This window comes from Acinetobacter sp. YH12200, from assembly GCF_013418175.1.
GTDB classification, from domain to species: domain Bacteria; phylum Pseudomonadota; class Gammaproteobacteria; order Pseudomonadales; family Moraxellaceae; genus Acinetobacter; species Acinetobacter pseudolwoffii.
On record NZ_VPCO01000018.1, the window covers coordinates 1 to 57,671 of the forward strand.

Genomic DNA, 57,671 nt, shown 5'->3' on the forward strand with positions numbered 1-57,671 from the left:
GGTATATCAAGTCATGGAGAATAAAGTTGTTGTTCTGGTCCTAGATGTTGATAGACGAGGTAGGGTCTATAAAGGCATGCAATCAAATTGGCTCACGGCTTTTGGTTGTTGAGCTTTTTGAGTAGGTGATTGCTTATATTTTATCGTTTGTTTTTGCTGTTTTAATAGCTGTATCAATAGCCGTATTGGAAGGGACATATTAAAAAAGGCCGCGGTGTACTTCGCAAGCCAGTCCAAATGAGGTACGCCTTTATTCAGGACAATCAGCAAATATAGCCGATCCGTTGTTTATGTTCAACTCTGGATGTTCATCACAGTGATTATTACGCATGGTTAAAGGTTAAAGCAACCAACCAGTAAAACTGCCAAGAAACGGCAACAACTCTTTGGGTAATTCTGGCTAGAATCTGGCTATCGCAAGATTCACTGTGATTTGAAAGATGTTGGTGAGAGTTACGGGATCAATCAGGTCTATCGGTTGATGAAAGCTAATTGTCTTAAATCATAGCGGGGTTATCGTAAACCTAGATCTCATGCTGGTAATACCGCTGTCGTTGCTGCAAACACTTTAGACCGACAATTTATCCAATTCATCCCAACCAACTGTGGGTGACTGAAATCACTTATATCCGTACGCATGAAGGCTGGTTATATCTTGCGGTGGTGATTGATTTATTTTCGCGTCTTGTGGTTGGCTGGTCGATGAAATCCAGAATCACCACAGACCTGCTTTTAAATGCATTATTGATGGCTTTGTGGCGAAGAAACCCAAAGAACAAAGTCCTGATTCATTCTGACCAAGGCAGTCAATACACCAGCCATGGGTGGCAGACATTTCTCAAGCATCATAATCTTGAAAGCAGTATGAGTCGGCGTGGAAACTGCCATTATAATGCTGTTACCGAGAGTTTCTTTCAGTTGTTAAAGCGAGAGAGGATCAAGATGGATATATGTGTCTAGAATTTTGGTGGCTATTCAGTCCAATAGAATAAAGACATGTTTTTAAACTGTTACCTCTATTTCTACAAAATTAATAAATGATTTTTTATGTTCCTTAGAACATGAATATAAATGAGAAAGGGTAGAGTTTTATAGATGGTTAATGAGTTCTAAGGCTCGTCAGAGCTTTAGAAGGAATGTTAATTAATTTTTATAATTCTTCTTTTAAGATAAAAATTTTTAACTAATTGATTACTATTATATTTATATCTAACTCAAGACAAGCTTTTGTCTTAGGACTATGTTTTACTATTTTAAAAGAACTCTTTGAATTTATAACTGTTGATAACTGCCTAAGCTCTTACACAATTTATTGTATAATATAAAGGGCTGTGGGAAAAAAAGTGTAAAGTATTTCTTGTAAACAATTGTTTTTATAGTAAATGTATATTTAATTTTCATTTCTAAAAAAAGTGTAAAATAATTATCTAATCAATCAAATCTTATTAGCTCGAAACTTTGCGAGCGTATAGCTAAATGCGCTAGCATTTTGATATACCGAGTAATAGTTTGAGCAAACAAACGACTGAACCAGTTTACTATAGAATGAGAGTAACAGAGTGCGTTAGTTGATCTCAAGACAAAATGCTATGTCCAAGAGAAACCCTTACACTTTTCTATCTTAGATAAGGGGGGTATGCTTAAAAAAGTGTATAGTTTGATTTTACACTTTTTTATATTGAAATATTATCAATCAAATACTTAAAAAGAGTAAACAATGGACTTGTGTGAAATAAAGTGTTGACATTGATTTATAATTTTGATACTGTTAATCACATAGGATAGAGGATTATCCCTCACTACTTCATATCCTGACAACATATAAATGACACTAAAAATTAAGACCTATTTAGGTAATCCGATAAATGAATTTACAAGATTTAGTAATAAATAATGCAGTAAAAATAGAGCAAGATGCTCAAGCAAATACAATAACAATTATAGCTAGTGATAGCTCCGAAAAACTTTCAAATCTAATTAAGGATTTTCCAGACAACTGTTATGTAAATAAACAAATTACAGGTTGTGGTGGTACAACATTAGTTATCCGTAATGCAAAAAATTATGTAGTTCTCGTTCCTTACATTAACCTACTTAAATCCAAATTAGCAGACAACCAAGGAATTGTTGATTTAATTGGCGTGTATGGTGATACCGAGAGAGAAGAAATAACAGAATATTTAAAAGACACTTCAAGTTCTAGAAAAATTGTTTGTACTTTTGACTCATTACCAAAACTCCTAACAACACCAGGCTTCAATCCAAAAGCATTTAAATTACTGATTGATGAAGCACATACACTTGTGAATTTAGGTAGTTTCAAAGCAGCTACTTGTGAATATGTACTTCAAAACTATAACAAGTTTGGTTCGTACGTTTTCTTAACAGCGACACCAACAAAACGTGAATATTTTCCTTCAGCACTCGAACATTTACCACTATGTACAATCGAGTGGGGTGATGTTAGACCGGTTAAATTTAACCTTCAAAAAATTGAACATGGCGTAGGTGTAAACAATGCTTTGTTTGGATTGTGCTATGATTATTTGATGGGAACAATTGAAGGCAATGCTCATATCTTCTATAACTCAGTGACAGAAATTGCATCTATCCTAAGTAAGTTGAAAGCCTTAGTTGATAAGGAAACAGGTAAGAATCTGTTTAATCCTGACGATATTAGAGTTGTATGTTCAAAATCAAATTCAAACCAAAAAACATTTAATAGTAAGCTTGGCTTGAAATGGGCAAAGATCAGTGACATCACTTCAGCCCCTGCAAAGATCAATCTGTATACTTCAACTGCTTTTGAAGGTGCAGACATCTTCGATGAAGAAGGACAAACCTACATCATCATTAATGGACTCCGTGATGCTACAAAAGTAGATTTCCATGTACTTGTACCTCAAATTTGTGGTCGTATTCGAAACACAAAATATAATGAACACATTAATCTATTAGTTGGAAATCTACCTGAAGCTGCAAGTTGTACAAAAGAAGAATGGATGCAGGAAGTTCAGAAACGTATCCAAGACAGCGAAGACGTTTTGAATGATATCAAAGAAGGTAAAATGTCAGATGCAGGACGTGAACAATTAAGAAAAGCTGCTGAAGATGACAAGTACACATTCAAAGATGAAAAAGGTGAACTGTATGTTTCAGACGTTGCATTGAAAGCTGAATTACAGGCATACGAAGCACTAGAAGCAACTTATGTGGTACGTGTTGTTGCAGGTGCTGAAGTTAATGAAGATGGATATTCTGCCTCATTTAGAGCTTTACTGACTGATGAAACAAAACATAAAGCATTCGCTCATAAACCTGAAGGTGTAGCTAAATTTTTATCAGGTCATAGCCAGTGCTTTTATGAAACGATGAAAGAATATTGTGAAGCAAGAGATGCAGATAATTCTAAAATTTATAAATTGGTTGATGCAAAGGATGACTATTTCAAAACTGCTTATGATGTTTTGACGCACGACACGATTAGAAAATTTGAATATAGAAAGTTACCAATTGAAAGAGCATTAAAGATTCAAGATGCACAGAAGGATAATGCAACTGAAATTCCGACTTTACTTAATTTGAAAAAGGATGAAGTTATTCTTCGTTCAGATATAAAAGTTCGTATTCAAGATGTTTATAATGAACTTAATATACCTGACAAAGCAAAAGCTACTGATATTGAAAAATGGTATAAAGTTAAAGATACTAGATTAAATACAAAGCCTGCTTTTAAAATAGTTAAAATGTTGTAATTAGAATAACTAAATACAAGTTTTTACATCATTTAATACCTCTAACAATACAGCTATTAAATGAACATCCAAGAGATTGTAGATTTAGTTCAATTAAGTCATGACATTGTTAAGATTTCCTCTATAGAAAGCATATTCATCACCTGCTGCAGTCCAATACGCTGTCAGGGTTTACCCTGGATCAGCCCTGTAATTTTCTAGGCTGAGTGCTACAGTTTCACTCTGGTGGATAAAGCTCAATGGAACTTGTCCTATTCCAATCGTCTGGCACAAAGCCAGACCACCAGGACTTTCATGCGATGGCCATGCTTATTACAGAATAGATAAGCGCAATGTGGTTTGATGTAGCCAAAGGCTCTCATCACCTATGCCATTGCAGTATCCATATCCGCATGCATGTCCATGGGCTGGAGAACGCTTGATTTCATCAATACAGATCATTTAATTATACTAGAGTAATATTTGATATTCAAAAGACTAAGCTATCTAGAGCATCTGCTGCAGTAGAATCCTAATGTGAGCAACAGTCTCTTGATTGCTGGCGGCGGTTCAGTTCTTCTTTTACTGGGGGCAAATGCAGCACTTTTAATAATGGAAACTATGGACGGTATTGAATAGCTAGAAAAAGCGGTGGTTCACCGGATGCTTACAGTTTGAAACGTACCATAAATTAATATTAAAACCAGATATATAAAAAGATATCAACCCGTATAGTTTAGTGCTTTAGAATCTGTATCACCCCCAGTTTAATGCGGCACATCACATCTATAACCTGTTACAAAATAAACAAATATTATTCTTGTAGACTTATATTAATCCTTTATACAATAGAGCTATTGTTACATCTATTTAGGTAGAAGAAGAAATGATAATTACCATTGCCAATCGTAAAGGTGGAGTAGGTAAGACAACACTGGCTACAAACCTTGCTGTAGCCTTGAGTAAGAAGGGGTCTATAGTCCTAGTTGATGCTGATGATCAACAGTCAGCTCTTAAATGGTCTAAGCGTAGAACTCAAAATCCTGTTTATACTGAATACCATACTGGTGATTTAAAGAAGATCCTTTTAGATCTTCAAAAGAAATATGACTATGTTTTATTAGACGTAGCTGGGCGTGACAGTGAAGAATTTAGATCTGCTCTTCAAGTCAGTGATAAGTTAATTGTTCCAACACAACCAAGCCAAGCCGATGTTGAAGTCCTTCCATTTGTATTGAAATTATTTAATACCTATCACAAGGTCAATGAAAAGCTTCAACCATATCTGGTTGTTAATAAAGCTCCATCAAATACAAGATCTACTGAAGTTGCAGATTCAATCGAACTGCTAGGAACACTTCCTAAATTCAAGTTATTAAACACCATTATCCGTGATCGTAAACAATTCCGTGATGCAACGATTCAAGGCTTGTCTGTAATGGAAATGGGTAGCTCTAAGGCTAGAGATGAATTTAATGATTTCTTGGTGGAGATCCTATAATGGTTAAAAATAAGAGTAAACCATCTTTAGGTTTTGGTGATGATCTTGAGGAAATTTTAGAGAATCCTGAAGCGACTGTAGATGATGCTAATGGTCAAGAAGTCGAATACACACGTAATTTAATGTACAAGATTATTCTCACTCCACACACCCAAGATGTGAAGAAACGCTTTCGTAAAGAGCACGGACGTTTAGCATCTGTACCTTTGTATTATGAGGAAGAGAAAGTTCTAAAAGAAGCAGCCGGATTCGTTGGTGAGTCTTTGAATGATTTTATTCGTGATGTAATTCTGAAAGAAGCAAAACGTGTTTTAGGTGCTGAAAAATATAACTTAACACTGGGTAAACCATTTAACCAAACTAAGGTTAAATTGAGTGAAGAGGAGCATCAAAAATTGAGTGAACAGCGCAAGGCTGAACGTAAGAAAAATAAATAATAAAAGTCCATCTCCTAACTTTATCTAACAATATATTAATTCATATAATATTTTCTAATTTCTTTGGTGTGTTCTGCCACTGAAAATTATTTGATTAGTGTACAAAATAGCTAACACAAACTAGCTGTAGTTTCGTAATAACACTAAATATAAAAAAAATGGAAGAATAATTTACTAAGTTATTGTTTTTAAGTTGATCCTTGTTTTATATGGGGGTGATAATAACTTCTGATTACTAGTTTTTACCTTAAATATACCGATTGAAAGATTCATTTAAAGGCTATGAATACATGAGTTTTACAGTTTGGCTAGGTCAGCATGAGTACTTTTCACAAGATTTAAGATCGACCATGAACGTGATTAAGTTATAGGGGATTGATGAAATAGTTTTTATGAATTTCTGGCTTTCTGGGCTGATTTTATCAAATTCATGTCTATGCAAAATTGCGACATATTTCTCGTGCTGGTAGTTATCCAGAGTTTGGTCTGCATCTATCCATAGTGCAGACCTTTTTTTGGTGACAGTTTTTTCTTAGTGATTTTCGATCTGGATGTAGTGATTTCACGTTTGCAGAATATATCTTAGCGGTGATCCATCTAATATTCGTGATTATAAAGAGAGCTAATTCACAGGTTCTACAGATTATGTAGCGACTAACTATATCAAAGTCTATTTGCAGTTGATGGTTGGCGCTTAGTTTATATTTACGCTTAGGTTTCAGTTAAAAAATCAATATTCTGTTGAATCCGTGATTGAATCATCTGTAGGGTAGATTCTCGAATTTGATGGGGATACAGGCGCTGCGCAATTTGACTAAATTGAAGTGCAATTTCACGCATGGTCAAGATGATCTCATCGACTTCTAGAGTAGTCAGATTAGCTTCTGAAGTACCGAGTTTATGTATGTCATTTCGGGAAATATTGAGCGCTTCTCCCATAATGTCCATTTGATGATAACCACCTGGACCCTCGCAGAAGGTCACATCATAGGCTGGAGCCAATTTCCATTGACCATTTTTCTCCATGAGAAATGAAAAGTTCTTAGTATGGTCATCCCGATTATTGAAAAGCACATTAAACACAGCACGTTTAAAAGCATGCAATCTTTCTCGTACATCTTGCGTACACATCAAGGTTGCCCGGAGAAAATTGCGATAGTCTAGGCTACCTGGAACTTTATAGTCTGCTCCTGTATATGCAGCCAAACTCTGCATTGGAATCCGCATACCATTTTGACGATCGAATCGTTTAGAAGCAAAAGCCGTTAAACCATTGGGCAAATTAAAGAAATGGGTATCTGGAGTCTCAATTGCACAAAGTCGCAAACATTCTGCATAGACGGCTTCAATGGCGCAGACTTCAGGATGCTCTTGCTGAGCAGGAAACTTAATCAGCCAGGCTTCATGTTGATCAGAATCTTGAGTCGAAAACTCTAAATTGACAGGATCTCGGTAAACCAACGCTTTTGGTCTGGCACCTTGAGGGGAGCCACCCATGACCAATAAATGCTGTAGAAATTCACCACCTTCACCTTTGAGTACTTCTTGAACTTCCTGGGCCAGTTGTTGTAAAGGGATATTTTCTGAGGTTTGCATGTCAGCAACACAAGGTTCAAAGGAGAGGGCACCCATTGCGTGACTACTAATATAGGTCAGACGCTCCAAAGGTCCAATTCGTGCTGAATTTAAGCCAATTTTTTTGAAATATCGATCCATCAACATCATGCCCCAACCATCTGGTAAAGCGTCATAGACTGGACCTGGGAGTCCCATTTGATGAGTAGGAAAACCTTGTCTGAATGGTAGACCTTTTAAAGGCAGCAAGTAAGAAGAGAGCTCAACACCTTGCTGTATTGCTTCTGGACTATATTCAAAAGCAATGGTGGGTCTACCTGTCGTGGCTGTTGAACTAATCAGCGTTCCCCATAACCATGATTCGCCCCAACCGTTGTAATAAACATTAAGTCTATTGAGCATTATCCCTTCCTCTTAATACGGTGGCGCTTACTTTGACTCTCATAGCGAAGAATGTCATTCACACTGTTAAGCTGAGGTTTAAATAGTTCCTGAAGTTCGTTTAATCGACCCAAGACCATTGCAATACGGACTAAATTTTCAACAGATACATTTCGTCCCGCTTCAAGATTCGAAACTGTATTCACGCCGACACCAGCGCGTGCTGCTACCTCAGCTTGAGACATCTCCAGAAAGAGTCGTTGCTTACGTAAACGCTCACCTAAAAGAGTCACAACTTCTTCTGGTTTAGTGAAATATAAATCCATTAAATTGGGTCTTAAGAATGAATAATTTAATTAAATCACAAAATAATGGAATTAATCTATAGCTATAGTGTGGCTAAGGAGGGCTTTGTTGCACAGCACATCAGAAGGGTAGGTATAGTCCTTGGGTATCGGTTACAGAAAATCATCAGGATGTACTTTGACTGATTGTTGATACGGAGATTTCAGTATTTTCATTTTTCCTAATAGGTCACATTACTTAGAAAGGGTTCTTCGAAAATTAGTTCATACTTTAAAAATCCTATAAATATTGAGGATATTTTCTTAATGCTTTCAATATAGCATGCGGCTATATGTAACTCGAACGGGCTTAATCTGCCTTTCAGTATAAATTTTTTGGGCGTGAGAGGGGAGAGGTGTGAGGGCAAGCAATTTATATCGTGGATACTTCTAAATTACTTATGTAATAGAAGGTGGTAAACATGGATTTAGAGGTAATAACACTAAATATAAAAAAATTGGAAGAATAATTTATTAAATTATTGTTTTTATGTGGTTATTGGTGATGTTATGAATAATAATAACTTTTTTCTTGATGAATTTTACCTAAAAAAATTGATCAGATAATTTTCTTTAAATGTCATGCATACATAAATTTGACAGTTTGAAGGGATCGGTATGTGCATTTTTCACAAGGTTAAAGATCGACCATAAATGTGATAAACGGCAGAGGATCATTGAAAAATGAATGGATTTAAACACTACATGTATGCACGAAAAAAAGTATCGCTGCGGTTCTGCTGACAGGCTGTATTGAGCATTGAATGCAAATGATGTAGTAATTGTCTACAGGCTATAGGACCAGCATGAAGAAGAATGAAATGTAGTTGCCAATTTATAACCTTGGTTGAAAAGCATAGCATTGTTATTCGGAGAAGTGAGGTAAGCCATCCTTCTCTTATTCATTTAAAATGATTCTTACTCAACTGATCTCGACTCATGGGCTGGTTCCAATTAGACGGATAATAACTTCCATCCCCTATCTTTTTCTTACCACATTTCTTGCATTTAATCCCTTCTTTGGAGATTTGATTCAGCATCACTGTTGTCGGTTGAATCAAATCAATGACATAGTTCGTTGGTTCAGGAAAAGCAGAAGAGGCTGCTTTATTGCAAAAGAGAACATTCGGATCAAATGGATTGGATTGCACAAAAGCCATGATACAGCCACAGAGTAATTCACCTGCATGTAATCTGTAACATCCATTCAGGTCATCAGACGAAGATTAATCTGAAATTTAAGCACTAAACGCCATAAATCTATGTATGGGCAGACTTTTTTGAGACATATGTTGATAAACATGCGGCAAGTTACATTGCTTAAAAGTCTATCTAAGTTAACGATCTATTCAATTCTGGATAAGTAATCTGAATATTACGATCCTAAATTACCCGAAGAGTATTAAGATTTCTAAGAATCGTGATTGTTGGTTTATTTGGGAAATTAATCAGTGGATTGAAGCAAAGATGATGGCTCATTAAGGATTGTGGGCTTCGACTACTTAAATTTTAGGTATTTTGAATAAAGCATATTTCAAAAATCTTAATTAATGGATTTAAATTACCATAAAAACCTTCAATATTGGCTTGAATCCATTGTTGTTGAGAGTCAATGCGAGACCAATCAATACCATAACCACAATGAGCAATCAGATGCTCAAAGAAAATCCGTTGTGTACGTCCATTACCTTCACGGAATGGGTGTATGACATTAAGCTCACAATACAAGTCGGCAAGTTGAGGAATCAGTTGTTGTGCTGCTAAGCCTTGAAAGTATTTTTTTTCTTGAAGCGGTTTGAGTAGTTTATTGGTTTCAATTTCAATACGGGAAAAATTACAAAAACGGGTGTCACCTTTGGAAATATCGATTTGTCTTAACTTTCCTGCCCAGTCGTATAAGTCGCCAAAGAGCTGCGCATGAATTGATTTTAAGTATTGTAAGTCGTAAGGTGGTTCAGCATATTCAATTAAGTTACTTGCCAATCCAGACAGTTCTAGTTCAGCTTGTTCTAAAATTTGTTCATCATGAATATTGAGTTTGTTCTTTAGGATATTTGTGCCAGGGTAACAATACAGGCTGTCACCCATTTCCCCATATTTATCCATACATGCACCTGACTAAGTTTCGGGTTGCGAATACTTCTTATATTTTTGCAAGATTTCAGCTTTACTTTGTTGAGTTGTTTGAGCTGTCGTTGTAATGCCTTCAAGCTTTAGGCTGGCTTGATAGTTTTGCGCACGTGTCGCTTGAATATATTTTTTTTTCTGTTCAGTGGTTCTGAGCATTTCGAAACTCCATTGATGCTACACGTGAAGTAAGTATAGCAGAGAATCTTTTTGATCAATGCTGCATACACAGCATTTCAAAATGTAATACAACGGTATTGTTTCATGTAATAACAGAAAACTAAAAAAAAGTGGAAGAATTTTTAAAATTTAGACCACCCATGATAAGTAAACCATATGTATTTGTTGATAATTGTAATTTTGAGAAAATTTAGTTGATAAATTAAATGAATTTTAATATACAAAGATATGCTCATTTTTTATATCGATAAAAATGTTAAAATTTGACTATTTAGTAAAAAATATAGAGATATTTATGGGGCAATTTATCATGCCCTTTTGCTTTGAGCGACAAAATGTTCAATTTAAGATAGTAAAAATTAACTCAGAACTACTGAAAATCAAAAAGATTAAACAGAGCCAGAAAGTAGTAGTACAAGCAAAGTTCAAAATAATCTATGTGAAAATTTGGCAAAAAATATTGCTATTAATGCAAACGGAGCCATGCTTACGTGTACATTCTAATTATGTTGCAATCTTACAGTTGATACATAATCTTGATGATTTTATCGAAAAATCACAGCAACACTTGTGCTTTGAGAGAAAAGCTCAGAAAGAGCTGGATGCTAAATTTTTTGCTAGATTTTTTAAGCTGACAAAGAGTTCAATAAAAGATCAACTTTTACCAAATTGTTCAGATCGTAATGAATTTAACCAATGCAATTTGATAAAAAATTAAGCGAAAGCGAATATGCCAAAGATTGAAACAGAAGAGCAATTCTTAGATTTAGCAGAAAAATTCCAAAAAGATTATTGTTTATTACGCAATCATGTTGTGAATACACAATTTGTCGATCTATCAGATGATTTACGTGAAAAAGCCCATGCTCTATATAAGGAAGCACAACAGATATATGGCTATATATCTAGTTCTAGACAATTAGGTAAATATTATTATCTAGCTTCTTTAAGTTATTTTGCATGCCCGACTACTAGTAATACTCAAGAGCTGTCGTCTGAACGTTATTTGATTCTACAAGCGAGTTTTTTAACATATCGGCAGTATCAAGAATTTGCAAAAATTGATAAAGCTGAGAATAAGCAAAAACATGTTTGTGATCTCTTTCGCTATGTATCACGATATGTTCTGGATTCTAATCATGCTGAATTATTTCAAGAATGCAGTGAGCTACTAAATCGCTATGTCATGTACGAACGTAACTTGAAAAAGGAGGATCGTAATCAACTTTTTAATATTAAAGATTTCAAACAAGTACAAGCCATAGAGTATTTATCGGCTCTATTAATAATTTTTAAAAGACTTGATGATCGTCGTGTTGTTCATCGTCAGCGTAAGTCAAAAAAAAGTAAAGTTTTGCAATGGCCGACGAAAAATGAACTCAAAAAATTTCGTGAAATTAAAACGGGTAAGCAAGTAGATATTGGACATAACGCAAAGATCAGTATTTATGATGCCGCTCTTCACAAAGATGAAGAGGGTGAAGTTGATCTATTAGATCCTGAAATGGAGTTTTATTCAGAAGATGAAAAGTCTAAAAATTTAAATTATATACTCAGCGATAATGCGACGCATCTAATGCGGCATCGCCAGCGCCGTCATGCTCCTTTTGTTACAAATCCACATTATTTGGCGCCAGATATACTGAAGCAAATTGTTTATGTGTTGAGAACCGAGTTATCCGGGCACTGGAGGGATGCTGCAATCGCTGCAGCATGTTTATTGTCACTTTTGACGGGATTATCACCCGTCGCACTGATGGATTTTAACGAGCTTATTCAAGATGGAATTTTGATCCAGAATGGTTCAAGTAGACGTCGCGAATATTTACTCAAATTAAATCTTAAAATTACAGAGCAGAAGATTAAGAGCTTAAATCATGTGCGGTGGAATGAAGTGATGACACATCAACTACATTTACCTTCTGCTTGGTTTGACTATATAGAACAAGCATCGAATCCACTAATTTCATCAACACACATTAATACGAAACTTAAGAATTGGCTTGATAATCGGTTTGTAGGTTCGATCACTGTAGAAAAACTGCAGGCTCAATTATATTTTCATATATATTATGAAACATATAATGAATATCTTGCTCATGTAATTGCTGGGCGGGATAGTCAGCATCACATGCCTGGTATCTATTATGGCGGGCTACCGAAAACTCAACTCAGTAGCACATATCTAGCCTTTTTAGAAAAAGCACTTACACCACATTCCACACATTTTACTGAAGACACGGCTGAACTAAAAATATTGCAACAACAATTCAAAGTACAATCTGCATTATCTATAGGAAGGATAGGGAGCCAACTGGCACTTGAACCCAATTTTGTGAAAGAGCAATTCCATATTTTACATAGACATTGTCACGAAAACATCCAAGAAGATAAGCACATTATTAATCAACTTAATGCATATGCGTGTTGGATGTGGCATATCAGTTTGTTGAGTTTGGCAAGTCGGCCTAAAAAAAACCTGTTGGGGAATTTGGATGATTATTGTGTTGAGCTCAAGCTTTTATATGTGAATGATAAAAAAAATAGTAAAGCAAGAAAAGATGGTCGTTTTATCCCTTTATCTGATTTTTTCATAAAAACACTGCAAAATTACACTGCCTTTTTAGAACAAATTATTGAAGCGTACGGTTCATTTTTTAGACAAGTCTTTGCAAAGAAGAAGATAACTGTAAATGATCTTTTTGGTAAGGTCATTTTTAGTAAAGATATCTTGCCGATAACTGTCAAAGAATGGCAGAGCAGGAAAATTAAGTTAATCCCTTTATCGAGAAAATGGGTGAATTCATATATGCAAGGAGTCTTTCCAAAGAATATGTATTCGAATTGGTTACGTCATTTTGACATGAACTTTTTGATGCATGAGCAGCAAGAGGGTAAACCAGCATTAGCTTTTCACTTAATTCAGGCCCTGTATGGTCATGACCAACGTGACCGAGAGGCTTTTCATCCGCATTCTTCACTTATCCCGAATGTCTATGTACAGCAAGCCCGCCAGCAATTGCAAGATAATGTCAAATCTTTATCGATTAAACACTTAGAGCGAAAATAGTTGTATGCAAAAAATCAAAGAACTAATAAAACCACAACTAGATGATCTATTTGTTGATATTCATAAAATGGTGAAAAAGTCGCTAGATAGACAGCCTTCTCCACCTGAAGTATTGACGAAAGAAATGCAGCAAAAACTTGATCAGCAGATCGCTGAAAAATGGCATGACATTAAAGATAGTGTTGATTGTTTGAGTCAAAAGTTGAGCCGAGACGAACAATCAAAACTGATGCAATTTACTGAAGATGAATTTAATAAAAGAAGGAAGCAATTCAACCAGAATGTAGATAAAAAATCATACAGAATTAAGCTAAATCCACATACTAAACGGATCGTACTGCCTAGAAAAATTGAGAGTACAGAGTCACGGTTAGAACAGGGGCATCTACATATCCATGTACTTAAGGAATTAAGGCAGTATTGGCAAGATTCATTTGAATATTGGAATGAACCAAAGTACTTATGGGGAAATTTATGCTTAAGTTTTATATATATTTCAGGCTGTGCAGATGAACAGCATTTGATTGCTATTCAGAAGCAATTGCAGGAGGCCATTGAGCTTGGTACAGATCTGAATTGTTTTCGGTTATACCATTCGGACTACAAAAAAATCACTAATCCATTGTTACTACATTATCGTGTTGAAAACTCTCAATATGGCAACGATGTAGAACAGGGAAAGTTGTACCAATGGAAACATGTTTTTTTTAACCCATATGCGCAGTTCATTTTGCAATATTTAAAAAAGTTGAAAGCTACTCAGAAAGAATTTTGTCTGCAACATTCAGTTGAAGATTGTATTTTAGAAAGCTTGAGTAAGATAGGCAGGAAAAAAAGTCTTGGGGATCTGCAATATCAAATTAAACGCCGTGGATTTCGTGCATTTAATGATGTGCAAATGGTACTCGAATTTAATCCAAACCTCAGCATAGATATATTTTTGAGTAATGTGCTTCAGCAAGAGATTAATACTGTTGCTTTAAGGCCATCCGAATTTAGATTGCTGTGGAATAATGATTACAATCAAGTCACAGAACCAGATAATCGCCCTATTCATTTTGAACAAGAGCAGTTACTTCCTGAAGTTCCGACTGTTCAAAGCAAATTACAAACGATTCCGTATGAGTTGATGTTGTTTGGTCAAAAGAAACGTAAAGGTCAAAAAGTTGAGCGTTTAGATAAAAAGAGGAATAAAGAAGAACGCACGCTACGTTTTTGGCAAGAAACTAGAAGGGTGTTAGAGGAGAAGATAGTTGATGCTAATACGGAGGAAAAGTCTTTAATTGATGCTCAACTACGCTTAATTCACTGGTTAATGCATTTAAAAAAACGAGGGCTTCAATTATCAACTATTGAAAGCTACTTAGGATCGTTTGGCAAAGAATTTATATTTGAGATTTGGCTCAATAAATTAGATTTAAAGCAACAATCCATAGATGACTATGAGGATTTATATCGGCAGCTATTGAAATACAGCAGTGAACGTGATGAAAAAGCAGTTCAACGAGATTCGGTGAAAGGAAAAACCTCTCGTAAGATGCACCAAAGCGCAGAATACCGTTTTGGTCGCCTAAAAGATTTTCATCAATTCTGTATAGAGAATTATGATGCTCCAGGGGTATTGGTGTTACAGAATTCAAGTTTTAAGCATTTACAAATTTGCAATGCACGGCTAGTGAGTCCTTTGCTATTTGGCAAATTATTGGAAAAACTAGAAAATTTAAGTCAAGAGCCAACGGCATCAGAGTGGGTCGATCATCTGAGTTGTTTAAAGCTGATGTATTTACTAAGTTATAGAACTGGACTTCGATTAAATGAAGTTCGTTGTCTTAAAATACAAGATATTATTTGCCCAGAGCTACTTTATAAAGAAAAAGAAAATACAGTTTTTAATAATATCACGCTTCATATCCAAGACAATTCATATCGCCGTCTGAAAACGCGAAGTGCGAATCGTCAAATACCATTGAAAATTGCATTGTCAGAACATGAGTTTTTAGTAGTACAACGTTACATACAACATCGTTATGAGCAATATTTGGTTAATCAGCAGGATGATCTACTTTTTAGTGTGAATCATCGTGTATTAACTGATCAATGTATCAGCAAAATTACAGTAGATTTGTTTAGTCAAATATTAGGTATGCATCATGGCTTTAGTTTTCATACATTACGCCACAGTGCTGCTAACTATCTAGCAATAACTTTGCTCGGTTCAAAAGAAATGATCAAGACCTACACAGATTGTCCTTGGGTAAAAGCAAAAAAGATGAGGGATTTATTGTTTGGTATGAAAGCACGTGCTCAAGAAGAGATTATTCAACATAAATGGCAGGTGCTCGCCTCTTGGATGGGGCATAGCAGTATTGAGCAAACGGCTTCAAATTACCTTCATGTTTTGGATTTATTAGCAGTCGATCGAATTTATAATTCGCCGTGTATCATTTCAAAAAAAGTATTAGAACAGTGTTTTAGTCCAGTGAAGTCAAGTACAGACTACATAAACCTAAATCGTTATACTCAGCAGCAGAAATGGTTTAATTCTTATCAGCAAACACAGCCAGTTACGATGGCTGGCCGACAAGAAAAGAAGTTTAGTATAGAGAAGAGTACTCTGACACCTTTTCAACGTTTGATAAGTTTTAGAGAAGGTCGTTTAAGCGAAGATACCCAAGCTCAAGAATGGATGCAACGATGTCAATGGATGAGCACTAAATGGATGGATCGCCAAAAATTTAATTTAAAAACGAATTATGTTTATAGTAAGAATTTAGAAGAGAGTTGGTTTGATGAACTTTACGAAAAGGCTAAAAAACTGACTCGTCCAGATGAAATAATTCCTCTCCTTGATTTTCATTATAAAGATGATAGGCAGCAAGATGCACTGAAAGAAAAGAACATGGTTAAGGCGCTTAAAATATTATTATTATTTGGAAAACTGCGTAAGAATTTTCTACATTTTCAATGCCGAATGAAAGGTGATGAGCAACAAATTGTTAATTTTATTACTGGTATAGAGCCAATGTTAGGAGATCATCTGTATTTAGAAAAACAAAACTACCCAGTTAATTTGGATGCTCCTGAGCGAACCGTTAAATTTAGTTTTCAAAGAGTTGTCGGCTCTAACAAAAAAAATGTTACTCCGCTGGTTATATTTAATTTAATGTTAAAAATGATGCAAAAAGATGAACTCTGGATCAAATAGCCTAAGCATGTTAAAGGGGAATTGTTTAGAAATTTCCCTGTTTATAAGTAAACTGCCTTTATGAAAAGCACCATGCTGACTTGGATTAATAAGCGGAATGTAGTATCACAGTTTGATCGCTGGATTTACGAAAATGGTGTGAAGATTAGCGGTATGGTAAATCGATGAGCTAAAGTGTTGTAGTCCAAACTCGATCTGACAATTACCCATTTTTTAGTGTGCCCGTCAGGTTAAATTTGAACTGAATTTTTCTCAGCCCAAATTCATTTCCAATCAAGTTATGTTTCAAGTGGCGTGCGAACACTGCACAATTTAATTCACGGTGCCTAAGACAGGTATCAACTTCGGACCAGCCATTCTAGCTTTGCTAATGATTTCCACCAGCTCATCATAAGTCAGTTCAAACTTATCCTCACTATCAAATACATAGACCATATTCTTGCCTTCATGTTCAGGTGGAGTAGGTGGTACAAATCGTTTCGGGATAAGAATTTGTGCGAGTTGTTCGTCAGTTAATTTAAATAAGTGCATGTTTTTATCCTACTCTTGGTAAGTCAGACCATTTGGTTAAATACGAAGGTGATCTAAGGTTTTGATTCATGTGCCATGTGGCTTCTTTATTGTTGGCAATGCCTAGCGTGACGAGATTCTTCCCAAACCGTTCACTGATGGCTTCGACGGCATCTGAAAGCCTTTCTCGCTCTTGCTTATGTGAATAGTCCGTGAATAGATCGGGCACAAACTTGGATTGATCTGTAATTTCGAGCAGCACGATTCCCGCCTTTTTATACTTAAAGCCTTTCTTAAATATCTGATCGATGCCTTTCATCGCGGCCTTGGTGATGAGCAGTAGATCATCCGTATGCTCATGCATTTGAACGACGATGTAAGGCGAGTAGCGCTCTGTATTATCAAAGCGACTGGTTTGGATATACACGCCGATCATCTTGCAGATTGAGCCATCTTCCCGCATTCGTTTCACGGCTCTGGCCACATAAAGCCGAACCGAAGCTTTAATGTCATCCATTTCATACACTGGGTTGCCATATGAACGGCTGCTGATGATTTGCTTCTTCGCTACAGTATCATCACTAAGGTCAATACAAGAAAGGCCCTGTAGCTCAAGCACCGTCTTTTCCATCACGATACTAAACTGCTTTTTGATTTCTTTAGGATTGGCATTGATCAGATCCAGCACAGATTGAACACCCATAGTATTGAGCTTCTTACAGTTCTGTCTGCCTACGCCCCAAACCTCAGACACATCAACCTGCGCGAGTAGCGTTTCTGTAGAGCATGGGTCCATATGGGCCAGATTACAGACCCCATTGAAGAACTTGTTTTTCTTGGCGAGATGATTGGCAATCTTGGCTTCGGTTTTAGAGCGACCAATTCCAATACAGCAGGGTAGGCCTAACCAACGCCAAGCCTTAGCCCTCATGTCTTGAGCATATACAGTCAGGTCAAATAGATGCTCGTAAGCTGTGAGCTTCAGAAAGCATTCATCAATGGAATAGACCTTGTATCTCCTGGTGCAACATAGTCCCCAGGCAGCTCCATAAAGCGCTTGGACATTTCGCCATATAAGGAGAAATTACTGGATAGCACCTGAATGTTATGTTGTTTGATCAGCTCTTTAATTTGGAATACAGGAACACCCATCTTGATGCCTAAGTCTTTCGCTTCCTGGCTTCTGGCCACGGCACAGCCGTCATTGTTGCTGAGCACAATGGTTGGGCGATCATTCAAGGCAGGATTAAACACACGCTCACACGAGACGTAGCAATTATTCACGTCGACTAACGCGAATATTTCATTTTCACTTTGCATGGTTATTCTTCTTTTTATGAGCGGTGATAAATACGCTTTAAATTAAAAGTCACCACACCCCAGATTGATATGGTCTGACTATCATCAGGAATGATGTGATTGTAATTCGAATTTTCAGCCTTCAACCAAAGTTCTGGAAGCGGATAATCTTCATCTCCAAATATTTCTTTGATTTCAGACTTGGACATCTTATTGGTGATCATCAGCCGCTTAATGGTCGAGGCATTGTCATCAATCAGGGCAACCACGATATCGTAATGCTTGGCTTCAATACTGCGATCAATAATGATTGGATCATTAATCTCTAGGCCAGCATCGAGCATGGATTCACTGTCTACATAGGCAATAAAAGTAGAAATAGGGTTGTGAATCAGGAACTCATTCAGATCGAGTGCTTTGTCTTGCTCATCCTTGGTGCTGAAGGCCGGACCTGCAGGAATACGCTCTAAAGAGACGGGAATAGATACTTTGGATTTGGGTAGGACAGCAGTAAGCCCTAATTTTTCAACAAGCTCATTTTGAACAGCGATTTGTTCAAGCACGGTGTTGATGGTAGGACTTGGTTTACCCTCTGGACCCATGAGCTCTTGTAAAGATGACCATGCGTCGTCAGAGAAGTAAATAGGCAACTTCTTAGACATGAGATACTCCTACGCTACGAGGCGTGTTTGGAAGTAGAATTTGTTTAAATAGGATATTACTAACAGCGTTTAAAATTCAAATTTAAAAAGTTGTGGATAAACAAGGATGCGTCAGAATAAGACGTTTTGTTTCTGCTCATCGCGTGGAAATGTGACGAATTCATCGGGCATTTGAAAGAAATATTCATGCGCATGTTCATGATCGGCTGTTAGCCAGTCTTTTCTGTACTGTTCTGGAATAACGATGATGGATCGCTTCTCATCCTTCGGTGCATGGAATTGTTTCATAAAAGGGTGATGGTCCGAATTGATGGTCAACATTGAAAAGGAACGTACCTTATTGCCATTAATCACTGCATCATCATAGATCCCTGCAACAGTAAAAGGCTGATCATCTTTACGCTTGATGGTGTACCAGTGTGGCTTGTCATTGATGTATTTCGGCTCATAAAATTCTTGTACTGGGACTAGGCAGAACTTGCTGTACTTCCAAGCATGTCGAAAGCTAGGCTTATCTGCTACAGACTCAGTTCTGGCGTTATAAGTATGACTGCTGAACTTCAATTCTTTCGCCCAGCTCGGTAGTAATCCAAACTTTGCAATATCAAGCTCTAAGTGATCTGAGCCGTTCAGAATGATTGGAGCATGATAGGAAGGGAATACATGATCCTTAAGCTCAAGATCAAACTGGCTTGTATCGACACCTAAGAGTGTCAAATTTCTTTTATTTGGAAATAGGTAATTTGAGCACATAGCCTGATCACATAACTAAAGAATTTATCTGAAATTGTATACGATGCTTTATGGAACACATGGGATTTATGGTGTCAGTTCAAGTAGGCTATATGAAAAAAGTCATGATGGGGCAAGTTACATTTTCAGTTAAAGTATGACTTATGGGATGCAAAACTACGTTGGGCGTGAAGTCATAAAAAAATTAATCAGGATTTTGCATAAATAGTGCGCCGTAAGGCGCATTATTTTTAAGGAAGGTTTGTATTACTCGACAATATATAACTTATGTTTTTTCTTCGGGGGCTCAACTTTAACTAAAGCATCAAATGTTAATTGATTAAAATCTTCTTCAGAGATTCCAATTTCATCAAGCATTTTATTTTTATCAAAAGATGGTTGTGAGGCTAAAACAGAGATAATTTTGGGCAACATCAAACTCTCATCTCGATGAGTTTCTTCAGGTTCATTAATGTTGTAGCCCAACGAATTGATCTTTATAGAGTTACTACGATTAACCCAATCACTAACTAATCCCAGCTTGTGAGCTTTATAGTTAATAGCCTTCAGGGATGTTCGCCAAATCTTTTTATACTCAATCATATTTTCTAGTGAAAAATAGCGTGGAGCAGTAGAAAGAAATGCATCTGTTGGCATTAAAAATTCAGATGAAAATTGATCCGCTTCAGTTTCGAGAACACGATTATCTTTCTCGACACGAATTTTTTTGTTATGCGTATGCATAACGATATGACCAAGTTCGTGTGCACAATCGAAGCGGGCTCTTTCGGCAGACTTAAATGTATTTAGAAATATGAAAGGGCTACCACTTTCATCATCAAAAAAAGATAGTGCATCAATTTCTCGAATTTCAGTCGGTAATCTAAAGACACGGATTCCCTTTAGCTCACACAACGAAACAATGTTATTAATAGGTTGATTACCTAAAGCCCATAAACCTCTCAACTCTGACGCTAGGTGATCGGCATACTTAGATTCACCCAAAAACTCAGTAATATCTAAATCAGGACGGTGAAAAGTAGGTAACTTTACTTTCTGATTTAAGTACTTGTTAATATTTATTGCTAAAAGAGTATATGCCTCATTAGCTTTTCTATGCTGTGCTTTAATACGAGCAACCGATCTATAGAAGATTTGGTCTGTTTCATGTGGTTGTGTGTCATTACCTGCAAAGAATGACTTGGGTAAATTTAATACACGGCATATATCATCTTGATCATTTTCATTGATTTCTTTATCCACGTCTAAAAGTTGCTTTACCTTAGAGATAGAGCAACTCAATTTTTCTGCGAAATCGGTATTGCTAAGTCCTCGTAATTCTTTAGCAATACGTAAACGATCTTTATTAAACACATTAACCTCAGATTAAACTACAAGCTGAATATCAAAATCATCTGGTTTAATTTCATTAGATGGTTCCAATACTGGCTTAGGATCAGTTTTTACAGGAACTGTATTATCTATTTCAAATGCAATTCTGCAAGTATGGTCACTTGGTAAAATTGAAATTTTTTTCGCTTTTAAGTCCTGTACGAAGCTAGTTGGGTATGCAAATTCAAAAGGAATATTTGGGATATCAATGTCTTTATAGGCTGGATGTGATGCTGAAGGAAAGTATAAAATCCATGTTCTCAATTTTGTCTCATCATCATAAGCAGACTGATTCTCCTTAATATTATTTAATGTCATTAATCCTTTTTCACAGTGTGCTGATACAACTTGATCAGCTAACCCCAATGCAATATTCCCGCTCATAAAGATAATTTGTATTTTCTTTACTGTATTCTCAATTCTTGGCTGGCTGTCATTGTGGAATATCCAAGCAGGATCAGATTGTCGAAGCAGTAAAGCAATCTGTTCTCCAATTTTTCCCCATCGTGCAATAAAGCGTGCACGGTTATAGTGAGTATTTGTTCTATAGTCAGCATCACCGATCATAATTGCGTTTCTGACTAACTCGAGATCAGGTAATCCTAACTGTTTAGCTTTTTTGATAGCATTTTCACCTTTGAAAAAATCACATGGCGTGGGTTCAGAAGGTTGGATTGATTCTTCATCAAGGAGATTTAAATTCATCTTAAAAGTTATCCTAAAGTAGCGAATGTCTTTTTTATAACATCTTTTGATGTTTTAAAAAAGACATTTTTTATAAATGTGTGCTATCTTCACTTACAACTTGATAATAAGAATTTTGGAGAAGAGACGTTGAGTAACTTATTCATTAATCATAAAAATTGTCCTGAATGCGGTGGCCGTATCAAAGGCTATTATTACTACTGTGGGCAGTGTGGTAGTCAAAATGTTGTAAACTGGAAGCACACGGGGATATTTTTGTTGATTGCTGGAAAGATTTTTCTGGTTGCTATGCTTTTTTTGCTAAAAAATTTTGTTCAAATCCATTTTTTTCACAAGTTTCATTGTGCTAATTTTTTAAATAATTCATAGAGGTTGATAGTAAAATGAAAGTTAAAGATTTAATTAAATAATTAGAAGAGTTTGATCTGGAATTAGATGTTTTAATTGCTAATGAAGAGAACAAAATCATTGGCATAAAAACCCTAGCCCGATTCTTTGAAATAAGCTATGTTTCTTTTGTTCATCCAGAGACACAAAGAAATGATATGGAAAGAAATGTTGAATTTACCTTTTTAGGAATGTCGACTAAAGACTCTAGAGTTATTGTTTTTATTGACGTTGTTCCATAATTTTCAAGTAGTCAAAATGAGTATACAATATTCATGTGATGCAAGAAGATACAACTGGATAGGATGGGCCCATAAGTATTTGAAGCTGCCTCGTGTATGATCATGGGGACTGTCCAAACAAACGGCTTTTGAGAGTGCTGCCTGATACGAAAAATAATATCCAAGAGATGCTAGCGGTAAATTTAGTGTAAAATTTAATGCTAGCCATCATTAAAACTTATTTAAAAATATGAAGTTATATCGCACAGATTGGAATATGTTTCCTAAAACGGTTATTGACCGTGGTCTTGGAGATGCAACCTCTCATTACATGTATGAAGCTGCTAAAGCAGGGGATGTTGAAAGTGCGTATATTTTAGCTAAAGATTTAGTTTCGGATGAGGCGATTGCTGAACTAGAAAGAATTATCGATGGTCGGGAAACTATTATAGTACCTGTACATGCTGAGGAAGCAGTCGGTCGTAATATGATTCCTTTAGCTACTTCAGCAGTTATAGCAAAGAAACTTGGGCTTGAAGTTGATACGAATATAGTTCAAGCTATAAAAGTATCAAGAACTGGCGGTGATGGGTGGCATAGATTAGCCAACCCACCAGCATTTGATGGGACAATAAACAATGATAAATGTGTTATTATTGTTGATGATACCCAGACCCAAGGTGGTACTTTTGCAGCATTAAAAGGTCATATTGAAACAACTGGGACGAATAAAGTTATTGGAGCATATGCACTGACGGGTAAACAATACTCATCACAATTAGCTCTAAGTAAAGAAACTCTTCAGCAATTGAGGGATGTATATGGTAATCTTGAAGCATGGTGGAAATCGATTTACGGGTACGATTTCGAAAGGCTCACAGAGTGGGAAGCAAAGTATATCCTCAACTCTCGTAAAACAGCTGACGAAGTCCGAGATAGAATCATTGCGTCAAAACAAACGTGATGCTTATGCACTTATGATGAAAATGAATTAATTATTATGGGTATCCGGAATTTCTGGTTGATCTAATTTTTAACAAATGAAATAGTATATTTCAGTTTAAAAACTTAGGATTAGTCTGCCCATTTTTCCATATACTAAATAAATGTAAGACTGAATAGCTAAAAAGGCTAAATAGTTTTATTTGAGTGTCTTAAAAAGTGACATGACTAATCCTTCCAACATTATTTGGGAGGATTTTTTATTTCTCCCTGAATCAAAATAAAGAAAGAAGGAATCGAATTGTTAAAACAAAAGGAACTAATGGCAAGGGTTAAGGAACTTGTCCAGTCAGATGAACGAATATCTGCTTGTATGATGTATGGCTCTTTTACAAAAGGAGAGGGAGATCAATACTCTGATATAGAATATTACGTTTTTCTAAAAGATGATACAATTTCCACCTTTGATTCAGCAAAATGGCTAAATGAAGTCGCTTCCTACACTTTACTCTATCAAAATGAGTACGGTACGGAAGTAGTAATTTTTGAAAATCTAATACGTGGTGAATTTCATTTCCTTTCCGAAAACGAAATGAATATTATTCCTTCATTCAAAGAATCAGGCTACATTCCTGACACAAAAGCAATGTTTATTTATGATGAAACAGGACAACTAGAATTGTATTTATCAGAGTTGGAAGGTCCGGGACCAAATAGACTTACAGAAGAAAACGTAAATTTTTTATTGAATAATTTTTCCAACCTATGGTTAATGGGGATTAATGTTCTTAAAAGAGGGGAAAATGCACGTTCACTGGAACTTTTATCTCAATTACAAAAAAATATACTACAACTCATTCGAATTGCGGAAGAAAATGCCGATAATTGGTTTAATATGACAAAGAATCTTGAAAAAGAAATTAGTCCTGAAAACTATGAAAAGTTTAAAAAGACTACTGCCCGATTAAATGAATTAGAACTATATGAAGCCTATAAGAACTCTTTGCTTCTCGTTATGGAACTTCGAAATCTCGTTGAAAAACAGTATCAATTAACCATTAGCGATGATTTTTTAGGCAAACTGTTTAATTATATGAACGAATAAATAAAAAGCCTGTATCTCAAGTGATAACTAAGATACAGGCTTTAATTGTTATTTACTTTAAATACATGTTCTCAAAGTGAAAGTATTGATTTTAATGGATTTTTAATAGTTTACTCTTGATAATATTGCGGGCCTGGACGAGAAGACGGTACGCGACATTTTCAACGCCCGCGCCGAATTCCTGGGGCGCTGGCACCGCTTCGAGACGCCCCGCATTCTCGGCATTGACGAGTTGTACCTGAACAAGCGCTACCGCTGCATCCTGACCAACATCGAGGAGAGGACCCTGCTCGACCTGCTGGCCACCCGCCGTCAGGACGTGATGACCAACTACCTGATGAAGATGAAAGACCGGCAGAAGGTCAAGATCGTCAGCATGGACATGTGGAATCCCTACCGAGCAGCGGTCAAGGCGGTGCTGCCACAGGCCCGCATCGTGGTCGATAAGTTCCATGTGGTGCGCATGGCCAACGATGCCCTGGAGAAGGTGCGCAAGGGCCTCAGGAAGGAGCTGATGCCCTCCCAGAGCCGAACCCTCAAGGGTGACCGGAAAATCCTGCTGAAACGCGCTCACGAAGTCTCAAACCGGGAACGCCTCATCATGGAGACCTGGACCGGCGCATTCCCACAACTGCTGGCCGCCTACGAGCACAAGGAACGTTTCTACGGCATCTGGGACGCTACCACACGGCCCCAGGCAGAAGCCGCCCTGGACGAGTGGATAGCCACCATCCCGAAGGGCCAGAAGGAAGTCTGGAGCGATCTGGTCAGGGCTGTAGGCAACTGGCGCGAAGAGATCATGACCTACTTCGAGACGGACATGCCCGTCACCAACGCTTACACGGAGTCCATCAACCGACTGGCCAAGGACAAGAACCGTGAAGGACGTGGTTACTCCTTCGAGGTGATGCGGGCACGAATGCTCTACACCACGAAGCACAAGAAGAAGGCCCCGACCGCGAAGGTCTCTCCGTTCTACAAGAAAACCATCGGTTACGGACTGCCGGACTTCGCAGAGGAACTCAACTACGGGGTCGATCTATCAACCATCTGATAATGGTATCAGGTTGGTGGGGTAAAGGTGCCCCATCAACCATTAAATCCGTATACCCATTATTATTTAATTAAGTTAAAAGACTGCTATATAGCGGTCTTTTTTGTTTTTGAGCTCTACAAATTTTAATGAGTACATATAGTTACTTTTATAAAAATGATAATAAAGGGTAGAGGAGGTCATCTAAGAATTTAAAGCACAAGACTTATTTAACATTGATGACAGAAAAAGTGAGTTGTTGGGAACTTAAAGAAGAGGTGGTACTTATAATGGTTACTAAAATACAAATACTTAAAATATTAAATATATAAAACAATATATTACAAATATATATGATGCGTAGTGTACGCATCATATATATTTTCTTCTATTTTGATATAATGGATCTCGTCAATCCGCTGATAGGTTTCATTTAAATTTCATGAGTCTTACTGAAATTAAAGTTCGCCAAGCTCATTGCAAGGAAAAAACTTGTTTTTTATCCGATGAAGATGGACTTAGCCTGAAGATTGAGCCGACTGGAAGAAAATCTTGGTGCTATCGCTATACAGATCCACAAACAAAAAAACGTCGCCGCATTCAGTTGGGGCTTTATCCTGATTTATCGCTGAAAAAGGCACGACAAGTCAAAGATGACTTTAAAGACAATAATTATTGTTTTGAGTATGATACTGTCTCTAATGTCATCACCTTTCGTAAGGTAGGGGAGGAGTGGCTGCAGTTCAAACTGAAAAATGCATTTAATGATTCACCCCGCTGCGGTGTACTACAGTTAGCAGAAAGATGTTTACAGCAAGATATTTATCCAGACCTTCAGGATTTACCTTTTCAAAACATCAAGCGTTATGACCTGGTTTCAGTAATCAAAAAAATAGAGGGACGCCAAGTAAAAGAACCTGTCAAGAAAGCTTGTAGTTATTTGAACCAAATTTATGACTACGCTGTAGCGATGGGTTATTGTGAATTCAACATCGCGCATGGTTTAAATAAAATCGCCATTAACAGTAAAATCAAGAAGAATTATCCGTATTTGAAAGCGGAGGATATATCAGATTTTAAGAAAAATTTATTAAAATTGGATGCCCATCCGATTATTAAAAAAGCACTGCTGTTCAAATTACATACTGGCGTGCGAGGGGCTGAATTGTTATTGGCTGAGCCTCATCATTTTGATTTAAATGAAAAAATCTGGAAAATACCTGCCTTGCATATTAAACAGTTTCGACGAAAAGTCATATTAGGCCATGAGATTCCCGACTTCTTAGTTCCACTTTCAGATCAGGCTTTAGATATTTTAAAAGACGTCATGCAATGGTCATACGGTGAAAAGTACATTTTTGCTAGCCCACGGAAACATAATCAACCGATTCATTTTAATACATTAAATATGGCTATACGTAAGATGGGCTATGGAAAACATCAATTATCCTCTCATGGACTACGTTCCACTTTTAGTACCATTTTGAATGACTCAGGTTTGTTCCAGGATAACTGGATTGAGGCACAACTTTCACATATTGATAAGAACCGTACCCGTGCCAGCTATAATCACGCTGACTATTTAGCCCAGCGGACTGAAATGATGCAGTGGTGGGGTGATTATTTAAGTACTGCTAAGTGAAAATCGTACTTTTATACATAGACTTAAAACATTATGGGGTTTCAAATGGATAGTAAACAATATACTTGCCGTGTTACATGGTCAGCAGAATATAATGAGTATGTTGGGTTGTGTGCTGAGTTTCCATCATTGTCTTGGCTTGATGCGGATCAGTCTAAAGCATTCTCAGGAATAGAGGAGCTCGTTGCTGATGTTGTCGCTGATATGATTAGCAATAATGAAAAAGTTCCTACACCACTCTCCGGGAAAATATAGTAGGCAGTTTGTTGTCCTTGTTCTCAGTGGTTCAACAAAAACTAGCCCTCGAAGCCGCAGAACGTGGCGTGGACATAAATTGTTGGTGGTGTTTCAAAAAGTATGCTGAAAAAAAGCAGGTTGGATTTTGATAAAATAGAGAAATGCGAATAACTCTAGAAATCAAGTGTCCAGCCTGCCTAAGTGACAGTATAAAGAAAAATGGCACAAAAGTAGATGGTAAGCAAAATTACCAATGTAAAATATGCAGACGTCAATTTATTGGTGATCATGCTCTCAGTTATCAAGGCTGTCACTCAGGTATCAAAACCAAAATATTACACCTCATGGTGCGAGGCAGTGGTGTCAGGGATATAGCAGAAATTGAAAGAGTAAGTATCGGTAAAGTTCTACGGACACTTAGCCAATCAAAATATCAACTTCGAGCACAGCAAAGTCATTATGAAACCCTTGAAGTAGATGAGTTTTGGACTTTTGTTGGTCATAAGCAAAATAAACAATGGCTAATTTATGCCTATCATCGAGAAACAGGTGAAATTGTTGCTTATGTATGGGGTAACCGAGATTTAGCCACTGCAAAACGACTTAAATTAAAATTGAAGCAGTTAGGTGTAAGCTATACATGTATATCAAGTGACCATTGGGATAGCTTTGTTACGACCTTTAAAGAATGCAAACAGTTGATTGGTAAATTTTTCACTGTGGGTATAGAAGGCAATAATTGTCGATTACGGCATCGAATCAGGCGAGGCTTTAGGAGAAGCTGCAACTTCTCCAAAAAGCTTGAAAATCATTTCAAAGCCTTTGATTTAGTGTTCTTTTATATCAATAATGGATTCGTTTAATGCCAGCATACTTTTTGAAACACCACCGGAGAATAAAGAACGCCTTAACCATTCACCTATTGAGCTTGCACTTTTCATCCAAAAGAAAATTAAGCAAGGCGAGAAGAAAAACGTAATCGCTAAAAAGTTAAATGAAGATCCTGTTTTTATTTCTACTCACCTAGCTTTAGTGGATATGCCAGAGTGCTTATCTAAGGCTTATGATGCAGGTTTTAAATCTCCAAAGACTTTGTATGACTTACGCAAACTTTGGGAATCATTCCCTGAAGAAGTAAACGCTTGGGTGGATGAATCTTTAGAGAATGGTCAAGACATTATCAGATCGAAAGTACAGGCTCTATCTAAAAAGTTAAAAGAACCTAAGCAAGCTGAAGCGACTGAAGCAGATCCAGAATCAGAACCACAGGCGCAAGAAAGCCAAGAGCAAACCGCTATTATTGATGATAATGAATCTTTCAATTTTAATGGGAATGATCAAGCTGAAGCGACTGAAGAACTTGAAGTTAAAAAACTGATGGATCAATCGAACCAGAAAGAGCAGCCAGAAGCTAAAGAAGAAGATCCAGACAAAATCAAAAAACCGCTTTTAGTTGTTATTCATGACGGCAGACAAGCGAACCTGATGCTTAATAAAAAGCCTTCTTCTTTGGGTTTTGCATGGATCAAATACGAAGATGGAACAGAGGTATCCGTAGATTGCAGCAGCCTTGAAATCGAGTATTTACAAGAAGCCTAAACCTACCAATGGAAAAAGACCTTGCTAATGCAAGGTCTTTTTTTGGGCGGGTTTTCCCGACCACCTAGCTTGATTACCCTTAGTCATGACTAAGGAGAAAAGAGGGAAAAAAAGAAGATATATAATCTAGGGCAGGATAGGCAGTAGCCGTTAAAATTGCCATTTTGTCACCCAGTTGATAGAATGGGATAAGCAAAATATTACTTTGCTTATGGAATTAATCATGACTAAAGACAATAAAATCTTTTTCAGAGTTGATCGGGCAGTGCTTGATTGGTGGGAAGCAAAGTGTGAAAAACAGGGAATTAAGAAAGGCGCACCTTTCCAAAAAGCGTTAGAACTTTCTTATCAAAAAGAGAATGATCCTAACTTTTCAGGACAAGATTTTTCCTTGAATCTGGAAAAGGACTTAACCGAAAAAATCTATCAGTTAGCTAAGTTTGAAGAAGTAGATCCAGACGACTTGATCAAAAAAATGATCAAGGAAAAGTTATCTGAAATAGAAAAAACGCAAGACGTTATAGATGTATTTGAAAAAACATCACGCAAAGAATTACGGCTTAAACCAAGTTTGATGAAAGCCATTAATGAGAAAGCAGCACAGATCGGCATGAAACCGAATCAATATATCATTTCGGTTTTAACAGCTAATGTCACAAAAGATTCAATATTCTTTAGCCAGGAAGAAGCTCTTAAACTTGGCGAATCAAATAGTCAGCTTTTGGCGATTGGTAGAAACCTAAACCAAATGGCTAAGAATATGAATCAGGGTATTTATGAATCTTACGATAGAGAATTTGTCGAGCGAGTACATCAGCTAGTAAAAGCTCAAGTTAGGCATGTTTTCACTCTATTAGAGCGCAATAAAAAGAGGTGGGAATAATGGCTAACGGAAGCAGTAAGACTACCAGAGAAGTGCAAAGCACTTTGCTTGCTCATGGTGAGCAGCTACTTAACGGATCTAAAGTTAAGCGTGTTAATCAGACCCAAAGTTTAGATACTTTTTTAAATGATCTGTCTAAGCCTAAAAATGGATCTGGCCATTCAGCTAAATCAGCCCCTAAATCATCTCCAAATAGCGTTAAGGCAACTTTAAATAGAATCAGTAAAAAGACCCCTGAAGTAATGGTCAAGGTTACTGGTGGAGGTAATTCTATGGGGAAGGTGAAAGCCCACATGGGATATATCACACGGAATGGGCAATTAGAGGGAATTGATCAGGACGGAAATAAAGTTAATGGTAAGGATGATATAGAAGATACTGCTGAAGATTGGCAAATGTCAGGTACACCTATTTCTGATGAAGAATCTAAATATAAGCAGGCTTTTAATATTGTGTTATCTATGCCGAAAGGTACGGATGAAAAAGGCGTTTATGATGCTGCAAAAGAATTTGCAGAGGAACATTTTAAAGACCATAAATATATGATGGTGCAGCATACCTTTACCAATGACCCTTCAAAAGATCCAAGTGAAAACCCGCATGTGCATGTTGTTGTTAAAGCTGTTTCTGAAAAAGGTGATCGGTTAAATATCAGGAAGGCTGATCTTCAGGAATGGCGAGAAAGTTTTGCTGAAAAATTAAGATCCAGAGGGATTGAAGCGAATGCGACAAAACGTATAGCTAGGCTTCAAAAAAATAGAAGTGATAAGCAGTCAGTTAAACAAATGAAAGAGCAGGGCAAATCGTTTAAGCGATATGGTAAAAATAAGGCAAGTCCAGAACGTGTCCAGAAAGCTAAACAGCAAGAAAAAGAAGCATTGACGCATTACAAGGAAATTACTAAAGCTCTATCACAGTCACCAGATCCGCAAGATAGAAAACTAGCAGTTGATCTAGTGGACTATTTACGGAAACAGGTAGAAGTGAAAAAACCAACGCCACAGCCACAGATTCAACCTAATAAGCTAGATCTTCAACACGGAAAGAACAAGGGGAAAGAGCAAGACCGTTAATAATATAAGGGAAGGATAAGGCGCAATACTGTGCTTTAGTGCCCTTTAAAAATCCTTAATTTTCTGAGCGGGCATACCTAATTTAAACATCCTATTAAGCTCAAAAATTGCATATTTTAAATCTTTTTCAGGTATATGCTTAACATCAAAATATTCAATTTGGCCAAATCTCGCTTTATATAATGCAATTCGTTCTATTCTGTGTCGTTGCATCTGCACTGTTGACGACATAATTCGATCCATTAAATAGAATAAGTAATACGATGTGATCTGCATACTGTCTTTAATCATAAATCCATGATTTTTTGTACTTTTATAGTCATATAGTGTTTCATCAATACAAATATCTGCATCTATCCCCCCTAGTGCAACACGGATATTTGCAGAATATCTGGGATTGTATGTGATCAGACTATCAGGCTTAATAAGACCATTCTTAATGAATACATTATCAAAATTTTTGACTAGGGAAGATATATCTTCGTAAACCACGTTCTCCGTTGGTTTTAGTATGTCTTTCTTTGTTGCTACTGGTAGAAATCCAGATCGCCATAGATTTTCTAATTTAGCCAAAAGAATAATTCCACCAATAAATTCTTCATTTAGTTCTAAATCGTTTGATTTATTAGCTAGTAGAAAATCTATGTGATTTTGAATTTTTTTATACAATACCAAAATGCTTTTATTTTTCGTTTCCTCTAGAAAGCTGATAATTTTAGGTTGCTCAAATTCCTTAGCACTCAATTCAGTATTCGTGTAGTACGCACAAATTATTTTAGATAAGTAGTCAAATGCTGTACCAACCAAGCCTGAATCATAACTACTCGTTAATTTATGTTCACTCATAACTTCATAATTAGTAAAAGGAGGAATACCACTGTAAGTTTTGAAATCTTTTTTTTGGGGTGCGACACTTTTTATAATTTCTTTTACTTCCTTGCACTTAGGATCTGAAGATTTCAGTATCGACATTAAAGACATATTTTATACTCTTTATCCATATAGTTACTATTCAAACAATTTTAAAGATACTAAAGACTAGATTGAAAAATCTAAGTTTTTATTCTTTCTAATGCAAATTGAATCTTTTCTTTGGGGCAATACTGCTTTTTGGAAAACTTTTCCATTACAGCCGATCCAATAATTTTTTTATCTGTATTAAAGAAAAATATCTCTAAGTCATAAGGTACATTGACCATATTAAAACAGGTATAAATCGGCTTTTTCCACGTAAAGACTAAAGGCTTTAATGAAGGATTTTCTTTAAAACCTATTTCTTGATCATGCTCCCTATATAGGTACAGAGCCGTTAATTTTTTTCCATTAAAGCTAAACGTCTTTACTTCTTTATCTTGATCAAAGTAAGGGTTATAAACCTGTTTAAAGGCCATAACAGACACTACTATTAAAAGAGCTATAAACGCTGCATATTTTAATTTCAATTCCTGTTATTCCTTTTAGCCAGGTGGCAAGTCACATGCAAAAAAATTATCTTAGTCATGACTAATTATTTAACACTCATAAGTTGATCCCATTTAAAGTAATTGGGAGACAGCTTATTACGTGACATATTCCAATTTCTATCAGGTAGCATACTGGCACCTAATCCTATTTTTCTCTTACCAAATTTATTCTGTATATCATCGAGTGAATCCATAAGTTTATTACTTGATTCTATCTTGTTCATGTCCGTGAATAAGTCATAAATATGAGTGGCTTTAGGTTCAAGACAAGTGAGGATAACTCCACATTTTTTAAATCCAATATTCTTTTGGTATAGCTGATCAACCATTGAGGTAGCAATTTTAGAAAGTAATAAACTATTGTCTGATGGATCGGGTAAAGCGTAAGACAAAGATTTATTATAAAAAGGCTCAGAAGTATCAAATGGATTAGATTGAACAAAACTAATAATACAGCCACATAGTAAATTTTCACTTCTTAAACGGCTTACGGCATCCTGAACATAAAGCGTAATCGCTTCTTTAAGATCCTCACAGCTATAAACTTTCTGGCCAAAGGAACGGCTTGCTATTATTTGTTTTTTTGCTTTAGGACTTTGCTCAATTTCAATGCAAGAAATTCCCTGTAATTCTAATAGAGTTCTGTGCATGACTACAGAGAATTGATCTCTAATCATTAAGGGTGAAGCACAAACAAAATCTAGAACTGTATTAATGCTTAGGCTATTCAGCTTTTTAGTATGCTTTCTACCAATCCCCCATACTTCACTAACTTCTATAGATTGATATAAGCCCTCAATCGAACAATAGTCCATTGAAACAAGGTTACATACACCTTTTAAATAACTATTCTTTTTAGCGATATGATTAGCCATTTTTGCTTCTGTTTTAGTCCGTCCAATTCCAATACAGGCCGGCAAACCTAGCCAACGTGAGAGCCGATCCAGAATTAAATGAGCATAAGCAGTTAGATCATAATTTGAAGCATAAGCAGTTAGATCTAAAAAGCATTCATCAATCGAATAAATTTCTTGTTCTTGAGGTGTAACAAATTCAGCTAGGACTTTTATAAATCTGCGGGACATTTCCGCATATAGAGCATAATTACTCGAAAGGACTGTAATATTGTGCTGCTCTACAAGCTCCTTGAGTTGAAAAAGAGGTACACCCATCTTTATTCCTAAGTCTTTAGCTTCTTGTGAACGAGCCACAGCACAACCGTCATTATTAGATAATACGATTACTGGCTTATTATTCAGGCTTGGATTAAAGACACGTTCACAGCTTACATAACAGTTATTAATGTCTACCAAAGCAAAAATCTTATTTTGATTTTCCATGTAGATTAGACCAATAGGATTAGATTATTTATGTTTCCTAAATGGCTTAATGACAAAGGTCACTACACCCCATATTAATAATTCTTGGCAATCATTAAGGTGAATATCGTCATAATCTGGATTTTCAGCTTTAAGCCAACACTTATCACCTTCAATCATTAACCGCTTAACGGTGAACTCATTGTCAATTAAAGCAATAACAATATCTTCGTGTTTAGCTTCAAGACTACGATCCACTAAAAGCTCGTCATCAATTTCAATGCCTGCGTCACGCATGGAAAGAGAAGCTACTTTGACAACAAATGTTGCAGCTTCATTTTTCACAAGGTGTTCATTCATGTCTAAAGTTTTATCAATGTAATCTTGTGCGGGAGAGGGGAAACCAGCAGCTACTTTTTCTGAAGCTAAAGGAAAGAGGTGGATCAGGAAATTTGAACAACACCTATAAGTGATATTTTGCTCCCCAAATGATGTTATAAACATCGATATAAGGAGTATTTTATGGCACGTAGACCAAGAAGAAATCATTCAAATGATTTTAAAGCTAAGGTAGCACTTGCTGCGATTAAAGCAGAAAAAACACTTGCTGAATTGAGTGCTGAATTTGATGTTCATCAAAACCAAATTATCGACTGGAAAAATCAATTGATTTCGGCTTCCTCGCAAGCCTTCGATCAATCAAAAGCTCCAGCAGAACCACCCATTGATCTAAAAAAACTACATGCAAAAATCGGTGAGCAGGCATTAGAAATTGATTTTTTAGAAGGTGTGTTGAAGAAACTGGGCCGCTTCAACCACAAAAGTTAATCGACGACTCACTTCAGATTTCAGTATCTAAGCAAGCTAAGCTACTGAAAGTCTCCCGTGGTTGTTATTACTATCGCCCAAAACCTGTGAGTGCATCAGATCTGAAGCTGATGCGCTGTATTGATGAATTACATATGCAATACCCTTTTGCAGGTAGCCGTATGATGCGTGATTTATTGAACCGTCAAGGACATCATATAGGACGACGTCATACATGTACTTTAATGAAAAAAATGGGCATTAATGCGTTATATCGTAAACCAAATCTAAGTCAGGCCAATCAAGCTCACCGTAAATATCCATATCTGCTCAAAGGATTGAATATTCAACGGAGTAATCAAGTGTGGGCAACGGATATAACATATATCCCTATGGCAAAAGGCTTTGTCTACTTATGTGCTGTGATTGATTGGTACAGCCGTAAGGTGCTTGCCCATAGCGTATCGATTAGTATGGAGGTTGCATTTTGTATAGAAACATTAAATGAAGCGATTGAAAAATATGGATCACCTGAAATCTTTAATACAGACCAAGGCAGTCAATTTACCAGTGATGCGTTTATTGAAGTGTTAAAATCAAATGACATCCAAATCAGCATGGACGGTAAAGGTCGTTGGGTCGATAATGTGATGATTGAACGATTATGGCGGAGCGTTAAATATGAGGAGGTTTATCTCAAAGCCTACAGCAATGTTTTGGATGCGAAGAAGCAATTAAACGCATATTTTGAATTTTATAATTTGAAACGACCTCATTCGAGTCTGGACAAAATGACTCCAGATGAGTTTTACTATGACCAGCTACCACAACAAAATAAGGTAGCTTAACTAGAGCAGAATATCACTTATAAATAAGCTTTTAGTTGTTCAAACAAGTGGGACCACCTCTTTATATCGATGTTAATCGGCTACTAAAACATAATTTTATTTTTTTATGCAAGAGGAAACGTAAGATTCTTCTAAAGCCAATCAAGTTTTAAAGTATGATCAGTCAAATAAGACATCACTTGAGAAGAAAAGATGAAAACAGTAGGCAATGACTTGGTACGTAGTCAGTTGCATCAAAAGCGAAAATGGTATCTGGGGCTGGGCATTTTACTAGTGATTTTTGGTCTGGTCTTGCTAGCGACTTTACCCTTTGCAACCTTGTCCGTGGTATTCATGTTTGGCGTACTGATGATGATCGGCGGGATTCTGCATTTTGTTGCTGCATTTAAAATTTTTCATGGCGGTTTTCGCTGGTTCTGGGCCTTATTCGGTCTTTTATACTTGCTTGCCGGATATTATGCGTTCAGTACACCGCTACAGACCGCGGTGGTCCTGACCCATATTCTGGCGATTATTCTAATTATTGCAGGTATCATCCGGATCTTGAATAGCCTTTTGTTTCGCGCTCTGGGTGGATGGGGCTGGACTTTATTTTCAGGCATCTTGACCCTGCTGGCAGGGATTGTGATTTTGCAATCCCCAGATGCACCGTTTTGGGTCCTGGGCCTGTTTCTGGCGATTGATATTTTATTTCAGGGGATTAATTACCTGACATTTGCGTCTTATATCCGGTATGAAGTCCCGAAAAGTTCAGCTGAGCTTTAAAAGCTCGCATCAAGAGCGCTCCGTGCGCTCTTTTTTATGTCTTGTGATGAATATAAGTGTGATCAGTTTATGTCAAAAATCTTTGTACTTGCGCCGGGTTCCTTATACTGAACTTGCATAAATTATGTTGTGTAACGTATGTAACAAGTTGAAATTATTAAAAATAGGATAACTAAAAATGCAACCGACTGAATTAAAAAAATTACCAGACTGGTTATTAGAACAGTTACCCCAAATAACTGAACCAGCAATTTTATCACTTATAGGTGTTGTTCAAATTTACGGAGCCATCTCTTGTCAGCGAGATCTAAAGTTCGGTAATAGGTTGAAGCTGCGATCGGTAAAATCCTACAAATCGCATCAACACCATATAAGTCTTTATTGTTATGGATGAAATCCACCATTATTTGTGTGGGCGGTCGAGCTCCGCCTGGGCGAAAAAAGCGGCTGCTTTACGTAGAATTTCATTGGCACGCTTTAATTCTTTAATTTCACGTTCCATTTGCTTCATTTTTTCTTGATCAGATATCTGTTGTACTTTAATAGGATTTTGCTGATCTAAATGCTTTTGATGCCAGGCACGAAGTGTTTCAGGAGTACAACCAATCTTAGGCGCAATTGCTGTGATTGCAGCCCAAGTAGAAGGATAATCTTTTTCAGATTCAATTAGTAATTGAACCGCTCTTTCTCTAATTTCGAGGGTATAGGTTGGTTTTGTCATCGGAATAGTCTCTCAGAATATTGAGTCTCCGACAAACCCGGTACGGTTCATTGTTTGTGTTTGGACAAAAGTGATGAATGCAGACCGTTTTGATGTGAAGAAATCATGATCTGAATATTTAAGATAAAAAACCGGCTTTAAGCCGGTTTTTTTATTTAACTTGTAGAATCAATGGTTAATTAAATGGTTACTAAAAAGCAATCACTCTAAATATAAAACAGATTTAACAATAACTTATAAAAATATATGATGCGTATGATACGCATCATATGAAAATTGCTTAAATTTGCTATAATTGAATTGCGCAGTGTCATTTGTGGTTAGGTTAAATATTCATGAGTCTTACGGAAATTAAGGTACGCCAGGCTAAACCAAAGGAAAAAGTCTATTTTCTGGCAGATGATGACGGCTTAAGTTTAAAGATAGAACCAAATGGACGTAAATCTTGGAGTTACCGCTATTCACTTGTAGGGACAAATAAACGTCCTCGCATGAAGTTGGGCGAATATCCTGTAATGTCCTTGAAAGAGGCCAGATCAGTCCGGGATGAATATAAATTTAATGATTATCAAAATAAACTGCTGCATAAAAAAGACATCAAAACTTTTCAGGATATTTGTGAAGAGTGGTTAGAATTTAAAATTAAAAATTCCTTTGAAGATGAACCACGATGCGGTGTAATTCAGCTTGCAAAAAAATGTTTAGATCAGGATATTTATCCAAATATTGGACTAACGCCATTTATTGAAGTTAAAAGATATGATCTGGTTAAGGTTATTAAAAATATAGAATCTAGAAATGTAAAAGAACCTGTAAAGAAAGCTTACAGTTATTTAAATCAGATTTATGATTATGCTGTAGCAATGGGGTATTGTGAATATAATATTGCAAATGGGCTTCATAAAATATTAGTTAATAATAAGATTAAGAAAAATTATCCTCATTTGAACTCAGATGAACTATCTAATTTCTTAGCTAGATTGAATCAGATTAATACAGATCCTATCATTAAAAAAGCCCTATTATTTAAGTTATATACAGGCGTACGTGGTGGAGAATTACTGCTTTCTGAACCACATCACTTCGATCTGGATAAAAGAATATGGAAAATACCGGCCTTACATATTAAACAATATAGAAGAAAAGTTATTTTAGGTCATGATATTCCTGACTTTTTAGTTCCACTATCTGATCAAGCACTTGAAGTTGTGAAATCAGCACTCGCTTGGTCTCATGGCGAAAAATATGTATTTTCTAGCCCCCGTAATAATCATAAACCTATTCATTTTAATACCCTGAACTTGATTATTAGAAAAATGGGATATACTAAAAATGAACTATCATCTCATGGTTTACGCTCAACATTTAGTACCATATTAAATGAATCTGGTTTATTTCAATCAAATTGGATTGAAGCACAGCTATCTCATACTGATAAAAATAAAACCCGTGCAAGTTATAATCATGCAGAATATTTCAATCAGCGCGTGGAAATGATGCAATGGTGGGGAGATTTTATTGATAGTTGTACTGTATAGTTAATGGTTATGAAATCCAAGTTTTAATTAGAATATATTAGTAAATATATAAAATTAGATTCAAGCATTATTAAGACTGAAATATTGTAAAGTAAACTACTTATATTCTGTATTATTTATTTTATACGATTTATAAGAGCCTTAGTTTTTTAATATATTAACCATGATCTATTGACAGAAAACTAGTAAAGTAAATGCCCGCTGAAACTAATTATCCGTGATTTGAGTTATTTAATGCTCTAGTAAAACAGCATTAAATAACCCGATCACGGCATCGAGTGTGGTCAGATCTATGATGAAACTCGGCTAACCAAAAATATTGTATTGGAACTAAAATGCCCTATAGATGGCAGTATAGGGCATCTAAATTACTGAACGTTAACTACGATCTTGCCGATTTGGGCATTTGTTTCCATGTATTTATGAGCTTCTTGGATATTCTCAAAATTAAAGACTTGGTCAATTAAAGGTGATAACTGACCTGACTCCAAACCACGATAAACAAATTGTTTTGCCTGTTCTAGCGCATTGGAATCAGTGGTAATTTCAAAGAGCTCATAACCACGTAATGTTAAATGTTTGCCTAAAACATCCATAACACTCATTTGGATATCACGTGTATCAAGCGCACCATATTGGAAGAATGTGCCTTGTTTAGCCATAGCTTGCATGATTTTACCTACAGCTGGACCACCTACAGGATCAAACACCATATTTACCCCCTGGTGATTGGTAATACGATTCAATTCATTTACTAAATCTTGCTCCTCAGTAGCGATCACATATTTAGCCCCTAGATCTATCAGTTGCTGCTTTTTAGCACTAGTACGAGTTAATGCGATTGGGGTAGCGCCTAACATATTAGTAATTTGAATTGCTGCCACGCCAACACTGCTAGATGCAGCACCAATAACAACATATTGGTCTTTCTGTAAGTTGCCAAAATGTACTAATGCACCATAAGCCGTCACAAACATCATCCAGCTTGCAGCCGCTTGTTGGAATGTCAAATCTTTAGGATGTTTTACAACAGCATGGACTGGCAGATTGATGAGTTCTGCGTATGTACCATATTCATCAAAACCAAAAGATGGAATGACACTCACTGCATCGCCAATACTAAACTCTGAAACACCTTCGCCAATCGCTGTAACGATACCTGCGGCTTCATAGCCAAGTACAGAAGGAAAAGTGGGTTCAATCACATAATTACCGGTACGGTACATGATTTCAGCCCGATTTAAGCCGATCGCATGGACTGCCATTTGTACTTCACGTGCTTTGGGAGCAGGAATTTCTAGATCTTCAATTTGTAGGACCTCAGCACCACCGATAGCACGCATCACCACAGTTTTAGACATGTTTCTTTTCCATATGTTTAACAGATGGAATTAGCATAGTGGTTCAAACAGATCAGATAAATAAACAACCTATTTATAGATTGGTTCTATTTTTTATCACAATCTCTTGCAAATATCCTTTCAATCCAATCTATAAAGACTTGCATACGTGCAGGTAAATGTTCACGGTGAGTGTAGAGCAAAGAAATAGGTTTAGGCATATTTTGATAAGTTGATAACACTTCAATGAGTTGGCCATTCTCGAGATACGGCTGTATTGCATGACGAACCCCTTGAATTAAGCCCAAACCATGTAAGGCTGCGCTTAAAAATGATTCTGAATCATTGACTAAAATACTTGAATCCAATTTATATTCTTCAAGTTTCTGATTCACAATAAATTGCCAATTCATAACCTTACGTTGTTTACCGCTAAAATAATTGATGGCTTGATGGTGTTTTAGATCATCTAAGGTATGCGGTGTGCCATATTTTTTTAAATAAGAAGGGGCAGCACAAGTGATCATTTCAACTTGTCCAAGTGATTTTGCAATGAGGGTTGAGTCATCTAAGTAGCCGAGTCGAATTGCAAAATCGACACCTTGATCAATGAGATCCACTAAGGAATCAGAGGATTCTAGAATCAACTCGATATTTGGATATTGTTGTTTAAACTCTGCCAAATGAGGAATCAGAATGGCTTTGGCAATGGTGATGGGTACGTTGATGCGCAGTTTACCCGATATATTTTGAGTCTGTAGATTTGGCTGAAAGCTATTAAAAATAGCATCGAAGTCTTTAAGGAGTTGCAATGCTTTGTGATAGAAAGCTTCACCTTCTAAAGTCATGCTGACTTTACGGGTGGTTCTATTGAGTAATCTCACCCCCAATTCATGTTCAAGCTGTTTGATGGCTTTGGAAATCAGTGGACGATGCACACCCAATGTCTCAGCAGTGTGAGTAAAGCTTTGGGTTTCAACCACACGCACATATATCTGTAACTTCTGCAAATGATCCATTTAATTTTGCCATTCATTGAATATCGAAATTATAACAAATGGCTGATTTAAAGGTCTTATTCGAACGACATGATGTTTAGCCGTCCGATCAGGGATGGTCATGAATACAGAAAAAAATTAATCTTCAATCAGGTCAATTTTGAATGATAAAAAATATTTCACCTGCTTATGCAATGAACTTTACCCAAAGTTTAACTATATTGATTACGATATTGGCTCGGTGTAACGTTAAACCAACGCTTAAATGCGCGTCTAAAGTTAGAACTGTCATGATAGTTTAATAGCGTTGCAATCGCATCGACAGATAAAGTACTGTCTGTTAAATAACGACGTGCTTGCTCCGACAAAATTGCATCTCGAATCTCCCTAAAGCTTGTGCCATCTGCGGCAAGTTGACGTGCCAATGTCCGTTTACTCATAAACAATGCCGCTGCAATTTGGTCTTCACTCAGTTCATGTAGCGAACTCGACAGCATCATTTTTTTTATCATATACACATAGCTTTGCTTGCCCGGTTTGAGCTGCTGTAGCATGCTTTCGCATTGTTGCATCGCGAGTAAATAACTGTCTTGATTGGCCGAGGCATTCGGAATGTGACATAGACTGAAAGGAAAGGTGGCTTTGATTGCAGGTGCGGAAAAAGAATAAGCGCCCGATAAATACTGCGCATAGGCTTGGTGATAGTCGGGTTCTGCGTGCGCAAAACAGATTTGAGCGTCATGGAGAGGGCGTCCAACAATAAATTCAGCACACTCAAATAAAATCACGGCACAGGTTTCAGCCAATAGACGATGTACCTGTTCAGACAGTTGAAAATCAAAATACAGTGATATATTGACTGAATGTTCGGTGTATTCAAGATTTAAACGTGCAAAGCTGATACGGGTGGGAATAAATTCCTGAAATGCTTTCAGTGCTATCAATAAATTTGGGCTACTGTTGACCAAGAATCCCATGGCACCATGTACTGAATAGCCACCGATTTTGTAGACACTCTTTAGTTTAATATTTTAATACGCTAGTTAAGCGTAAACTAGAATATGGAGATCTTAAGTTTCTCTCGGCAATTTAAATGAAAAGAAACGGGAGTTAATAGTATGAGTCAAGACCCTAAAAAATGTCCTGTTACCCACCTGACTACTGAAGCTGGTGCCCCTGTGGTCGACAATCAGAACAGTATGACGGCAGGTGCGCGTGGACCTTTACTTGCCCAGGATTTATGGCTGAATGAAAAACTGGCCAACTTTGTCCGTGAAGTGATTCCAGAGCGTCGTATGCATGCCAAAGGTTCAGGTGCTTTCGGTACCTTTACCGTGACCAATGATATTACCCAATATAGCCGCGCTAAAATTTTCTCTGAAGTCGGCAAAAAAACCGAAATGTTTGCGCGTTTCTCAACGGTGGCGGGTGAACGTGGTGCGGCCGATGCAGAACGTGATATTCGCGGTTTTGCCCTGAAATTCTATACTGAAGAAGGCAACTGGGATCTAGTTGGCAACAATACTCCGGTATTTTTCCTGCGGGATGCCCGCAAGTTCCCTGACCTGAATAAAGCAGTCAAACGTGACCCGAAAACCAACAAGCGCAGTGCCACCAATAACTGGGATTTCTGGACATTATTGCCTGAAGCCTTGCATCAGGTGACCATTGTCATGTCGGATCGCGGTATTCCTGCTGGCTACCGTCATATGCATGGTTTTGGCAGCCATACCTTCAGTTTTATCAATGCCCAAAATGAACGCTTCTGGGTGAAATTCCATATGCGTACCCAGCAAGGCATCCAGAACCTGACCGATGCTGAAGCAGCAGACTTGATTGCCAAAGACCGTGAAAGCAGCCAGACCGACCTGTTTGATGCCATCGAACGTGGCGACTATCCAAAATGGAAAATGTACGTTCAAGTCATGCCAGAACTGGAAGCCGAAACAGTGCCTTATCATCCATTTGACCTGACCAAAGTCTGGCCGAAGGGCGATTATCCACTGATTGAAGTCGGTGAATTTGAGCTGAACCGCAATCCGGAAAACTATTTCCAGGATGTAGAACAGGCAGCCTTTGCACCTAGTAATCTTGTACCGGGCATCAGCTACTCACCGGACCGTATGTTACAGGCACGTTTAGTGAACTATGCCGACGCAGCGCGTTACCGTGTTGGTGTAAATCATTCACAGGTTCCGGTCAATGCTGCACGCTGCCCTGTAAACTCTAATCGTCGTGATGGTCAGGGCCGCATGGATGGCAACTATGGTTCATTGCCACATTATGAACCGAACAGTTTTAACCAGTGGCAGGAACAACCTCAGTTTAAAGAACCAGCATTAAAGATTACCGGTGATGCTGATTTCTGGGACTTCCGTGAAGATGACAATGATTACTTCAGCCAGCCACGTGCCCTGTTCAATTTGATGAATGATGAGCAGAAACAGGCCCTGTTTAATAACACGGCCGCAGCGATGGGTGATGCGCTAGATTTCATCAAATACCGTCATATCCGCAACTGTTATGCTTGCGATCCAGCTTATGGGCAAGGCGTTGCTAAGGCCTTAGGTATGACTGTAGCAGATGCTCAAGCGGCACGTGAAACAGATCCTGCTAAAGGTTTGCCAAGCTTTCTTTAATTTATTTTACTTTCTCTTCCTCTTTTAAGGGGGAGAGGAGGTAAACTATGGAATATAGCATAAGAAGGTGAAAACCTTATGCCATAAATTCTCTATTAAGGATCATAAAGAAAAACTAAGATTTCTCTTTCAGAATTTGTGAAAAAATTTTAACTTTTTCTAATGTGGCGTCTACACCTTGCTTAAAAAAGGTATCCACCAGTGCCGAACCGATCACCACCAGATCAACTTTATTGGCTAAGGCTTTCACATGACTTTCATCTTTAATCCCAAAGCCAATAGCAATCGGGATATTAAAAATTGGTTTGATTTCAGCAATCTTTTTTTCAAGATTGGTCAGATTTAAAGTACCGCCGGTGAGACCATTTTCCGCAACATGATATAAAAATCCTGTCGCACTGGCTGAGATTTGTTTCAATCGCTCAACTGGAGTAGTGGGTGCGCTCATTGCAATTAAATGCATATTTTTTTCATTTAATATCTGTTTAAATTTTTCCCGATATTCATAAGGGGCATCTAGGATCAGAATCCCCTCAATCAAATTTTCGGTATCCGCAACCAGCTTCTCGAAACCATATTGTATGATCGGGTTTAAATAGGTCATTAAAATAATCGGGGTGGTTTCATCCTGTAAACGGATAGCTTTCACGAGCTCAATGGTTCGATGCACGGTCTGACCAGAAGCGAGTGCTCTAACATGAGCAGCCTGGATGGTCTCTCCATCTGCCACAGGATCAGAAAATGGGATGCCCACTTCGATGATATCAGCTCCAGCTTGACCCAATTGACTAAATAGACGATAACTTTCATTAAAATCAGGATCTCCGGCAGTAAAATAACAGACTAAACCACTGCGATTTTCCTGTTTTAATTGCATTAGTTTTTGATCTAAACGGTTCATGCGCGTGCTCCTGCAAGATACTTTTTGACTGTGTCTAAGTCTTTGTCACCTCGACCGCTTAAATTGATGATAATTGTCTGTTCCGGATGCATTTCTTTCGCAAGTTTGATGGCATAGGCAATAGCATGAGAACTTTCCAGCGCTGGGATAATGCCCTCTTGCTGGCTCAGTAGTTGAAAGGCATGTACAGCCTCTTCATCTTTGACTGCTGCATAAGTCACGCGGCTTGTTTCAAACAGGATGCAATGCTCAGGGCCAACCCCAGGGTAATCCAGTCCTGCGGATATGGAATGTCCCTCTAGAATTTGCCCGTCTGAATCTTGCAGTAAGTAAGTCAAATTACCATGCAAGACGCCGACTCGACCTTTGGAAATCGAGGCAGCATGTTCATGACTATCAGTGCCTTTCCCGCCAGCTTCAATTCCAAACATTTTGACATTGGTATCCTCTAGAAAGGGGTGCATGAGTCCTAATGCATTGGAACCCCCACCGACACAAGCAACCAAAGCATCTGGGAGTTTATTTTCTTTAAGAAGAATCTGGTTTCTGGCTTCGATGCCAATAATTTTCTGGAACTCTCTCACAATAGTCGGGTAGGGATGCGGGCCAGCACCAGTTCCTAGCAGATAGTAAGTCGTGTCGACATGACTGATCCAGTCACGTAAGGCTTCATTCATAGCATCTTTCAGGGTTCCACGGCCTTTTTTTACGCCTTGTACTTCAGCACCAAGTAATTTCATACGTTCAACATTCGGTTGCTGACGTTGAATATCTGTTTTACCCATATAGATCGTGCATTTCATCTTAAAGAGTGCACAGACGATTGCTGTGGCAACACCATGCTGTCCTGCACCTGTTTCAGCAATGATTCTGGTTTTACCCATGAATTTAGCCAATAATATTTGCCCCACACAGTTATTGATCTTATGGGCGCCGGTATGGTTCAAATCTTCTCGCTTGAGATATATTTTGGCTCCCCCTGCGTAGGAAGTTAGATTTTTTGCATAGAATAGCGGGCTAGGGCGACCCACGAAGTCGGTTAAAATCTGTCGATATTCAGCCCAAAATTCAGGTTGATTCCGTATGGTATTAAAGGCTTGTTCTAAATCTTGTAGAGCTGGCATCAGGCTTTCAGGCATATAGCAGCCACCAAATTTACCGAAAAAACCACCTTGATCAGGACCCTGACCGATATAAGGAGTTGTCATTGTCTTTCTCTTAAAATTTCAACATTGATTGGATCTTAAAAGATTTCCATTTTCCTGATAATTGATATATTTTTGATTTATGATGTTAGAAAAATTTACAGCATGAAACGTAGAACCTTACCGCCCTTAAATTCACTTAAAGCATTTGAAGCGGTCGCTAGACATCAAAGCTTCAGCTTGGCTGCGGAAGAACTGTGTGTCACTCATAGTGCAATCAGCCATCAAATCAAACAGCTCGAAGAATGGTTGGATAAAAAATTATTTATTCGGCATTCATCAACGATTACTCTCACTCAGGATGCAGAAGACTTATCCCGTCTTTGTACTCACTTCTTCAATGAGCTGGAAGAATGTGTATTTGAATTAACTCACAAAGCGTCAGAAGTAGAAATCGTAATCGGTGCCTCTCATAGCTTTATGGCGAACTGGTTAATTCCACGACTGGAAAAACTAGAGAGCCTTTATCCTAATATCTCTATTAAATTGATGACCTGTAACGACCTAAAGCTACTGGAAAAAGAAAAAATTGATATTTTTATCAATAGTTTGAATGTAGATGAAATGCTGCCTAAGTTTTTGGATAAATTTCTTTTATTTCCGGACAACATGGGACCAGTTTGTAAAGGTGAAAGCTATGCTCTCACTAGTATTCATGATCTTTTTGAGCACCCATTACTTCACACTTATTCCAATAAGAATGCCTGGCAGATCTGGTTTGAACGATCCCATCTAAACCTTGAGACTAAATCGAATGATCGATATTTTGATCGTCTCAATTTAATGATAGAGGCGGCTGTTTCAGGATTGGGGATTGCTATAGCGCCCCAGATTTTGGTAGAAAAGGAAATATTAAGTGGCAGAATTATTGCGCCGTTTGAATTTACCTATTGCAACTTTGACTTCTATGCAATCGTTAGGAAAAATAATTCAAATCAAGAGATTATCAATATTGTAAATTGGTTACAGACCCAATGTTGAGAGGATCCCAATCAAAAGCCATTTCTATCGCTTCTTATTCTCAAGTGAAAATACCCTATCAAGAATAGACCAATACCGCCGCAGAGCTGGGCAATAATTTCGAGCACAATTTCCCCAAGGTGTTTTTAGCATCAGCATACCGTCTGATCTAGGCGATGTCATTAACAACAATCCCAGGCATAGGCTTTGGTAGCAGGTATTTGGACCACACGCTGAGATCGAAGGCCCGATAGGACAGCAACAAAATACAATCCACGCAAAAAATCACAAAATCTTCATCTTCGTTTTTTTAAGATGAGTTTGGTCAGCTTGATCTGACCCAGACAGAGAGAGATAGCGTTAAATTTTATCGCTCAATTTTTATTTTAAAAATGAAAGTAAACAGAGGTATGTGGTGCGTCAAGTAATTGAATATGTGGGAGCAGATCTGTCAAGGATCATTGAAATGGCCTGGGAAGATCGCACCCCATTTGAAGCCATCCAGCGTGAGTTTGGCTTGAATGAAACTGCAGTGATTCGCTTGATGCGGAAAAATATGAAAGCATCAAGTTTTAAAATGTGGCGTGAACGAGTCACCGGCCGAAAAACTAAACATCTGCAACTGCGTTCCCCCGATGTCATTCGGGCTTATTGTGCGCGGCAGTATAAACGTTTCTAAGCGCTTTGTTTTGAACGCAGTTTGGACTCACGTTTACATCGTTCAGAACAGTATCTGACTTCCTCCCAGCAGCGTTGCCATTTTTTGCGCCAAGTAAAAAGGCGCAAGCAGTGAATACAGGTTTTTTCAGGGAGATGCTGTTTTTTCATGGTTTATAACTCATCTATCTGGCTAAGAAGCTGTTGGGCATGGGTGGATTATTTGTTCCGCAACTTTAAGTTTATCCCGCTGCCGATAGAAATCACTAGCAAATCGTCCTCACGTGAACGCAAGTTCATTTATCTAGCTAAAATCTTACTCATTTTATAAGCCTTATTTTTAATGATTTCTTAACTCATAAACGATGTGAAAATTATGTGATTTTAATCAAAAAGATACAAATTATTATAGTTGTAATTCAGGCAGCCTGCGCCTAGTATCTTCCATGAAGTTACTCCATGTAAGCTTCCTTAGTTTTGTCCCATACACCCCTCTGTATGGGATTTTTTTTAATCCGGGGATTGTCATGAGCATGCATTCAAAAGCATATATTTTTAGACAGCAGCAATTGCTGGTGGATGATCATTTCCAGTTGCCGCAAGTGGAAAGACTGCAGCACGACCTGAACCTGTCGGAAAATGGCCAGGTCATTGCACGGGATCTAAAAGAAGATGAACCAGTACCCGAGGGTTATCAACTGATCCCGATTCGGCAACTGGTGCAGGTCTGGAGCAGGCCGCAGTTTGAACAGGCCAGCCGTGCCGTACAGTTACTGGAGTGGCGCCGTAATCACTGCTTTTGCAGCAAATGTGGCCATGCCACCCAGCAGCACGCCAGCCAGTATGCCATGGTCTGTCCATCTTGTGGCTATAACCAGTATCCCCGGGTGAATCCCTGCGTGATTACCATCATCACCCGGGGTATAGATGAAATTCTGCTGGCGAAAAATGCCCGCAATAAAACCCAGATGTACAGCCTGATTGCTGGATTTGTTGAAGTCGGCGAAACCTTGGAGGAGGCAGTACGCCGTGAGACGCAGGAAGAAGTCGGCCTGCAGATCAAGAATATTCAATATCTGGCCAGCCAGCCGTGGCCGTTTCCCAGCAACCTGATGATGGCCTTCAGGGCAGAGTATCACTCGGGTGAGATTCAGATTCAGGAAGATGAACTGAGCGACGCGCAATTTTTCAAGTTTGATCAGTTACCTGAGATTCCCTTCAAGGGCAGTATCGCTTATGCCATGATTCAGCATGTGATGCATGATACCCCTGTAGCAGATGACAGCAAAGAATGGCTTTAACCTAGAAAATAGCCTAGGGCTTTTCAGCAGCACGCCTGCTAGATCACATGATTTTGTCTTCACGCTTTGTTCACATCCACCTGGGTTATCTTAGTCCTGAAATCATTCAAGGCTTAAAAATGAATACTCTATTCAAGTCAGTTTTTGCGGTTACGGCACTGACCCTCATGAGCTTAAGCATGCTGACTCGAGCGGAAACGGTTGCGCCTCAGGCAGTCGATCAGGTGGATATCCAGCAGTATGCAGGCAAGTGGTATGAAATTTCGCATTTACCGATGTATTTTCAGCGTAAATGTGTATCGGATATCTCTGCACAATATGAGGTCAATGCCGATCAGACCATGAGTGTGTTAAATAGTTGTCGGATTGCCAATGGTGAGATGATTAGCTCTGAAGGAGTGGCTTATCCGCAAAATAAGGGCAACAGTAAACTCAAGGTCAGCTTTTTACCTCCAGGTTTAAGGTGGATCCCGTTTACTAAAGGTCATTACTGGGTATTACGCGTGGATCCAGAATATAAAGTGGCACTGGTCGGTGGACCAAGTAACAAATACCTGTGGATTTTGTCGCGTGAACCACAACTGGACGAAGCAACTTATCAGTCCTATCTGGAGACTGCGAGACACTATGGCTACGACATCACAAAGTTAATCAAATTACCGCATTAATCTGCTACCCTTTGGCCGAACTGCTTAGTCTCTTACAGTTCGGCTTTTTTTCACTTCACATAAAATTCATATCTGACTGATTAGACTCATCAAATGGAATAAAGACAGTTGCTCGAAATAGGATGAGTCCATGTTGAAAAGTCTGATGCGATGGATAGATAGCTGGTCTATATCGACACCAACCGAAACACTGACGGCTGAAAATAGCAAGATTCAGTGGGTCCGGATTTTACCCTTTATTCTGCTGCATCTGGCCTGTTTCGCTGTGTTCTGGGTCGGTGTGTCATGGTTTGCGCTTGGCTTTATGGTCGCGTTCTACTTGATCCGCATGTTTTCCATCACGGCTTTTTTTCATCGCTATCTGTCGCATAAAACTTTTCAGACCTCACGCCCGATACAGTTCCTGTTTGTATTGCTCGGCACCATGAGTGCGCAGCGTGGCCCGCTATGGTGGGCAGCTCATCACCGTTATCACCACCGCTATACCGATACCTTGCAAGACCCACATTCATCCACGCATGGTTTTTGGTATAGCCATGTCGGCTGGTTTCTGAATGAATATAATTTTGCTACGCGTAAAGAGGTGATCAAGGACTGGCTGAAATATCCAGAACTGATTTGGCTGGACCGTTTTAGTTTGATTGTGGTGTTGCTGACTGCGGGCGGGATTTATGCACTAGGCGAATGGCTGGCCATCACTTGGCCGCAACTCGGGACGTCCGGCCTGCAATTGCTGGTCTGGGGCTTTGTGGTTTCCACGGTGTTATTGATCCATGCGACCTTGTGCATCAATTCATTGGCGCATCATTATGGCAGCCGTGATTTTGAGACGGATGACCACAGCCGTAACAATTTATTTCTGTCACTCATCACCTTAGGCGAAGGCTGGCATAACAATCATCATTACTATGCTGGTAGTACCCGGCAGGGTTTTTACTGGTGGCAGATTGATGTGACCTATTACTTGCTGAAACTCATGTCCTGGCTGGGACTGGTCTGGGGCCTCAAGCCCATTCCGGCACGGATTTATGAAGCCAGTAAAATCGCTCAGGCTCGAAAACATAAAAAAGCTGCTACTGCCGACACTCACACGATTCAATCGAAGGAATCACCATGAAAATTGCAATTATTGGTTCAGGTATTTCCGGTCTGTACGCTGCCTGGAAACTCAGCAAAGTGCATGAAGTCACAGTCTTTGAAAAGAATAACTACTTTGGTGGTCATACCGATACCCATCAGCTGAATATCGAGGGTGAACAGGTTGCGGTGGATAGTGGCTTTATTGTGTTTAATGAGCATAACTATCCGCTGTTTTGCTCGATGCTAAAAGAACTAGGGATTCAATCGCAAAGCAGTGACATGGGCTTTTCGGTGAATAATCAGGTCAGTGGCTTACAGTACAATCCTTCAAAAAAATTCTCGCTGTTGTTCCGACCTCAAAACTTTCTTAATACTGATTTTCGCGCGATGTTGTCGGATCTGTTCCGTTTCTATGCAGCCAATAAAGATCTGGATGTGGAACAGGTCGATACACAGCTCAGTATTGATGATTATTTAAATCAACATGGTTATAGCGATGCCTTTCGTCAGGAACATCTCTATCCGATGTGTGGAGCGCTGTGGTCCTGTCCGGTGGAACAGGCTGGACAGATTCCCTATAAATTTGTGGTGAGCTTTTTCCAGCACCATCGCATGTTGCAACTGAAAGACCGGCCGTTATGGCTCACGGTGAAAGGTGGATCGGCTCGCTACGTTCGTGCGATTCAGTCCCAGACGAATATTATTTTCCGCAAAACGGGTGTGCTCCATGTATCCCGTAGTGCCAATGATGTACTGGTTGAAACAGCACAGGGCAGTGAGCGTTTTGACTGGGTGATCTTTGCCAGTCATGCTGACGACAGCCTGAAACTGCTTAAAGACCCGACAGCGCAGGAGCTGGACGTGCTGGGCAAGTTCCGCTATCAGGCTAACCGTATGGTGGTGCATTCAGATACCCGCATCATGCCCAAATCCAGACGTCAGTGGGCCAGCTGGCATGTGCATGTGACCCCGAGTCAGGCAGCTGAACAGACACCTTTCCAGCACAGTGGTATGCACTATGGTTTCAGTTACTGGATGAACCAGTTGCAAAACCTGCAATGCAAGACTCAGGTCTTTGCCACTCTGAATCCTAATTTCACCCTCGATCCGAAAAAAATCTGGGTAGAACGGCATTACCGACATCCGGTGTTTGATGCCTCCGCGATTGAAGCACAACAACGCTGGGCTGAAATCAATAGCCAGAACCGCACCTCATACTGTGGCGCTTACTGGGGCTGGGGCTTTCATGAAGATGGTGCCCGTAGCGCTGCATGGGTGGTCGATCAGCTCTTAAAACAGGCCGAGCAGGCCGCCTAGGAGGATATGATGCAAATGTATCCACTGGCGATTGCCTCTGCCGAAATCCGGCATCGCCGTTTCTTGCCCAAAGCGCATGCTTTTGAGACCCGGCTGAACTATCTATACTTTGATCCTGATCAGCTCTCAAGCTTTACTGAAAAATCCTGGCTCTGGTCTTGCAATCGCTGGAATTTCCTGACCCTGGATGAACGTGATTTTCTGACCATGGAATGTGGTTCGATTCGGCAGAAGGTCGCACGTCTGCTGATCAAGCGGGAAAATTATCTGCTAGCGCATGCTGCGTCCATCCGGGTTCTGGCCTTGCCACGTACACTCGGATTTCGCTTTAATTCTGTGGTGTTTTATCTGGTCTTTGATGCCACCGACCAGCTGATCTTTATCCTCAGCGAAATTACCAATACTCCATGGAATGAACGTCAGGTCTATATCCATGACTGCCGGAACAATGTGACCGAACATACGCCGTACCAGAGCCACCAGTTTGATTTCAAAAAGGCCTTTCATGTATCGCCCTTCATGCCGATGGCGCTGGATTACCGCTGGCGATTCAGCTTTTCCGATCAAAGCAATGTGATTCATATGCAGCTGTTCCAACAGGGAATATTGCAATTTGATGCCACCATGCAATTTTCGTTGCAAGCCATCACAGTTCCTTCACAACAGCATCGCTATGCTGTGCTGAAAGTTCTTGAGCCCTTCAGGATGGTCGGTGGAATTTATCTGCATGCCTTTCGCTTATGGAAGAAAAAAATTCCATTTTACCGGCATCCTCGCAAAGAAAAAGGAAACACCTTGTTATGAAAACACTGTTTATGGGAGAAGAAAGCACACTGCCGGTGGTACTGCGCCATCTACTGAAATTACGTCATGGTCAGCTGATTTTTAAAGGCGTCTGGAACGGGATTGTGGGAGAGAGCAGTGATCTGTATGCCGTGATTCAGGTGCATGATAGCCGCCTGATGGATCTACTGTTCCGCAATGGTGTACTCGGTGCTGCAGAAGGTTTCATTCGCGGCTACTGGAGCAGTGAAGATCTGGTCAATGTGATTCGCATTCTGGCGCGCAATCGCGATGTGTTGGACCGGATGAATCAGAACACCTTGGCGAAAGCCAGCCAATTCTTCCTAAAGACTTGGTACAAATCCCGCAAAAACTCGATTGATGGCAGCCGTAAGAATATTGCCGAGCATTATGACCTGAGCAATGACTTTTTCAAGCTGTTCCTGGATTCCAGCATGATGTATTCCAGCGCGGTATTTAAAGAGCCGGGCATGAGCCTGGAACAGGCCTCCGATTATAAAAAAGAACTGATTTGCCAGAAACTGCAGCTGCAACCAATGGATCATTTGGTCGAAATTGGCAGCGGTTGGGGTGGTTTTGCCATTTATGCCGCGCAGCATTATGGCTGTAAAGTCACCACCATTACCATCTCCCAAGCACAATATGATGAAGCGGTCGCGCGAATAGAGGCAGCAGGATTATCCCATCGCGTGGATGTCCAGCTGAAAGACTACCGTCTGTTGAAAGGCAAATACGATAAGCTGGTCTCGATAGAAATGATCGAGGCCGTGGGTGAGCAATACTTAGCGACCTATTTCAACAAATGCCGTGAATTGCTGAAACCGAATGGTCTGGCCCTGATTCAAGCCATCACCATTGAAGATGCCCGCTATGCCAAAGCCTTGAATACCGTGGACTACATCAAGCGTTACATTTTCCCGGGAAGTTTTATTCCCTGCATCAGTATCATGACCCAGTCCGCTTCCGAGCAAAAACTGCGTCTCAAGCATCTTGAAGATATCGGCCAAAGTTACGCCCAAACCTTGCACTGCTGGCGTCAGCGCTTCTTGGAACAACGTGAACAGGTACTGCAACTCGGCTTCGATGAGCGCTTTATCCGTATGTGGGATTTTTATCTATGCTATTGCGAGGGTGGTTTCCGCGAAGGCGTCATCAGTGATGTACATCTGCTGTTTGAAGCCAGTGCTTACTAGGCCACGATAAAACAGGAGGACTGATATGCTGCTGGATTTATTTTTGCTGAATGTCTTCATCATGCTGTGTAGCTGGGTACTGGTGACCTATAACCGCAGAGCGGGTCTGGTGGATGTGGCCTGGAGTTTCAGTATTGCGCTTAATGTCATCATTGCGGCTTGGGTCATGGAAACTGCACCGCTGCTGGTTCGGGTATTTCTGGGTGTATTTAGCGGCATCTGGTTTTTACGCTTAACCTGGCATCTGCTGCGCCGTTATGCCAATGAAACCCGGGAAGATACCCGCTATGCCAATATGCGCCGTGCCATGGGCAGTTATCAGCATCTCGGTTTTCTGGCCTTTTTTATGTTTCAGGCCGGGCTGGTGGCACTGTTTTCCTACCCGATGCTGGAATTGCTCAATATTCCGGTCCAGCAGTGGAATGACTGGACACAGGCTACAGTGCTGGTGGCAGGCATGATCATGCTGTTGGCGCTGATCGGGGAAAGCACAGCCGACCAGCAACTCTACCGTTTCAAACTGAATCCACAAAACCAAGGCAAAACCCTGGACCAAGGCTTATGGAAATATTCACGTCATCCGAATTATTTTTTTGAATGGTTGCACTGGTTTGCCTATCCGGTTCTCGGTCTGGCAGCAGGTGTGTATGGATTATGGGTTTATCCGCTGCTGATGTGGCTGTTTCTGTACTACATCACCGGAATTCCGTTTAGTGAACAACAGGCGCTGGCACATCGCGGCGACAACTATAAAGACTATCAACGACGAACTTCAATGTTTATTCCGTGGCCACCCAAAGAGTAGGTAAATACATGGACTTTATGATTCAAAAATCTTTAAAACTGATCGAAAGCGGCAAAGTGCCCGACCCGGTGATTCGCGCAGGCATTCGCACTTTAAGCAAAAAACGTTTGGCACAGGAAGGGCGCTTTGACCCGGCACTGGCGGCACAGCGTTATATGGATGTGCTGCATATGCTGAAAAACAGCGAAATTGCCATCGAGACCGACAAAGCCAATGAACAGCACTATGAACTGCCCACCGCATTTTTCCAGGCGGTGCTGGGCAAGCGGCTGAAGTACAGCGCCAGCCTGTTTGAACAGGCGCATACCACACTGGATCAGGCCGAAGAAGCAGCATTGGCCAGCTATTGTCAGCGTGCACAGTTACAGGATGGACAGGATATTCTGGAAATTGGTTGCGGCTGGGGCTCACTCAGTCTGTATATGGCCGAGCATTATCCCAAAGCCCACATCACTGTAGTGTCGAACTCCTCGACCCAGCGTCAGTATATTCAGGAACAGGCCCGTCTGAAAAAACTGGAAAACCTGACGGTGATCACCTGCGATGTCAATGTACTGCAACTGGAATCGGCTGCTTTCGACCGTGTGGTTTCGGTGGAAATGTTTGAGCATGTGCGCAACTACCAGAAACTGTTTGAAAATATCAGCAGCTGGCTCAAAGCTGATGGCTTGCTCTGGTGCCATATTTTCTGTCACCGTTTCCTGCATTATCCGTTTGAAGTCAAAAATGAATTTGACTGGATGTCGCAATATTTCTTTAGTGGCGGCCTGATGCCGGCAGCCTCAACTTTCCTGCATTTTCAGCAGCATTTGCAGCTGGAGCAGCACTGGCAATGGGCCGGTACCCAGTATGAACGCACGGCAAATGCCTGGCTGGAGAATATGGACCAAAAGCAGGCCGAGCTGCAGCCCCTGTTTCAGCAGACCTATGGCGCAGATGCGGCCATCTGGTGGCAACGCTGGCGGATTTTCTTTATGGCCTGTGCCGAATTGTTCGGTTATGAGCATGGACGCGAGTGGGTGATCGGCCACTTTCTGTTTAAAAAGAAAGCCGTATAATTGAACGATGAATCGAATGCGCCAGCGGGGAATTGATCAATGTTAAAGCTGTTTAGGGACAAACGCGATCATCCTCTCGGTGAGGTGTTTAACCGCTACTACTGGCTGCAAATCGGATTTATTGCCTTGTCGGTGGTGATCGGCATTGCCTGTAGTGCCTGGGTGATCAAAGGCTTTTTGCTGCGCACCGCTTTGGAACAGGAAATGTCACACTACTGGCAGCGGCTGGAACGCAATCCGGCCGCCGAACTTCCCGACACCAAAAACCTGTATGGTTATCGCTGGTATGATACCCTCCCTGTGCAGTTTCAGCACATGCAGTTCGAGCAAGGCGTAAATCGGCATTTTGTCGATGGTAAAGAGCGCATGACCGTCTACGGTGAAAAAGACAGGCAACATGTGCTGCTGGTCTTTGGCGAAAGTAACGTGAACAAGCTGGTCTGGCTGTTTGGTCTAGCACCACTAATGGTCAGCCTGTTCGTGCTGTATAGCGTATTGTGGTGGTGGAACCGTCGCGCCCGGCGTTATTTTTCTCCGATTACCCGGCTGGCCAATGCACTGGAACATATCGACTGGGAGCATCAGAAAAATCAGGCTTCGCCTTTTCAGGACATCCGTACTGACTCCAATCTGGAAGCAGAATATCTCAAGCAGGCACTGGAAAAATATCATCAGGTGCTCAGCAAGTTCATTCAGCGCGAACGTGAGTTTACCGGTGATGTCAGTCATGAACTGCGCACGCCATTGACGATTTTAAAAGGCAATGTGCAACTGTGTCAGGCACGCTATGGTGACAACAAATCCTTTACCCGCCTGCACAATACTATTGAAGACATGCAGCTGCTGGTCGATACCTTACTGGCTATCGCCCGAAATACCACCAACACCCTGACGGCCGAGCCCACTATGCTGTCAGAATGTCTGGAGAATCTGGTACAGGATCTGGACAGTGTCAGCCACAACAAAGGCATGCAGATCGACCTACAAAAAGACCTCGATGAGCAGCCACGTAAACTGTATCCATCGATGACCAAAATGGTCTTTGGCAATATTTTGCGCAATGCGCTGAATTATTCGCAAGGTACAGAAATTGATGTGATTCTACAGAAAAATACAGTATTGATCGCTGATAATGGAATCGGCATCTCTTTGCCAAATAATTCTAAAGTTCAGGAGCTGTCTGGCCAGCAGTTGCAACTGGAGATCAAAGGGCATGGTATTGGCCTGCAACTGGTACAGAAGTTGTGCAAACAGCTGGGCTGGCGGGTCGAACTCTTTGACCGGCAGTATTATCTCAGTACCCATCCAGAGATTGATCTGGCAATGACGACCGGTCTGATTGTGGTAGTGTATTTAAACTAAGTTTCAGCTTTGTACGTTTAGACTTAAGCTTCCAAAGCAATCTTTAAACCCACACCAGAAATGGTATGAATCAGTTTCTGCTCAAAAGGCTTGTCGACCATTTTACGTAAATTATAAATGTGACTGCGCAAGGCATCACTTTCCGGCTCTTCATCACCCCAGAGTTCCAGCATAATTTCCTGTTTGGTGAGGACTTTAGGTGAATGACGCATCAGCAGTTTCAGCAGTTTGAACTGAATCGGGGGCAGTTCAATCGTCTGTCCAGCCCGAGTCAGCTGCTGTCTTGCGGGATCCAGAATCAAATCATGAATTTGCAGGCGACTACTGGAAACTTCACCCAATGAGCGTTTGATTAAGGCTTTGACCCGAACCACCAACTCATTAAAATCAAAGGGCTTAACCAGATAATCATCCGTGCCGGAATTAAAGCCTTTGAGTTTGTCATCCAGAGTATCGCGCGCCGTCAACATCAGTACGGGTAAATCCAATCCTTCGTCATGACGCAGCCATTCACACAGTTCATAACCCGAACCATCAGGCAGATTAATGTCTAGAAGCAAAATATGATAGCGCTGCTGTTTCAGTAATTGGCGTGCAGCGTTCAGATTGCGGGCATGATCCACCACAAAATCATGTTCTTCCAGAAACTCGCATAAGGTAGAGGCTAGTTCATAATGGTCTTCGACCATCAGGATAAAATGTTTGGACATAACGGCAGAGACTAATTCAATAATTGCTGTTTTAATTTAGCACTAAATGGCTGCGATCCCAGCCAGATATTAAAATATTGTTGTGCTAGCGGATGCTGAAGATTGCCTAACACCTGCTGATTTAGCATCAAGGTCAGGGTCTGAGTCTCGGCTTGATAGCTTAAGCGATAGAGATCTCCCGGTTTTACCGGCTTATAAAGCTGGGTGATTCTATCTAATACTATTAAATGTTTAGA

52 protein-coding genes, 4 pseudogenes and 1 other annotated feature (1 of these 57 running past the window's edge) are annotated in these 57,671 nt (G+C 39.2%); of the genes and pseudogenes, 32 read left to right on the forward strand and 24 right to left on the reverse strand.

What is annotated here, in order from left to right; genetic code table 11:
• Nucleotides 1-198: 198 nt before the first annotated feature.
• The 4 genes and pseudogenes from FTU90_RS16150 to FTU90_RS11665 all read left to right on the forward strand — a co-directional run.
• A pseudogene (locus tag FTU90_RS16150) lies at nucleotides 199-951 on the forward strand (IS3 family transposase); the annotation flags it as partial.
• Between the two features lie 914 nt (nucleotides 952-1,865).
• On the forward strand, nucleotides 1,866-3,755 hold the full coding sequence (locus FTU90_RS11655) for a DEAD/DEAH box helicase family protein (RefSeq protein ID WP_100355859.1): 1,890 nt from the start codon (nucleotides 1,866-1,868) through the stop codon (nucleotides 3,753-3,755).
• A gap of 865 nt (nucleotides 3,756-4,620) precedes the next feature.
• Nucleotides 4,621-5,235, forward strand: a complete 615-nt coding sequence (locus FTU90_RS11660) for an AAA family ATPase (protein WP_100355858.1) — start codon at nucleotides 4,621-4,623, stop codon at nucleotides 5,233-5,235.
• The gene (locus tag FTU90_RS11665) at nucleotides 5,235-5,672 is read left to right on the forward strand and encodes a hypothetical protein (protein ID WP_100355857.1); all 438 of its coding nucleotides are present in this window, start codon (nucleotides 5,235-5,237) and stop codon (nucleotides 5,670-5,672) included. The genes FTU90_RS11660 and FTU90_RS11665 overlap by 1 nt, the downstream gene beginning before the upstream one ends.
• A 711-nt stretch (nucleotides 5,673-6,383) precedes the next feature.
• Here FTU90_RS11665 and FTU90_RS11670 read toward each other — a convergent pair.
• The 5 genes from FTU90_RS11670 to FTU90_RS11690 all read right to left on the reverse strand — a co-directional run bounded on the left by FTU90_RS11670 (nucleotide 6,384) and on the right by FTU90_RS11690 (nucleotide 10,258).
• Nucleotides 6,384-7,649: a type II toxin-antitoxin system HipA family toxin gene (locus FTU90_RS11670; protein ID WP_000934717.1), complete on the reverse strand. Its 1,266-nt coding sequence runs from the start codon at nucleotides 7,647-7,649 to the stop codon at nucleotides 6,384-6,386.
• Nucleotides 7,649-7,954, reverse strand: coding sequence for a helix-turn-helix domain-containing protein (locus FTU90_RS11675; protein ID WP_000366814.1), 306 nt, complete (start codon nucleotides 7,952-7,954; stop codon nucleotides 7,649-7,651). Before FTU90_RS11675 ends, FTU90_RS11670 begins: the two co-directional genes overlap by 1 nt.
• A gap of 920 nt (nucleotides 7,955-8,874) precedes the next feature.
• Complete coding sequence (locus tag FTU90_RS11680) at nucleotides 8,875-9,132, reverse strand: hypothetical protein (protein WP_004726728.1); 258 nt, start codon at nucleotides 9,130-9,132, stop codon at nucleotides 8,875-8,877.
• Nucleotides 9,133-9,481: 349 nt separating this feature from the next.
• Nucleotides 9,482-10,078, reverse strand: coding sequence for a putative adenosine monophosphate-protein transferase Fic (locus FTU90_RS11685; protein WP_159138897.1), 597 nt, complete (start codon nucleotides 10,076-10,078; stop codon nucleotides 9,482-9,484).
• 12 nt (nucleotides 10,079-10,090) lie between these two features.
• Nucleotides 10,091-10,258, reverse strand: coding sequence for a YhfG family protein (locus FTU90_RS11690; RefSeq protein WP_002125865.1), 168 nt, complete (start codon nucleotides 10,256-10,258; stop codon nucleotides 10,091-10,093).
• A gap of 274 nt (nucleotides 10,259-10,532) precedes the next feature.
• Here FTU90_RS11690 and FTU90_RS11695 point away from each other — a divergent pair, with 274 nt between their 5' ends.
• From FTU90_RS11695 to FTU90_RS16310, 4 genes are read left to right on the forward strand one after another with little or no spacing between them, the layout of a single operon-like run.
• Nucleotides 10,533-10,997, forward strand: coding sequence for a hypothetical protein (locus FTU90_RS11695; RefSeq protein WP_000911011.1), 465 nt, complete (start codon nucleotides 10,533-10,535; stop codon nucleotides 10,995-10,997).
• Between the two features lie 12 nt (nucleotides 10,998-11,009).
• On the forward strand, nucleotides 11,010-13,349 hold the full coding sequence (locus FTU90_RS11700; protein ID WP_002058482.1) for a hypothetical protein: 2,340 nt from the start codon (nucleotides 11,010-11,012) through the stop codon (nucleotides 13,347-13,349).
• Between the two features lie 4 nt (nucleotides 13,350-13,353).
• The gene (locus FTU90_RS11705; protein WP_002046149.1) at nucleotides 13,354-16,554 is read left to right on the forward strand and encodes a site-specific integrase; all 3,201 of its coding nucleotides are present in this window, start codon (nucleotides 13,354-13,356) and stop codon (nucleotides 16,552-16,554) included.
• Nucleotides 16,555-16,614: 60 nt separating this feature from the next.
• Nucleotides 16,615-16,722, forward strand: a complete 108-nt coding sequence (locus tag FTU90_RS16310; RefSeq protein WP_372551473.1) for a hypothetical protein — start codon at nucleotides 16,615-16,617, stop codon at nucleotides 16,720-16,722.
• 144 nt (nucleotides 16,723-16,866) lie between these two features.
• Here FTU90_RS16310 and FTU90_RS11710 read toward each other — a convergent pair whose 3' ends face one another.
• The 6 genes and pseudogenes from FTU90_RS11710 to FTU90_RS11735 form a co-directional block, all read right to left on the reverse strand.
• Nucleotides 16,867-17,085 (reverse strand): hypothetical protein, encoded by a 219-nt coding sequence (locus FTU90_RS11710; RefSeq protein ID WP_000550047.1) that lies wholly within the window; start codon nucleotides 17,083-17,085, stop codon nucleotides 16,867-16,869.
• A gap of 4 nt (nucleotides 17,086-17,089) precedes the next feature.
• Nucleotides 17,090-18,384: pseudogene (locus FTU90_RS11715) on the reverse strand (Y-family DNA polymerase).
• 14 nt (nucleotides 18,385-18,398) lie between these two features.
• Nucleotides 18,399-19,025 carry a LexA family transcriptional regulator gene (locus FTU90_RS11720; protein WP_000038641.1) on the reverse strand — a complete coding sequence of 209 codons (627 nt, stop codon included), beginning with the start codon at nucleotides 19,023-19,025 and terminating at the stop codon, nucleotides 18,399-18,401.
• 111 nt (nucleotides 19,026-19,136) lie between these two features.
• Entirely contained in the window at nucleotides 19,137-19,778 is a 642-nt protein-coding gene (locus tag FTU90_RS11725) for an SOS response-associated peptidase (RefSeq protein WP_005245165.1), read from the reverse strand.
• Nucleotides 19,779-20,024: 246 nt separating this feature from the next.
• On the reverse strand, nucleotides 20,025-21,131 hold the full coding sequence (locus FTU90_RS11730) for an ImmA/IrrE family metallo-endopeptidase (protein ID WP_002046586.1): 1,107 nt from the start codon (nucleotides 21,129-21,131) through the stop codon (nucleotides 20,025-20,027).
• Nucleotides 21,132-21,143: 12 nt separating this feature from the next.
• On the reverse strand, nucleotides 21,144-21,854 hold the full coding sequence (locus FTU90_RS11735; RefSeq protein ID WP_001052588.1) for a hypothetical protein: 711 nt from the start codon (nucleotides 21,852-21,854) through the stop codon (nucleotides 21,144-21,146).
• 858 nt (nucleotides 21,855-22,712) lie between these two features.
• Here FTU90_RS11735 and FTU90_RS11745 point away from each other — a divergent pair.
• The 9 genes and pseudogenes from FTU90_RS11745 (at nucleotide 22,713) to FTU90_RS11785 (ending at nucleotide 30,976) form a co-directional block, all read left to right on the forward strand.
• Nucleotides 22,713-23,426 carry a phosphoribosyltransferase gene (locus FTU90_RS11745; RefSeq protein WP_001986287.1) on the forward strand — a complete coding sequence of 238 codons (714 nt, stop codon included), beginning with the start codon at nucleotides 22,713-22,715 and terminating at the stop codon, nucleotides 23,424-23,426.
• A gap of 279 nt (nucleotides 23,427-23,705) precedes the next feature.
• Entirely contained in the window at nucleotides 23,706-24,509 is an 804-nt protein-coding gene (gene lnu(G) / locus FTU90_RS11750; protein ID WP_002333496.1) for a lincosamide nucleotidyltransferase Lnu(G), read from the forward strand.
• A gap of 130 nt (nucleotides 24,510-24,639) precedes the next feature.
• Nucleotides 24,640-25,563 (forward strand): annotated as a pseudogene (locus FTU90_RS11755) (ISL3 family transposase); the annotation flags it as partial.
• Nucleotides 25,564-25,984: 421 nt separating this feature from the next.
• The gene (locus FTU90_RS11760; protein ID WP_159138898.1) at nucleotides 25,985-27,184 is read left to right on the forward strand and encodes an integrase arm-type DNA-binding domain-containing protein; all 1,200 of its coding nucleotides are present in this window, start codon (nucleotides 25,985-25,987) and stop codon (nucleotides 27,182-27,184) included.
• Nucleotides 27,185-27,217: 33 nt separating this feature from the next.
• Nucleotides 27,218-27,439, forward strand: coding sequence for a hypothetical protein (locus FTU90_RS11765; RefSeq protein ID WP_001986288.1), 222 nt, complete (start codon nucleotides 27,218-27,220; stop codon nucleotides 27,437-27,439).
• Between the two features lie 143 nt (nucleotides 27,440-27,582).
• Nucleotides 27,583-28,284, forward strand: a complete 702-nt coding sequence (locus FTU90_RS11770) for an IS1 family transposase (RefSeq protein ID WP_004282341.1) — start codon at nucleotides 27,583-27,585, stop codon at nucleotides 28,282-28,284.
• Nucleotides 28,271-29,020 (forward strand): transcriptional repressor KorB C-terminal beta-barrel domain-containing protein, encoded by a 750-nt coding sequence (locus tag FTU90_RS11775; protein ID WP_227607606.1) that lies wholly within the window; start codon nucleotides 28,271-28,273, stop codon nucleotides 29,018-29,020. Before FTU90_RS11770 ends, FTU90_RS11775 begins: the two co-directional genes overlap by 14 nt.
• Before the next feature lie 223 nt (nucleotides 29,021-29,243).
• Nucleotides 29,244-29,903 carry a plasmid mobilization relaxosome protein MobC gene (locus tag FTU90_RS11780; RefSeq protein WP_180041309.1) on the forward strand — a complete coding sequence of 220 codons (660 nt, stop codon included), beginning with the start codon at nucleotides 29,244-29,246 and terminating at the stop codon, nucleotides 29,901-29,903.
• Nucleotides 29,903-30,976 carry a relaxase/mobilization nuclease domain-containing protein gene (locus FTU90_RS11785; RefSeq protein ID WP_104516576.1) on the forward strand — a complete coding sequence of 358 codons (1,074 nt, stop codon included), beginning with the start codon at nucleotides 29,903-29,905 and terminating at the stop codon, nucleotides 30,974-30,976. The genes FTU90_RS11780 and FTU90_RS11785 overlap by 1 nt, the downstream gene beginning before the upstream one ends.
• Nucleotides 30,977-31,021: 45 nt before the next feature.
• Here FTU90_RS11785 and FTU90_RS11790 read toward each other — a convergent pair whose 3' ends face one another.
• The 4 genes from FTU90_RS11790 to FTU90_RS11805 all read right to left on the reverse strand — a co-directional run bounded on the left by FTU90_RS11790 (nucleotide 31,022) and on the right by FTU90_RS11805 (nucleotide 34,262).
• On the reverse strand, nucleotides 31,022-31,957 hold the full coding sequence (locus tag FTU90_RS11790; protein WP_015060294.1) for a hypothetical protein: 936 nt from the start codon (nucleotides 31,955-31,957) through the stop codon (nucleotides 31,022-31,024).
• A 71-nt stretch (nucleotides 31,958-32,028) separates the two neighbouring features.
• Nucleotides 32,029-32,367: a DUF192 domain-containing protein gene (locus FTU90_RS11795; RefSeq protein ID WP_180009812.1), complete on the reverse strand. Its 339-nt coding sequence runs from the start codon at nucleotides 32,365-32,367 to the stop codon at nucleotides 32,029-32,031.
• Nucleotides 32,368-32,483: 116 nt separating this feature from the next.
• Nucleotides 32,484-33,779, reverse strand: a complete 1,296-nt coding sequence (locus FTU90_RS11800; protein ID WP_180009810.1) for a Y-family DNA polymerase — start codon at nucleotides 33,777-33,779, stop codon at nucleotides 32,484-32,486.
• Between the two features lie 24 nt (nucleotides 33,780-33,803).
• Complete coding sequence (locus tag FTU90_RS11805; protein ID WP_257222423.1) at nucleotides 33,804-34,262, reverse strand: LexA family transcriptional regulator; 459 nt, start codon at nucleotides 34,260-34,262, stop codon at nucleotides 33,804-33,806.
• Nucleotides 34,263-34,280: 18 nt separating this feature from the next.
• Here FTU90_RS11805 and FTU90_RS11810 point away from each other — a divergent pair.
• Nucleotides 34,281-35,413, forward strand: a protein-coding gene (locus FTU90_RS11810; RefSeq protein ID WP_257222425.1) for an IS3 family transposase whose coding sequence is annotated in 2 segments (ribosomal slippage) — nucleotides 34,281-34,533 and nucleotides 34,533-35,413 — 1,134 coding nt in all. Because the reading frame shifts where the segments join, the coding sequence is not laid out codon by codon here.
• A 192-nt stretch (nucleotides 35,414-35,605) separates the two neighbouring features.
• A complete protein-coding gene (locus FTU90_RS11815) occupies nucleotides 35,606-36,178 on the forward strand; it encodes an HdeD family acid-resistance protein (RefSeq protein WP_159139015.1) in 573 nt (190 codons plus the stop codon).
• A gap of 296 nt (nucleotides 36,179-36,474) precedes the next feature.
• Here FTU90_RS11815 and FTU90_RS11820 read toward each other — a convergent pair.
• Nucleotides 36,475-36,899, reverse strand: a pseudogene (locus FTU90_RS11820) (transposase); the annotation flags it as partial.
• Nucleotides 36,508-36,624, reverse strand: a sequence feature (AL1L pseudoknot). (Overlaps the previous pseudogene by 117 nt.)
• Before the next feature lie 335 nt (nucleotides 36,900-37,234).
• Between FTU90_RS11820 and FTU90_RS11825 the strand changes: the two are divergent.
• A complete protein-coding gene (locus tag FTU90_RS11825) occupies nucleotides 37,235-38,437 on the forward strand; it encodes an integrase arm-type DNA-binding domain-containing protein (RefSeq protein ID WP_159138989.1) in 1,203 nt (400 codons plus the stop codon).
• Nucleotides 38,438-38,805: 368 nt separating this feature from the next.
• Here the strand turns inward: FTU90_RS11825 and FTU90_RS11830 are convergent, their stop codons facing one another.
• The 3 genes from FTU90_RS11830 to FTU90_RS11840 form a co-directional block, all read right to left on the reverse strand.
• A complete protein-coding gene (locus tag FTU90_RS11830; RefSeq protein WP_159138988.1) occupies nucleotides 38,806-39,798 on the reverse strand; it encodes a zinc-dependent alcohol dehydrogenase family protein in 993 nt (330 codons plus the stop codon).
• Between the two features lie 86 nt (nucleotides 39,799-39,884).
• Nucleotides 39,885-40,796: a LysR family transcriptional regulator gene (locus FTU90_RS11835; protein ID WP_100535562.1), complete on the reverse strand. Its 912-nt coding sequence runs from the start codon at nucleotides 40,794-40,796 to the stop codon at nucleotides 39,885-39,887.
• A gap of 191 nt (nucleotides 40,797-40,987) precedes the next feature.
• Nucleotides 40,988-41,752, reverse strand: a complete 765-nt coding sequence (locus tag FTU90_RS11840) for an AraC family transcriptional regulator (RefSeq protein WP_100535561.1) — start codon at nucleotides 41,750-41,752, stop codon at nucleotides 40,988-40,990.
• Between the two features lie 141 nt (nucleotides 41,753-41,893).
• Here FTU90_RS11840 and FTU90_RS11845 point away from each other — a divergent pair, with 141 nt between their 5' ends.
• The gene (locus FTU90_RS11845) at nucleotides 41,894-43,414 is read left to right on the forward strand and encodes a catalase (protein ID WP_049590605.1); all 1,521 of its coding nucleotides are present in this window, start codon (nucleotides 41,894-41,896) and stop codon (nucleotides 43,412-43,414) included.
• Nucleotides 43,415-43,529: 115 nt separating this feature from the next.
• Here the strand turns inward: FTU90_RS11845 and trpA are convergent, their stop codons facing one another.
• Both trpA and trpB read right to left on the reverse strand, forming a co-directional pair.
• On the reverse strand, nucleotides 43,530-44,315 hold the full coding sequence (gene trpA, locus FTU90_RS11850; protein ID WP_180000711.1) for a tryptophan synthase subunit alpha: 786 nt from the start codon (nucleotides 44,313-44,315) through the stop codon (nucleotides 43,530-43,532).
• Entirely contained in the window at nucleotides 44,312-45,523 is a 1,212-nt protein-coding gene (gene trpB, locus FTU90_RS11855) for a tryptophan synthase subunit beta (protein WP_100535558.1), read from the reverse strand. Before trpB ends, trpA begins: the two co-directional genes overlap by 4 nt.
• 102 nt (nucleotides 45,524-45,625) lie before the next feature.
• Here trpB and FTU90_RS11860 point away from each other — a divergent pair, with 102 nt between their 5' ends.
• Nucleotides 45,626-46,501: a LysR substrate-binding domain-containing protein gene (locus tag FTU90_RS11860; RefSeq protein ID WP_100535557.1), complete on the forward strand. Its 876-nt coding sequence runs from the start codon at nucleotides 45,626-45,628 to the stop codon at nucleotides 46,499-46,501.
• Between the two features lie 406 nt (nucleotides 46,502-46,907).
• On the forward strand, nucleotides 46,908-47,159 hold the full coding sequence (locus FTU90_RS11865) for a TIGR03643 family protein (RefSeq protein ID WP_373683532.1): 252 nt from the start codon (nucleotides 46,908-46,910) through the stop codon (nucleotides 47,157-47,159).
• On the opposite strand, the gene FTU90_RS11870 is transcribed toward FTU90_RS11865, so the two are convergent.
• The gene (locus FTU90_RS11870; protein ID WP_159138906.1) at nucleotides 47,156-47,308 is read right to left on the reverse strand and encodes a DUF2256 domain-containing protein; all 153 of its coding nucleotides are present in this window, start codon (nucleotides 47,306-47,308) and stop codon (nucleotides 47,156-47,158) included. The two genes, FTU90_RS11865 and FTU90_RS11870, sit on opposite strands and share 4 nt — an antisense overlap.
• A 356-nt stretch (nucleotides 47,309-47,664) precedes the next feature.
• Between FTU90_RS11870 and nudC the strand changes: the two genes are divergently transcribed.
• The 9 genes from nudC to FTU90_RS11915 all read left to right on the forward strand — a co-directional run bounded on the left by nudC (nucleotide 47,665) and on the right by FTU90_RS11915 (nucleotide 56,725).
• Nucleotides 47,665-48,438, forward strand: coding sequence for an NAD(+) diphosphatase (gene nudC / locus FTU90_RS11875; RefSeq protein ID WP_100535554.1), 774 nt, complete (start codon nucleotides 47,665-47,667; stop codon nucleotides 48,436-48,438).
• A gap of 119 nt (nucleotides 48,439-48,557) precedes the next feature.
• The gene (locus tag FTU90_RS11880) at nucleotides 48,558-49,106 is read left to right on the forward strand and encodes a lipocalin family protein (protein ID WP_100535594.1); all 549 of its coding nucleotides are present in this window, start codon (nucleotides 48,558-48,560) and stop codon (nucleotides 49,104-49,106) included.
• 130 nt (nucleotides 49,107-49,236) lie between these two features.
• Nucleotides 49,237-50,223 carry an acyl-CoA desaturase gene (locus FTU90_RS11885; RefSeq protein ID WP_071852181.1) on the forward strand — a complete coding sequence of 329 codons (987 nt, stop codon included), beginning with the start codon at nucleotides 49,237-49,239 and terminating at the stop codon, nucleotides 50,221-50,223.
• Nucleotides 50,220-51,503, forward strand: coding sequence for an NAD(P)/FAD-dependent oxidoreductase (locus FTU90_RS11890; protein WP_100535553.1), 1,284 nt, complete (start codon nucleotides 50,220-50,222; stop codon nucleotides 51,501-51,503). The genes FTU90_RS11885 and FTU90_RS11890 overlap by 4 nt, the downstream gene beginning before the upstream one ends.
• A gap of 9 nt (nucleotides 51,504-51,512) precedes the next feature.
• The gene (locus FTU90_RS11895; protein ID WP_100535552.1) at nucleotides 51,513-52,307 is read left to right on the forward strand and encodes a DUF1365 domain-containing protein; all 795 of its coding nucleotides are present in this window, start codon (nucleotides 51,513-51,515) and stop codon (nucleotides 52,305-52,307) included.
• A complete protein-coding gene (locus FTU90_RS11900) occupies nucleotides 52,304-53,500 on the forward strand; it encodes a cyclopropane-fatty-acyl-phospholipid synthase family protein (protein WP_100535551.1) in 1,197 nt (398 codons plus the stop codon). Before FTU90_RS11895 ends, FTU90_RS11900 begins: the two co-directional genes overlap by 4 nt.
• Nucleotides 53,501-53,525: 25 nt before the next feature.
• A complete protein-coding gene (locus FTU90_RS11905; RefSeq protein WP_100535550.1) occupies nucleotides 53,526-54,305 on the forward strand; it encodes a DUF1295 domain-containing protein in 780 nt (259 codons plus the stop codon).
• A gap of 8 nt (nucleotides 54,306-54,313) precedes the next feature.
• Nucleotides 54,314-55,363 (forward strand): cyclopropane-fatty-acyl-phospholipid synthase family protein, encoded by a 1,050-nt coding sequence (locus FTU90_RS11910; protein WP_100535549.1) that lies wholly within the window; start codon nucleotides 54,314-54,316, stop codon nucleotides 55,361-55,363.
• Between the two features lie 39 nt (nucleotides 55,364-55,402).
• A complete protein-coding gene (locus FTU90_RS11915) occupies nucleotides 55,403-56,725 on the forward strand; it encodes a HAMP domain-containing sensor histidine kinase (RefSeq protein WP_100535548.1) in 1,323 nt (440 codons plus the stop codon).
• A gap of 23 nt (nucleotides 56,726-56,748) precedes the next feature.
• Here FTU90_RS11915 and FTU90_RS11920 read toward each other — a convergent pair whose 3' ends face one another.
• Nucleotides 56,749-57,435, reverse strand: a complete 687-nt coding sequence (locus FTU90_RS11920; RefSeq protein WP_071852188.1) for a response regulator transcription factor — start codon at nucleotides 57,433-57,435, stop codon at nucleotides 56,749-56,751.
• 11 nt (nucleotides 57,436-57,446) lie between these two features.
• On the reverse strand, nucleotides 57,447-57,671 hold the end of the coding sequence (locus FTU90_RS11925) for a chalcone isomerase family protein (RefSeq protein WP_100535547.1). It continues 276 nt past the right edge of the window; the window shows 225 of its 501 coding nt (coding positions 277-501); its start codon lies off the right edge, out of view — the gene reads right to left on this strand; it ends in the stop codon at nucleotides 57,447-57,449.

Excerpts from the sequence above, each read along its gene's own strand:
- FTU90_RS11655 (WP_100355859.1), top strand. The coding sequence starts at position 1,866 with ATGAATTTACAAGATTTAGTAATAAATAATGCAGTAAAAATAGAGCAA.
- FTU90_RS11660 (WP_100355858.1), top strand. The coding sequence starts at position 4,621 with ATGATAATTACCATTGCCAATCGTAAAGGTGGAGTAGGTAAGACAACA.
- FTU90_RS11665 (WP_100355857.1), top strand. The coding sequence starts at position 5,235 with ATGGTTAAAAATAAGAGTAAACCATCTTTAGGTTTTGGTGATGATCTT.
- FTU90_RS11670 (WP_000934717.1), bottom strand. The coding sequence starts at position 7,649 with ATGCTCAATAGACTTAATGTTTATTACAACGGTTGGGGCGAATCATGG.
- FTU90_RS11675 (WP_000366814.1), bottom strand. The coding sequence starts at position 7,954 with ATGGATTTATATTTCACTAAACCAGAAGAAGTTGTGACTCTTTTAGGT.
- FTU90_RS11680 (WP_004726728.1), bottom strand. The coding sequence starts at position 9,132 with ATGGCTTTTGTGCAATCCAATCCATTTGATCCGAATGTTCTCTTTTGC.
- FTU90_RS11685 (WP_159138897.1), bottom strand. The coding sequence starts at position 10,078 with ATGGATAAATATGGGGAAATGGGTGACAGCCTGTATTGTTACCCTGGC.
- FTU90_RS11690 (WP_002125865.1), bottom strand. The coding sequence starts at position 10,258 with ATGCTCAGAACCACTGAACAGAAAAAAAAATATATTCAAGCGACACGT.
- FTU90_RS11695 (WP_000911011.1), top strand. The coding sequence starts at position 10,533 with ATGTTAAAATTTGACTATTTAGTAAAAAATATAGAGATATTTATGGGG.
- FTU90_RS11700 (WP_002058482.1), top strand. The coding sequence starts at position 11,010 with ATGCCAAAGATTGAAACAGAAGAGCAATTCTTAGATTTAGCAGAAAAA.
- FTU90_RS11705 (WP_002046149.1), top strand. The coding sequence starts at position 13,354 with ATGCAAAAAATCAAAGAACTAATAAAACCACAACTAGATGATCTATTT.
- FTU90_RS16310 (WP_372551473.1), top strand. The coding sequence starts at position 16,615 with ATGAAAAGCACCATGCTGACTTGGATTAATAAGCGGAATGTAGTATCA.
- FTU90_RS11710 (WP_000550047.1), bottom strand. The coding sequence starts at position 17,085 with ATGCACTTATTTAAATTAACTGACGAACAACTCGCACAAATTCTTATC.
- FTU90_RS11720 (WP_000038641.1), bottom strand. The coding sequence starts at position 19,025 with ATGTCTAAGAAGTTGCCTATTTACTTCTCTGACGACGCATGGTCATCT.
- FTU90_RS11725 (WP_005245165.1), bottom strand. The coding sequence starts at position 19,778 with ATGTGCTCAAATTACCTATTTCCAAATAAAAGAAATTTGACACTCTTA.
- FTU90_RS11735 (WP_001052588.1), bottom strand. The coding sequence starts at position 21,854 with ATGAATTTAAATCTCCTTGATGAAGAATCAATCCAACCTTCTGAACCC.
- FTU90_RS11745 (WP_001986287.1), top strand. The coding sequence starts at position 22,713 with ATGAAGTTATATCGCACAGATTGGAATATGTTTCCTAAAACGGTTATT.
- FTU90_RS11760 (WP_159138898.1), top strand. The coding sequence starts at position 25,985 with ATGAGTCTTACTGAAATTAAAGTTCGCCAAGCTCATTGCAAGGAAAAA.
- FTU90_RS11765 (WP_001986288.1), top strand. The coding sequence starts at position 27,218 with ATGGGGTTTCAAATGGATAGTAAACAATATACTTGCCGTGTTACATGG.
- FTU90_RS11770 (WP_004282341.1), top strand. The coding sequence starts at position 27,583 with ATGCGAATAACTCTAGAAATCAAGTGTCCAGCCTGCCTAAGTGACAGT.
- FTU90_RS11775 (WP_227607606.1), top strand. The coding sequence starts at position 28,271 with ATGGATTCGTTTAATGCCAGCATACTTTTTGAAACACCACCGGAGAAT.
- FTU90_RS11780 (WP_180041309.1), top strand. The coding sequence starts at position 29,244 with ATGACTAAAGACAATAAAATCTTTTTCAGAGTTGATCGGGCAGTGCTT.
- FTU90_RS11785 (WP_104516576.1), top strand. The coding sequence starts at position 29,903 with ATGGCTAACGGAAGCAGTAAGACTACCAGAGAAGTGCAAAGCACTTTG.
- FTU90_RS11790 (WP_015060294.1), bottom strand. The coding sequence starts at position 31,957 with ATGTCTTTAATGTCGATACTGAAATCTTCAGATCCTAAGTGCAAGGAA.
- FTU90_RS11795 (WP_180009812.1), bottom strand. The coding sequence starts at position 32,367 with ATGGCCTTTAAACAGGTTTATAACCCTTACTTTGATCAAGATAAAGAA.
- FTU90_RS11800 (WP_180009810.1), bottom strand. The coding sequence starts at position 33,779 with ATGGAAAATCAAAATAAGATTTTTGCTTTGGTAGACATTAATAACTGT.
- FTU90_RS11805 (WP_257222423.1), bottom strand. The coding sequence starts at position 34,262 with ATGTTTATAACATCATTTGGGGAGCAAAATATCACTTATAGGTGTTGT.
- FTU90_RS11815 (WP_159139015.1), top strand. The coding sequence starts at position 35,606 with ATGAAAACAGTAGGCAATGACTTGGTACGTAGTCAGTTGCATCAAAAG.
- FTU90_RS11825 (WP_159138989.1), top strand. The coding sequence starts at position 37,235 with ATGAGTCTTACGGAAATTAAGGTACGCCAGGCTAAACCAAAGGAAAAA.
- FTU90_RS11830 (WP_159138988.1), bottom strand. The coding sequence starts at position 39,798 with ATGTCTAAAACTGTGGTGATGCGTGCTATCGGTGGTGCTGAGGTCCTA.
- FTU90_RS11835 (WP_100535562.1), bottom strand. The coding sequence starts at position 40,796 with ATGGATCATTTGCAGAAGTTACAGATATATGTGCGTGTGGTTGAAACC.
- FTU90_RS11840 (WP_100535561.1), bottom strand. The coding sequence starts at position 41,752 with ATGGGATTCTTGGTCAACAGTAGCCCAAATTTATTGATAGCACTGAAA.
- FTU90_RS11845 (WP_049590605.1), top strand. The coding sequence starts at position 41,894 with ATGAGTCAAGACCCTAAAAAATGTCCTGTTACCCACCTGACTACTGAA.
- trpA (WP_180000711.1), bottom strand. The coding sequence starts at position 44,315 with ATGAACCGTTTAGATCAAAAACTAATGCAATTAAAACAGGAAAATCGC.
- trpB (WP_100535558.1), bottom strand. The coding sequence starts at position 45,523 with ATGACAACTCCTTATATCGGTCAGGGTCCTGATCAAGGTGGTTTTTTC.
- FTU90_RS11860 (WP_100535557.1), top strand. The coding sequence starts at position 45,626 with ATGAAACGTAGAACCTTACCGCCCTTAAATTCACTTAAAGCATTTGAA.
- FTU90_RS11870 (WP_159138906.1), bottom strand. The coding sequence starts at position 47,308 with ATGAAAAAACAGCATCTCCCTGAAAAAACCTGTATTCACTGCTTGCGC.
- nudC (WP_100535554.1), top strand. The coding sequence starts at position 47,665 with ATGAGCATGCATTCAAAAGCATATATTTTTAGACAGCAGCAATTGCTG.
- FTU90_RS11880 (WP_100535594.1), top strand. The coding sequence starts at position 48,558 with ATGAATACTCTATTCAAGTCAGTTTTTGCGGTTACGGCACTGACCCTC.
- FTU90_RS11885 (WP_071852181.1), top strand. The coding sequence starts at position 49,237 with ATGTTGAAAAGTCTGATGCGATGGATAGATAGCTGGTCTATATCGACA.
- FTU90_RS11890 (WP_100535553.1), top strand. The coding sequence starts at position 50,220 with ATGAAAATTGCAATTATTGGTTCAGGTATTTCCGGTCTGTACGCTGCC.
- FTU90_RS11895 (WP_100535552.1), top strand. The coding sequence starts at position 51,513 with ATGCAAATGTATCCACTGGCGATTGCCTCTGCCGAAATCCGGCATCGC.
- FTU90_RS11900 (WP_100535551.1), top strand. The coding sequence starts at position 52,304 with ATGAAAACACTGTTTATGGGAGAAGAAAGCACACTGCCGGTGGTACTG.
- FTU90_RS11905 (WP_100535550.1), top strand. The coding sequence starts at position 53,526 with ATGCTGCTGGATTTATTTTTGCTGAATGTCTTCATCATGCTGTGTAGC.
- FTU90_RS11910 (WP_100535549.1), top strand. The coding sequence starts at position 54,314 with ATGGACTTTATGATTCAAAAATCTTTAAAACTGATCGAAAGCGGCAAA.
- FTU90_RS11915 (WP_100535548.1), top strand. The coding sequence starts at position 55,403 with ATGTTAAAGCTGTTTAGGGACAAACGCGATCATCCTCTCGGTGAGGTG.
- FTU90_RS11920 (WP_071852188.1), bottom strand. The coding sequence starts at position 57,435 with ATGTCCAAACATTTTATCCTGATGGTCGAAGACCATTATGAACTAGCC.